Annotated in this window: 41 protein-coding genes (1 of these 41 only partly in view); 32 read left to right on the top strand and 9 right to left on the bottom strand. The window is 38.6% G+C overall.

Going from position 1 to position 44,414, the window contains the following annotated elements; translation table 11 throughout:
* Positions 1–633 (bottom strand): nucleoporin (locus HMPREF2607_RS10625; protein ID WP_315940790.1); only part of this gene is annotated, 633 nt, incomplete at its 3' end.
* Between the two features lie 28 nt (positions 634–661).
* On the opposite strand from HMPREF2607_RS10625, the gene HMPREF2607_RS10620 reads away from it, so the two are divergent.
* From HMPREF2607_RS10620 to htpX, 4 genes are all read left to right on the top strand, one after another.
* On the top strand, positions 662–1,654 hold the full coding sequence (locus HMPREF2607_RS10620; protein ID WP_261674283.1) for a hypothetical protein: 993 nt from the start codon (positions 662–664) through the stop codon (positions 1,652–1,654).
* A 143-nt stretch (positions 1,655–1,797) separates the two neighbouring features.
* On the top strand, positions 1,798–2,802 hold the full coding sequence (locus HMPREF2607_RS06605; protein WP_070476396.1) for a DNA/RNA non-specific endonuclease: 1,005 nt from the start codon (positions 1,798–1,800) through the stop codon (positions 2,800–2,802).
* A 148-nt stretch (positions 2,803–2,950) separates the two neighbouring features.
* Positions 2,951–3,511 (top strand): LemA family protein, encoded by a 561-nt coding sequence (locus HMPREF2607_RS06600; RefSeq protein WP_002884070.1) that lies wholly within the window; start codon positions 2,951–2,953, stop codon positions 3,509–3,511.
* A gap of 1 nt (position 3,512) precedes the next feature.
* Positions 3,513–4,412 carry a zinc metalloprotease HtpX gene (htpX, locus tag HMPREF2607_RS06595; RefSeq protein WP_070476394.1) on the top strand — a complete coding sequence of 300 codons (900 nt, stop codon included), beginning with the start codon at positions 3,513–3,515 and terminating at the stop codon, positions 4,410–4,412.
* 50 nt (positions 4,413–4,462) lie between these two features.
* Here the strand turns inward: htpX and HMPREF2607_RS06590 are convergent, their stop codons facing one another.
* From HMPREF2607_RS06590 to HMPREF2607_RS06575, 4 genes are all read right to left on the bottom strand, one after another.
* Positions 4,463–5,110 carry a metal-dependent transcriptional regulator gene (locus HMPREF2607_RS06590; protein WP_037600899.1) on the bottom strand — a complete coding sequence of 216 codons (648 nt, stop codon included), beginning with the start codon at positions 5,108–5,110 and terminating at the stop codon, positions 4,463–4,465.
* A gap of 79 nt (positions 5,111–5,189) precedes the next feature.
* Positions 5,190–6,116, bottom strand: coding sequence for a metal ABC transporter substrate-binding protein (locus tag HMPREF2607_RS06585; RefSeq protein ID WP_070476393.1), 927 nt, complete (start codon positions 6,114–6,116; stop codon positions 5,190–5,192).
* 20 nt (positions 6,117–6,136) lie between these two features.
* Positions 6,137–6,976, bottom strand: a complete 840-nt coding sequence (locus HMPREF2607_RS06580; protein ID WP_070476391.1) for a metal ABC transporter permease — start codon at positions 6,974–6,976, stop codon at positions 6,137–6,139.
* The gene (locus tag HMPREF2607_RS06575; RefSeq protein WP_002890643.1) at positions 6,966–7,694 is read right to left on the bottom strand and encodes a metal ABC transporter ATP-binding protein; all 729 of its coding nucleotides are present in this window, start codon (positions 7,692–7,694) and stop codon (positions 6,966–6,968) included. The genes HMPREF2607_RS06580 and HMPREF2607_RS06575 overlap by 11 nt, the downstream gene beginning before the upstream one ends.
* 289 nt (positions 7,695–7,983) lie before the next feature.
* On the opposite strand from HMPREF2607_RS06575, the gene HMPREF2607_RS06570 reads away from it, so the two are divergent.
* From HMPREF2607_RS06570 to HMPREF2607_RS06545, 6 genes are all read left to right on the top strand, one after another.
* On the top strand, positions 7,984–8,457 hold the full coding sequence (locus HMPREF2607_RS06570) for a substrate-specific component CbrT of cobalamin ECF transporter (RefSeq protein WP_021147012.1): 474 nt from the start codon (positions 7,984–7,986) through the stop codon (positions 8,455–8,457).
* Positions 8,454–8,849 carry a DUF4430 domain-containing protein gene (locus HMPREF2607_RS06565; protein ID WP_070476389.1) on the top strand — a complete coding sequence of 132 codons (396 nt, stop codon included), beginning with the start codon at positions 8,454–8,456 and terminating at the stop codon, positions 8,847–8,849. Before HMPREF2607_RS06570 ends, HMPREF2607_RS06565 begins: the two co-directional genes overlap by 4 nt.
* A 175-nt stretch (positions 8,850–9,024) precedes the next feature.
* Positions 9,025–11,847, top strand: a complete 2,823-nt coding sequence (ppc, locus tag HMPREF2607_RS06560) for a phosphoenolpyruvate carboxylase (protein WP_002884013.1) — start codon at positions 9,025–9,027, stop codon at positions 11,845–11,847.
* A gap of 67 nt (positions 11,848–11,914) precedes the next feature.
* Positions 11,915–12,949, top strand: coding sequence for a DNA polymerase III subunit delta (gene holA, locus HMPREF2607_RS06555; RefSeq protein WP_070476387.1), 1,035 nt, complete (start codon positions 11,915–11,917; stop codon positions 12,947–12,949).
* 95 nt (positions 12,950–13,044) lie between these two features.
* Positions 13,045–13,650, top strand: coding sequence for a superoxide dismutase SodA (gene sodA, locus HMPREF2607_RS06550; protein WP_002884006.1), 606 nt, complete (start codon positions 13,045–13,047; stop codon positions 13,648–13,650).
* A gap of 97 nt (positions 13,651–13,747) precedes the next feature.
* Entirely contained in the window at positions 13,748–15,145 is a 1,398-nt protein-coding gene (locus HMPREF2607_RS06545; RefSeq protein ID WP_083278663.1) for a serine hydrolase, read from the top strand.
* A 31-nt stretch (positions 15,146–15,176) separates the two neighbouring features.
* Here HMPREF2607_RS06545 and HMPREF2607_RS10195 read toward each other — a convergent pair whose 3' ends face one another.
* Positions 15,177–15,833, bottom strand: coding sequence for a prepilin peptidase (locus HMPREF2607_RS10195; protein ID WP_080610410.1), 657 nt, complete (start codon positions 15,831–15,833; stop codon positions 15,177–15,179).
* Between the two features lie 109 nt (positions 15,834–15,942).
* Between HMPREF2607_RS10195 and HMPREF2607_RS06540 the strand changes: the two genes are divergently transcribed.
* From HMPREF2607_RS06540 to ileS, 17 genes are all read left to right on the top strand, one after another.
* Complete coding sequence (locus tag HMPREF2607_RS06540; RefSeq protein ID WP_014634248.1) at positions 15,943–16,464, top strand: Dps family protein; 522 nt, start codon at positions 15,943–15,945, stop codon at positions 16,462–16,464.
* An 87-nt stretch (positions 16,465–16,551) separates the two neighbouring features.
* Positions 16,552–16,989 carry a Fur family transcriptional regulator gene (locus HMPREF2607_RS06535; protein WP_002884117.1) on the top strand — a complete coding sequence of 146 codons (438 nt, stop codon included), beginning with the start codon at positions 16,552–16,554 and terminating at the stop codon, positions 16,987–16,989.
* A 102-nt stretch (positions 16,990–17,091) separates the two neighbouring features.
* Positions 17,092–17,298 (top strand): YqgQ family protein, encoded by a 207-nt coding sequence (locus tag HMPREF2607_RS06530; RefSeq protein ID WP_014634249.1) that lies wholly within the window; start codon positions 17,092–17,094, stop codon positions 17,296–17,298.
* A complete protein-coding gene (locus tag HMPREF2607_RS06525) occupies positions 17,291–18,259 on the top strand; it encodes an ROK family glucokinase (protein ID WP_002884020.1) in 969 nt (322 codons plus the stop codon). The genes HMPREF2607_RS06530 and HMPREF2607_RS06525 overlap by 8 nt, the downstream gene beginning before the upstream one ends.
* 144 nt (positions 18,260–18,403) lie before the next feature.
* A complete protein-coding gene (gene typA / locus HMPREF2607_RS06520) occupies positions 18,404–20,254 on the top strand; it encodes a translational GTPase TypA (protein WP_002884130.1) in 1,851 nt (616 codons plus the stop codon).
* 19 nt (positions 20,255–20,273) lie between these two features.
* Entirely contained in the window at positions 20,274–20,543 is a 270-nt protein-coding gene (locus HMPREF2607_RS06515; RefSeq protein ID WP_002884134.1) for a DUF3165 family protein, read from the top strand.
* A 127-nt stretch (positions 20,544–20,670) separates the two neighbouring features.
* A complete protein-coding gene (gene murD / locus HMPREF2607_RS06510; RefSeq protein ID WP_002884010.1) occupies positions 20,671–22,023 on the top strand; it encodes a UDP-N-acetylmuramoyl-L-alanine--D-glutamate ligase in 1,353 nt (450 codons plus the stop codon).
* Positions 22,024–22,026: 3 nt separating this feature from the next.
* Positions 22,027–23,097, top strand: a complete 1,071-nt coding sequence (locus HMPREF2607_RS06505) for a UDP-N-acetylglucosamine--N-acetylmuramyl-(pentapeptide) pyrophosphoryl-undecaprenol N-acetylglucosamine transferase (protein WP_059749123.1) — start codon at positions 22,027–22,029, stop codon at positions 23,095–23,097.
* 9 nt (positions 23,098–23,106) lie between these two features.
* On the top strand, positions 23,107–24,249 hold the full coding sequence (locus HMPREF2607_RS06500) for a cell division protein FtsQ/DivIB (RefSeq protein WP_059749125.1): 1,143 nt from the start codon (positions 23,107–23,109) through the stop codon (positions 24,247–24,249).
* Between the two features lie 126 nt (positions 24,250–24,375).
* Positions 24,376–25,752, top strand: a complete 1,377-nt coding sequence (gene ftsA, locus HMPREF2607_RS06495) for a cell division protein FtsA (protein WP_002884067.1) — start codon at positions 24,376–24,378, stop codon at positions 25,750–25,752.
* A 28-nt stretch (positions 25,753–25,780) separates the two neighbouring features.
* Positions 25,781–27,103 (top strand): cell division protein FtsZ, encoded by a 1,323-nt coding sequence (ftsZ, locus tag HMPREF2607_RS06490; RefSeq protein ID WP_002884133.1) that lies wholly within the window; start codon positions 25,781–25,783, stop codon positions 27,101–27,103.
* A 2-nt stretch (positions 27,104–27,105) separates the two neighbouring features.
* Complete coding sequence (locus HMPREF2607_RS06485; RefSeq protein WP_021146998.1) at positions 27,106–27,789, top strand: YggS family pyridoxal phosphate-dependent enzyme; 684 nt, start codon at positions 27,106–27,108, stop codon at positions 27,787–27,789.
* A gap of 4 nt (positions 27,790–27,793) precedes the next feature.
* Positions 27,794–28,378 (top strand): cell division protein SepF, encoded by a 585-nt coding sequence (locus tag HMPREF2607_RS06480; protein ID WP_021144368.1) that lies wholly within the window; start codon positions 27,794–27,796, stop codon positions 28,376–28,378.
* 3 nt (positions 28,379–28,381) lie between these two features.
* Entirely contained in the window at positions 28,382–28,639 is a 258-nt protein-coding gene (locus HMPREF2607_RS06475; protein ID WP_014634256.1) for a YggT family protein, read from the top strand.
* A complete protein-coding gene (locus HMPREF2607_RS06470; protein ID WP_021144367.1) occupies positions 28,639–29,442 on the top strand; it encodes a YlmH family RNA-binding protein in 804 nt (267 codons plus the stop codon). The genes HMPREF2607_RS06475 and HMPREF2607_RS06470 overlap by 1 nt, the downstream gene beginning before the upstream one ends.
* 52 nt (positions 29,443–29,494) lie before the next feature.
* Complete coding sequence (locus tag HMPREF2607_RS06465) at positions 29,495–30,370, top strand: DivIVA domain-containing protein (protein ID WP_002884119.1); 876 nt, start codon at positions 29,495–29,497, stop codon at positions 30,368–30,370.
* Positions 30,371–30,616: 246 nt separating this feature from the next.
* A complete protein-coding gene (gene ileS, locus HMPREF2607_RS06460) occupies positions 30,617–33,415 on the top strand; it encodes an isoleucine--tRNA ligase (RefSeq protein WP_070476385.1) in 2,799 nt (932 codons plus the stop codon).
* Positions 33,416–33,506: 91 nt separating this feature from the next.
* Here the strand turns inward: ileS and nrdF are convergent, their stop codons facing one another.
* The 3 genes from nrdF to nrdH form a co-directional block, all read right to left on the bottom strand.
* On the bottom strand, positions 33,507–34,466 hold the full coding sequence (nrdF, locus tag HMPREF2607_RS06455; protein ID WP_021144365.1) for a class 1b ribonucleoside-diphosphate reductase subunit beta: 960 nt from the start codon (positions 34,464–34,466) through the stop codon (positions 33,507–33,509).
* Positions 34,467–34,623: 157 nt separating this feature from the next.
* Positions 34,624–36,783, bottom strand: coding sequence for a class 1b ribonucleoside-diphosphate reductase subunit alpha (nrdE, locus tag HMPREF2607_RS06450; protein WP_002890676.1), 2,160 nt, complete (start codon positions 36,781–36,783; stop codon positions 34,624–34,626).
* Between the two features lie 90 nt (positions 36,784–36,873).
* The gene (gene nrdH, locus HMPREF2607_RS06445) at positions 36,874–37,098 is read right to left on the bottom strand and encodes a glutaredoxin-like protein NrdH (protein ID WP_004182714.1); all 225 of its coding nucleotides are present in this window, start codon (positions 37,096–37,098) and stop codon (positions 36,874–36,876) included.
* 332 nt (positions 37,099–37,430) lie between these two features.
* Here nrdH and acnA point away from each other — a divergent pair, with 332 nt between their 5' ends.
* From acnA to ptsP, 5 genes are all read left to right on the top strand, one after another.
* On the top strand, positions 37,431–40,094 hold the full coding sequence (gene acnA / locus HMPREF2607_RS06440) for an aconitate hydratase AcnA (RefSeq protein WP_070476384.1): 2,664 nt from the start codon (positions 37,431–37,433) through the stop codon (positions 40,092–40,094).
* Between the two features lies 1 nt (position 40,095).
* Positions 40,096–41,220, top strand: a complete 1,125-nt coding sequence (locus HMPREF2607_RS06435) for a citrate synthase (protein ID WP_014634261.1) — start codon at positions 40,096–40,098, stop codon at positions 41,218–41,220.
* A 13-nt stretch (positions 41,221–41,233) separates the two neighbouring features.
* Positions 41,234–42,409, top strand: a complete 1,176-nt coding sequence (icd, locus tag HMPREF2607_RS06430) for an NADP-dependent isocitrate dehydrogenase (protein WP_048674467.1) — start codon at positions 41,234–41,236, stop codon at positions 42,407–42,409.
* A 261-nt stretch (positions 42,410–42,670) separates the two neighbouring features.
* Positions 42,671–42,934, top strand: a complete 264-nt coding sequence (locus HMPREF2607_RS06425) for a phosphocarrier protein HPr (protein ID WP_002884015.1) — start codon at positions 42,671–42,673, stop codon at positions 42,932–42,934.
* A 4-nt stretch (positions 42,935–42,938) separates the two neighbouring features.
* Positions 42,939–44,414 carry the 5' portion of a phosphoenolpyruvate--protein phosphotransferase gene (ptsP, locus tag HMPREF2607_RS06420; RefSeq protein ID WP_013990779.1) on the top strand. Its footprint extends 258 nt past the window's final position, so the window shows 1,476 of its 1,734 coding nt (coding positions 1–1,476); the start codon lies at positions 42,939–42,941; the stop codon falls past the right edge of the window.

Below are 44,414 nucleotides of genomic sequence, written 5' to 3'. Positions count from 1 at the left end.
GACTTCAGCATCAGAAACACCAAAGAGTGAAGCAGGATCAAGCACCCCAGTTTCCGAAGCATCAAACAGTGAAGTGGCATCTGAGACTTCAGCATCAGAAACACCGAAGAGTGAAGCAGGATCAAGTACCCCAGTTTCTGAAGCATCAACTAGTGAAGTGGTATCCGAGACTTCAGAATCAGAAACACCAAAGAGTGAAGCAGATTCAAGTACTCCAGTCTCTGAAGCATCCAATAGTGAAGTAGTTTCCGAAACTTCGGCATCAGAAACACCAAAGAGTGAGGAAAGTTCAAGCACTCCAGTTTCTGAAGTATCAACTAGTGAAGTAGTTTCTGAGACCTCAGCATCAGAAACACCAAAGAGTGAGGAAAGTTCAAGCACTCCAGTTTCTGAAGTATCAAACAGTGAAGTAATTTCCGAGACTTCAGTTTCAGAAACACCGAAGAGTGAAGCAAGTTCAAGCACTCCAGTTTCTGAAGCATCAAACAGTGAAGTAGCTTCCGAGACTTCAGTTTCAGAAACCCCAAAGAGTGAGGGAGGTTCAAGCACTCCAGTTTCTGAAGCATCAAACAGTGAAGTAGCTTCCGAGACTTCAGTTTCAGAAACCCCAAAGAGTGAGGGAGGTTCAAGCACTCCAGTTTCCGAAGCATCTAACAGTGAAGTGATCTCAGAGTCTTCAGTTTCAGAAACACCAAAGAGTGAGGGAGGTTCAAGCACTCCAGTTTCTGAAGCATCAAACAGTGAAGTAGCTTCCGAGACTTCAGTTTCAGAAACCCCAAAGAGTGAGGGAGGTTCAAGCACTCCAGTTTCTGAAGCATCAAACAGTGAAGTAGCTTCCGAGACTTCAGTTTCAGAAACCCCAAAGAGTGAGGAAAGTTCAAGCACTCCAGTTTCTGAAGTATCTAACAGTGAGGTAATCTCCGAGACTTCAGCATCAGAAACACCAAAGAGTGAAGCAAGTTCAACTGCTCCAGCCTCTGAGTCACCAAAGAATGAGGCAACTTCAGTAGCTTCATCTACTAGTCAGGTTGACGTAGCAATTACTTCTGACAGCCCAGAGACATCTCCAACTTCAGAAAGTACACAAAAGGATCCGATTAGCGAGGTTTCTTCAGAAGTTATTGAAAAGGGTTCAACAAGTCAGGTTGATGTCAAAGTTTCTGAAGCTCCAACAACAGCACGTACATCTGAAGTTGTCAGCATCTCGCCAAATAGTCAGGTCGCTTATAACAATGACCTAAAAATCTCTGTAACAAGTAGTCAGCTCGCCTCAGAAGCTATTCGCTTTAATTCTCTTTTGAATGAGAAGTCTGTGGATGTGATTGCAAGTAAAGTTATGGCGGTTATGGCCTCTGAAACATTAGCCTCAGAAGCGGCATCACTTACAAGCTCTGAAGGTGTTGCCAAAGAGATTAGCAGTGATTTGTCAGAATTGGCGGAAAGCAAGAAGGATGACACACCTAAGAATGTCGCCCGTATTGATAAAGCAACTGAGGCAAAACAGGTGGCCAAGAGTTCTGAAAGCCAAGCTAGCACTTCAAAAGAAAAAGGTAAGTCTAATACGACAACGGTCTTCCTTCTTGTCGGAGTTGCTGCAGCACTAAGTATATCTACAGTTTATCTTACAAAACAAGGTAAAAAAGCAGGTAAATAATAGGTAAGAAACATCCATTAAATTGGGTGTTTTTGTTTTTAAGCAAGCTCTAAGATACCTAATATCATTATTCTTTATTTTTAATCATCCACTTTGATTTGGTCCTGTATAATTAAAGTGATAAGAGAAATTAAGGAGTTAAGATGATGAAAGAAAAAAGAAATAGTAGGATTCGTTTATTTGCTCTTCTTGTTTTAGTATTTACTTTAGGATTCGGATTTTCATTTGATACTAGCAAACAATCTTCGGCTGTGAGCTCTCAAGTGGTTCAAGCGGATGAGAACAATGGTATCTTGACTTTTAATGGTCAAAAGCAGTTTGTCATGGAGGAGAAGGACCAGTTAGGACGTGCCCACAGTGCTCATATACAGTTACAAGATAAGGACGAGCCGAAGAATAAGCGTCCCGGTAAAATAAAATATGATCCTGTAGGGTGGCATAACTATAAGTTTTATTATGGTGACGGTAAATCAAAATCTTGGCTAATGAATCGAGGGCATTTGATTGGCTATCAGTTTTCTGGTGTCAATGACGAGGGCAAGAATTTAGTACCTATGACTGCCTGGTTGAATTCTGGAAATTATAGAGGAACCGACGAAGGTAATCAGTCAGGTATGCTTTATTACGAGAATCGCTTGGATAACTGGCTAGCACTCCACCCTAACTATTGGTTAGACTATAAGGTAACAGCTATCTACAGTGGAGACGAGTTGTTGCCTCGTCAAGTAGAACTTCAGTATGTTGGGATTGATAGTTCTGGAAATCTCTTGGAAATTAAACTTGGTGGAGATAAGGAGACTCTTGACAGTCAGGGAGTTACGCATGTTATCTTGGATAACCAATCACCAAATGCAGAAATCAATTATGCAGATGGGACAGCGACAAATACGGTTACTGAATTTACTGAAGCACCATCTGAGCCTAGTTCTGAGAGTTCACAGGTGACTGAACAACCAAGTTCTGAGCCAGAGCCTGTGCAACCTACACAAGAAGAAAGTAGAACAGTTTATGTGGCGCGTCATGGTACAGCAGATGTTTATTGGTATGACATCAACAGTATGCCTAGCAATACCAACAAAGCAAATGTCGTTACAATGACAGAGGCAGATGCCCTAGCCCAAGGTAAACGACACACGTCTAAAGAGTAATACAAAAGCTGGACATCTTGTCCAGTTTTTTTGTAAAATGACTCACATTTTACCACTTTTATCTGAAAATTTGATATACTGAGACTATCAAAGATACTTGAAAGAGAGGTTAATTGACTCTTTTTCAGTACAAGAAAGGAATAAAAAAATGATTTGGATTATTATTGCTATTATCGTTGTTCTTGTAATTTTTGTTATTGCAAGTTATAACGGCTTGGTTAAAAGCCGTATGCAGACTAAGGAGGCATGGAGTCAAATTGATGTTCAATTGAAACGTCGTAATGACCTTCTTCCTAACTTGATTGAGACTGTTAAGGGATATGCAAAATACGAAGGTTCAACGCTTGAAAAAGTAGCAGAACTTCGTAATCAAGTAGCAGCTGCGACTTCACCAGCAGAAGCTATGCGTGCTAGTGATGAATTGACACGCCAGGTTTCTGGAATCTTTGCGGTAGCTGAAAGTTACCCTGACCTTAAGGCTAGTGCCAACTTCAGCCAGCTTCAAGAAGAGTTGACGAACACTGAAAACAAAATTGCCTATTCACGCCAACTTTATAACAGTGTAACAAGTAACTACAATGTGAAATTGGAAACATTCCCAAGCAATGTTATTGCTAAGATGTTTAGCTTTAAGGCTGCTGAATTCCTTGAAACACCTGAAGAAGAAAAAGCTGTTCCTAAGGTTGATTTCAGTGGACTAGGTAACTAATATGTTATTTGATCAGATTGCTCGAAATAAGAGAAAGACTTGGCTTTTGCTCCTGGTCTTTTTCCTCTTGTTGGGCCTTGTTGGTTATGGTGTCGGCTATCTTTGGTTAGGTTCAGGCTTCGGTGGTTTGATTCTTGCTCTAGTTATCGGTTTTATCTATGCCGTTACCATGATTTTCCAATCAACCAATGTCGTTATGGCTATGAATGGTGCACGAGAGGTTGATGAACAAAGCGCTCCAAACCTTTATCATGTTGTTGAGGATATGGCTATGGTGGCACAAATACCGATGCCACGTGTCTTTATTGTCGATGATCCTTCAATGAATGCTTTTGCGATGGGGTCTAGCCCTAAAAATGCTGCTGTGGCTGCTACGACAGGTCTTCTTGCAGTTATGAATCGTGAGGAACTTGAAGGGGTCATAGGGCACGAAGTCAGCCATATTCGTAACTATGACATCCGTATTTCGACTATTGCAGTAGCCTTGGCATCTGCTATCACCATGCTAGCTGGTATGGCTCGCAATATGATGTTCTGGGGTGGAGGCCGTCGTCGTAATGATGATGACCGAAATGGAAGTAGCGGTTTGGAGATTATTCTTCTCATTATTTCCTTGATTGCCATTATTTTGGCACCTTTGGCAGCTACTCTGGTTCAGTTGGCTATTTCACGCCAGCGTGAATTTCTAGCTGATGCTTCTAGCGTCGAATTGACACGTAACCCACAAGGTATGATTAATGCTCTGCTTAAACTTGATCATAGTGAACCGATGCAACATCACGTGGATGATGCTAGCGCAGCTCTCTATATCAATGATCCTAAAAAGGAATCTGGTTTGCAGAAGCTCTTTTATACGCACCCACCAATTTCAGAACGGGTGGAACGCTTGAAACAAATGTAAAAAAAGTGAGACTGATGACACTTCTAAGGGTGTTTATCAGCCTCGCTTTTTTAGTTTGATTCAATATAAAGGTTGCTAGCAACAGTTTCTGGAATTTGAATTTCTTTTCCATCAATATTCAGGCGGTAGAGTTGTGTAAAAGGGTCAAAGCCTTTCAATGTAAAAGTTACACCAATTTTAAGACCGACAGTTTCCAAATAATGGAGTAAATCAATTTGATCCTGAACTCGACGAAGGACATAGTCTCCAGGAGTTAGGTCTTGTGTAAAAGTCTGGTTGTAGATTTCCTCTATGAGCTGGCCTGACTTGGGGATTTGCCCACCGTGTGGACAGGTTTGGGGGTAATTGAGTAGGCGGTCAAGGGCATTGATAAAGTGATCAGAGACAGTATGCTCTAAAATTTCAGCCTCTTGATGAATTAGGTCGCAAGTATATTGCAAGTGGTCCACCAAAAAGACTTCGATGAGGCGATGTTTCCGATAGAGTTCAGCGACATTGATTTTACCAGTTTTCGTTAGAAGATAGCCTTTGACTTTGTCTTTGATGATGAGGTCTTCTGAAATTAATTTCTTAATCATTTCTGTCACAGCAGGTGGAGACACCTGCATACGGTTTGCGATTTCCTTATTGCTTATTTTGCCTTCTTCAGTACCAATCTCATAGATACATTTGAGGTAGTCTTCTTTGTTAGGTGTCATTTCTCTTCCTTTGAAAATAGTCTCACCTTAGTATAACAGATTTATCATAAGAATACAGAATATTTCTTAGATGAGATTTTTACTGATTCAAGCCTTGGGTGATTTTATCCAGATTATATTTCATCATGTTGTAGTAGCTATCACCGTCTTGCCCTTTTTCAGCAATAGAATCTGTAAAGATCTTTGCATAAATAGGAATATTGGTATCCTTAGATACTGTTTTCATAGGGCGTTCATCGACACTGGATTCGACAAAGAGAGCTGGTACCTTTGTTTGACGTAGTTTTTCCACGAGTGTTTTGATTTGGTCTGGTGTGCCTTCTTCTTCTGTATTGATTTCCCAGATGTAGGCAGATGGTACGCCATAGGCTTTAGAGAAGTATTTGAAGCATCCTTCACTAGTGACAATCAGTTTTTTCTCATCGGGAATCTTGTTAAATGTCTCTTTAGCTTCTTGGTCCAGTTTACTAAGTTTGTCAGTATAGGATTTTAGATTCTTTTCGTAGAAGGTCTTGTTTTTAGGGTCCTTAGCAATCAGTTGCTTGGCAATATTTTGAGCATAAATAATCCCATTTTCCAGATTAAGCCAAGCGTGGGGATCTTCCTTACCTTTTTCTGATTGACCTTCAAGGTAAATTACCTCAACACCATCACTAACTGCAAAATAATCTTTATTTTCTGTCTTATGAGCATTCTTGACTAACTTAGTAAACCAAGCATTTCCACCAGTTTCTAAATTGATGCCGTTGTAAAAAATCAAGTCAGCTTGCGATGTCTTCTTTACATCATCAGGAAGAGGTTCGTATTCGTGAGGATCCTTACCAACGGGTACAATACTGTGGAGAGTGATTTTATCTCCAGCAATATTTTTGGTGATATCGGCAATAATGGAATTGGTCGTAACGACTCGTAATTTATCCTTGCTACTGCCTTGTTTATTGGTACAAGCTGTTAGAGTAACTACCGCTAAAAGTAGTAGTACTATTGTTGATAGTATTTTTTTCATATTATTTTCATCCTATTATTTTATTGTTTATAAGTTTTTTTCATGCCACTTTGTTTAGGGGCGATGAAAAAGCTGACGAGAAAGAGTAGAGCAGACGTTAATACAATGCTCGAACCAGCTGCAATATTAAAACTATAGCCGATAAAAAGACCTAGAACAGATGCCAGAGCCCCCAATCCTGATGAGAGAAGAATCATTGTTTTTAGGCTATGAACATAAAGGTAGGCAGTGGCAGCCGGTGTAATTAAAAGTGCCACAATAAGAATAGTGCCAACACTCTGCATGGCAGTTACAGAAACCAAAGTTAGAATAACCATAAGTAAGTAGTGGTAGAAGGTGACCTTAACTCCCATAGACTTGGCCAAAATTGGATCAAAGGATGTTAGGAGTAGAGGGCGAAAGAAGATTGTAATAGTTGCTAGTACGAGAAGTGAAACGATAATCGTTATCCACATATCCATGTCTTGTACAGCTAGAATATTCCCGAAGAGAATATGAAAGAGATCTGTGGAACTATTAGCAACACCGATGAGAATAATACCGAGAGCTAGAAAGCTCGAAAAGGTAATCCCAATTGCCGTGTCACTCTTAATAATGGAATTGCTTTTGATATAGGTAATCATTGTAGAAGCTAAAAGTCCAAAGATGATGGCTCCTATGAAAAAGTTAATACCCAAGATAAAGGAAGTAGCTACGCCGGGTAAAACCGCATGTGAAATCGCATCACCCATAAGCGACATGCCTCTTAGAATAATAAAACAACCAACAGCCCCTCCGACAATTCCAATAACTAAAGCCGTTATAAGAGCATTTTGTAAGTAGTGGAAATTTAGCAAACCATCAATAAATTCAGAAATCATTTACATCTCCTTTATAAAATAAACTGTTACCGTAGGTTTTACGGAGATTATCCTCATTAAAAACAAGATTAGTAGGCCCACTAGCAATCAGTTTACGATTTAGGAGGATAACTTGGTCAAAATAATGAGGAACTTTGCTCAAATCATGGTGGACAATAAGAATAAGCTTACCTTTGTCCCTAAGTTCTCTCAAGGTGTTCATGATAATATCTTCGCTAACAGAGTCAATCCCTACAAAGGGTTCATCTAATAAAATAATATCAGCCTCTTGTACAAGACAACGAGCGATTAGAACACGTTGAAATTGCCCTCCTGATAATTGGCTTATTTGTCGATGGGCCAAATCATTTAGACCAAGTAGTGTTAAAGCATCTGTGACCTTAGACCAATCACTCTTAGATAGACGTTTAAAGAACTTGGTTTTGGGATAGAGTCCTAGAGAGATGCACTCTCTGACAGTAATCGGAAAGTTAAAATCAATATCAGCCTTCTGTGCAACATAGGAAATACGATTCAATTGCTGACGAATAGGTTGTTTATTGAAAAGGATTTTTCCAGAGTGAGGAATAATACCAATTAATGCTTTAATTAGAGTTGATTTACCAGCACCATTTGGTCCAATAATCCCAGTAATACTAGGTCCCTCCAAGTTTAAGGTGATATTATCCAGAGCTAATGTCTGTTGGTAAGACACATTAATATTTTCAATTTGAATCATTAGCTACCTCCTTGAGTTTAATATACTTTAAAATAAAAAATAAGTCAAGTTAACTTTTATAATTAATCAAACTTAATTATTTACTGTTGTCAAGATGACAGAGGATAGTGAATGAGAGTACACTTTTTATATCAAATATTCAGCCTGCTCAAACCGTTTGATATTTGGGAGAGGCAACAAGGGACATTATTTTCTTCAATTTGTACGATCTTACTCTGTATTTCAAGAAATCTTTAGTTTTTATTTTTAAAAACTAGTCATATTTCCTTATTTCTGGCATAATAGATGTATGAAACTAACGATTCAACGAATGGCTCGAATAGCCATTCTGTCAGCTCTGGCAGTAGGATTGCGGTCAGCATTTATAGGATTGCCAAATATTCAGCCTATTACAGCTATGTTTTTTGTGGCTGTTCTTTACTTGGGTTTGGTAGATGGTCTGTTGATTATGGCTTTAACCATGTCCATCTCAGGATTCATCTTTGGTTTTGGTCCTTGGGTCTTTAATCAGATTCTGGCCTTCGGCGTCTTGATGGCTCTTTGGAGTTTGATTGCACCTAGGTTGTCACTTGTTTGGCAGATTGCTTTGGTAACTCTCTTGTCCTTTCTCTATGGGGTTCTCATGGATTATAGCTATGGCCTCCTATTTAGAAGTGGGATTACCTTTGTTATTTCTGGTCTGCTTTACGACACCTATCATGCAGTATCGACGCTTCTATTCTATCCATTCATCCAGTCTATTTTTAGGAGGTTTTTGAAATGAAAAAATTAGCGACATATATTTTTCTTGCTTTATCACTTGTTACTCTAGCAGCCTGTGGAAAAAATGAGGCAGCTAAACTTACTAGCAGCACAAATAATCATCAGTCTAAGGTTCAAGGTCAAGTGACTTTGATTTTGAAAACAGATAAGGAAAGTAAGAAAAAATCAGTAGAAATCCAAAAAGGTGATACAGTGCTTGATGTATTGGAAGAGGTATATCCTGTTCAAGAAAACGATGGCTTCATCACTGAGATTGATGGTATTTCTCAAGATAAAGATAAAGGCATCTATTGGATGTTTGATGTTAATGGGAAACTTGGTGAAAAAGCAGCCAACCAACTTAAGGTTGAAGATGGCGATGAAATCAAATTCTATCAAAAAAAGTATAATTAAGATTCTGAACTCTGTTTCAGAGTCTTTTTTTTATAAAGTTCGGAAATAGACTTAAAAAATTGTTTGAAAAAGTCGGAAAATTGCAAAATAACTGACGATTTAAAGGAAAATAGTTTACTTTTGTTTTAAAAGTGATATGATAAAAGGGTACTACATAAAGTAAGGAGAATACGGTTTGGCTTTTAACAAATTGGAAAGCAGTAACAACCAGGAAATCATCTCTGAAGAAGTTGGTATCTTGAAAGAATTGTTGGATGATGCAACACGAGGCATGGCTGGAGAGCAAGGTCTCACAACTATCCAACATTTGGTTGAACTTTATGATGAAGGTGACTATGTGGCCCTTACACAAGCCATTTCAGAAATGACGAATGACGATATGGTCGTTGCATCACGTTATTTCTCTTTGTTACCTCTCTTGATTAATATCTCTGAGGACGTGGATTTGGCTTATGAAGTCAACCACAAGAACAATATTGATGAATCTTATCTAGGTAAGTTGTCTGAAACCTTTGATGTTGTCGCTGAAAGTGATAATGCACGTGACATTCTTGAACATGTCAATGTCGTGCCAGTTTTGACAGCTCACCCAACTCAGGTTCAACGTAAAACTATGCTTGAATTGACTAACCACATTCACGAACTTCTCCGTAAGCATCGTGATGTTAAGGCTGGTCTTATTAACAAGGATAAATGGTATGCAGATTTGCGTCGTTATGTAGAAATTATGATGCAAACAGATATCATTCGTGAGAAAAAACTTAAGGTTAAAAACGAAATCACTAACGTTATGGAGTATTACAACTCCTCATTGATTAAGGCGATTACGAACCTATCACATGAATTCAAACGTTTAGCAGTTGAAAAAGGTATTGAACTCGACAATCCAACCCCTATTACTATGGGTATGTGGATTGGTGGTGACCGTGACGGGAACCCATTTGTAACAGCAGAAACTCTTAAACTTTCTGCAACATTGCAAAGTGAAGTTATCCTCAACTACTATATCGAAAAAGTTGATAATCTTTACCGTTCATTTTCCCTCTCATCACGCTTAACTGAGGTTTCAGATACAGTAGCAGAGATGGCGAAACATTCTCCAGATACATCTGTTTATCGTGAAAATGAACCTTACCGTCGTGCTTTCAGTTACATCCAGTCTAAGTTGATTCAGACACTTCTTTTCTTTAAAGAAGGAAACTTTACCAAGGAAAGAGTTGCCAAACGTCTTTCTGAAAATGTTCGTCTGGGTTCAGCTTCAACAGGTGAAGTAGTAGCTGATTACGTGCAACAACGTCTCAGCCAAAGTCTTCAAGCTGTCTCACAACAAACAACAGAATTCTACGAAACAGCAGATGACTTCCATGATGATCTTTTGGCAATCAAAAATTCACTTCTTGAAAACGACGATGCTGTCTTGATTTCAGGTGATTTCGAAGAGCTTCTTCAAGCTGTAGAAGTCTTTGGTTTTTATCTTGCTACAATCGATATGCGTCAAGATTCAAGTGTTCATGAAGCATGTGTAGCAGAGTTGCTTAAATCTGCAAATATTGTTGATAACTATAGTGAATTAACAGAGGTTGAAAAGGTTGCTGTTCTTCTTAAAGAATTGCAAGAAGATCCTCGTACCTTGTCATCAACTAATGTGCCTAAGTCTGAAACACTTGAAAAAGAATTGGCAATCTTCCGCACTGCTCGTCTCTTGAAAGACTATATCGGTGAAGATGTCATCAAACAACATATCATTTCTCACACTGAGAGCGTTTCTGATATGTTTGAGTTGGCTATCCTTCTTAAAGAAGTTGGCTTGGTTGATACAGAACGTGCGCGTGTCCAAATTGTTCCACTTTTTGAAACTATCGAAGACTTGGAAAACTCTAATGATATCATGAAACAATATCTTGGTTATGATATCGTTAAACGTTGGATCAAGAATAGCAATAATTACCAAGAAATCATGTTGGGTTACTCAGACTCTAACAAAGATGGTGGTTACTTATCTTCAGGTTGGACGCTTTACAAAGCTCAAAACGAATTGACTAAGATTGGTGAAGAGCGTGGTATTAAGATTACCTTCTTCCATGGCCGTGGTGGTACTGTTGGTCGTGGTGGTGGCCCATCATACGATGCTATTACGTCTCAACCATTTGGTACTATTAAGGACCGTATCCGTTTGACTGAACAAGGGGAAGTTATCGGTAATAAATATGGTAATAAGGATGCTGCCTACTACAATCTTGAAATGCTTGTTTCAGCTGCCCTTGACCGTATGGTAACACGTCAAATTGCGGACCCAGATGAATTGGTTGATTTCCGTGAAATTATGGACGGTATTGTTAATGATTCTAATGTTATCTATCGTGATCTTGTCTTTGGAAACGAACATTTCTATGACTACTTCTTTGAAGCAAGCCCTATTAAAGAAGTGTCAAGCTTGAATATCGGTTCTCGTCCAGCAGCTCGTAAGACTATTACTGAGATTTCTGGTCTTCGTGCGATTCCTTGGGTATTCTCATGGTCACAAAACCGTATCATGTTCCCAGGTTGGTATGGTGTGGGTTCTGCCTTTAATCGCTTTATCCAAGCTGAAGAAGGCAACCTTGAGAAACTTCAACATATGTTTGAAACATGGCCATTCTTCCGTTCACTTTTGTCAAACGTGGACATGGTTCTTTCAAAATCAGACATGAATATCGCCTTCCACTATGCACAATTGGCAGAGAGTGAAGAAGTACGTAGTGTCTTCAATATTATTTTGGATGAGTGGCAGTTGACTAAGGATGTTATTCTTGCTATTGAAAAACATGATGGCTTCCTTGATGAAAGTCCATCGCTTAAAGCAAGTTTGGACTTCCGTTTACCATACTTCAATGTCTTGAACTACATCCAAATTGAATTGATTAAACGTCTTCGTAACAATGATTTGACCGATGACGAAATTAGCCTTATTCACATTACCATCAATGGTATTGCAACAGGTCTTCGTAACTCTGGTTAATAAAGTAAAGTTCATCACTTTGGTGGTGGGCTTTTTGTTATGGTGAAAAATCTGTTATAATAAAACCATGATTGCTATGGAAACGATTGAAAAGCTGTCCAAAGAAAAGCTCCCCATGATAACGGTCTTGGCGGGCGAGGATTTAGGGCAGTATAGTCAAGCAAAAGAAAAATTTTTAAAACAAATTGGTTTTGATTCCAGTGACTTAACCTATTCTTATTTTGATATGTCTGAGACTGATTATCAAGATGCTGAGCTCGATTTAGAAAGCATGCCTTTTTTTGCAGATGAGAAGGTGGTCATTTTTGACCATTTCACGGATATGACTACTGCTAAAAAATCGTATCTGGATGAGAAAGAGTTGAAGCGCCTTGAAAATTATTTTGAGTCTCCTGTTGAAACAACACGTCTTGTCTTAATGTCTGCAGGAAAGCTAGATGGAAAGCGTCGTTTAGTCAAACTACTCAAGCGTGATGCCATGGTGCTTGAAGCCAGTCCCTTAAAAGATGCAGAACTTAGAACCTATTTTCAAAAGCAGGCGCATCAAGAGGGGCTTACATTTGATACAGGAGTCTTTGAGGAACTTTTGATTAAGTCAAATTTTGACTTTTCAGATGTTCAAAAAAACTTAGCTTTTCTAAAGGGGTATAAAACGGAAGGAAATATCTCATCGCAAGATATTGCTGAGGCTATTCCGAAAAGTTTGCAAGATAACATTTTTGATATGACGCAACTTCTTTTGCGAGGACAGATTCAGAGTGTTCGTGAATTAGTGCATGATTTACGGCTTCAGGGTGAAGATGAGATTAAGTTGATTGCTGTGATGTTGGGACAATTTCGTACCTATTTACAGGTTAAACTCTTATCTGCTCAAGGCAAAAGTGAGCAGCAGATTGTTTCAAGTCTGTCAGATTATTTAGGGCGTAAAGTCAATCAATTTCAGGTTCGTTTTGCTCTGAGAGATAGTCGTCCCTTATCAGTAGCATTCTTAAAAAAGACGATTAAGATTTTAGTAGAGACAGATTACCAGATAAAGACAGGAACTTTAGATAAAGATTACTTGTTTGATTTAGCATTTTTAAAAATCGTATCAAACCGCTAGAGATTTGGAGTTTTCTTTGATTTTGTAAGCAAAATTTTTGAAAGCTCTACCACTTTACGGTAAAATGAAGAAAAAATGAAAAGAGGACCTTTACTATGGCAATTATCCTTCCAGACCTTCCTTACGCTTACGATGCTTTGGAACCATACATTGATGCTGAAACAATGACTCTTCACCACGATAAACACCACGCAACTTATGTAGCAAATGCTAATGCTGCTCTTGAAAAACACCCAGAAATTGGTGAAGATCTCGAAGCACTTTTGGCTGACGTGGAACAAATTCCAGCAGATATTCGTCAAGCACTTATTAATAATGGTGGTGGACACCTTAACCACGCACTTTTCTGGGAACTCTTGTCTCCTGAAAAACAAGAACCAACTGCAGAAGTAGCAGCTGCTATTAACGAAGCTTTCGGCTCATTTGAAGCCTTCCAAGAAGCTTTCACAGCAGCAGCAACAACTCGTTTTGGTTCAGGTTGGGCATGGCTTGTTGTTAACGCTGAAGGTAAGCTTGAAGTCGTTTCAACAGCTAACCAAGACACCCCTATCTCAGATGGTAAGAAACCAATCTTGGCACTTGATGTTTGGGAACATGCATATTACCTAAACTACCGTAACGTACGTCCAAACTACATCAAAGCTTTCTTTGAAATCATCAACTGGAATAAAGTTGCTGAGCTTTATTCAGCAGCTAAATAAGTTTAAAATTATCCTCACTATTGGGGATAATTTTTTTGTAATATGATTGTAAAATCTCCTTGCTTTTTAGTGAATTATAGCTTAAACTATTATTGTTATGAAAAAAAAGAAAAAACATTCAAGCAAAAAGTATAGTGGAAGCCGCCGAAAAACTAAAGATAAAAAGAAAGATTCGGTAAAACAAGACCTTCAAAAAGACGTCCAAAAAGACACTAAAGATACTAAAAAAGATGTCAAAAAAGGCGCCAAGAAAGACAAGAAAAAATCATCGAAAAAAGATGCTAAAAAGACTTCTAAAAAATCAGTAGACAAGAAGTCAGCTGAGGAAACAGTAGTACCAGTTGAACACAAGGAAAACGAAGCAAAAACTGAAACCTTGGCACTTAGAAGTAAGCGCTCTAAGAAATCTAAAGCTAAATCAAAATCATCTCGTGATGATAAAAAAGCATATCTTATCTTAGCCTTCCTAGGTGTTTTGGTAATTCTTTTGTTTGTTGCCATGCTTGCTTTAGCAGGACGTGGTAAACAAGCTGGTCACACTGGTGGCCTTGGAAATATCTTCGGATCTAGTTCTAAAGTCACTAAAAAAGAAGACAAAGAAAAAGAGGAAAAGGTAACTCCAACAAATAAATCAGCCGAAGCTAAACAAGCAGTCATGGAAGCAGATGCAGATACTATGTATGGTAATGGCTTGTATTATGATTATGCTAACATGACATTGAACCAAGTAGTTGAAGCATTTATGGCTGACCAAGGTATTGAGTCTAGCCAAATTGCCTTTTCATATAAAAATACCAAGACAAATGAGCAATTCTCTATGAATGATACTCAGCCAATGACTGCAGGATCAACTTATAAATTGCCATTAAACATGCTTGTCATGGATGAGGTTAATAAGGGTAAACTTTCTTTAACTGAACGTTTTGATATTACTAATACTGAGTATGAATACCAAGGTGAACATGATAATTATGTTGCTGCTTTCGGTGGTTCAATGACTATTCCAGAGATGCAAGAATATTCTCTTGTATACTCTGAGAATACTCCTGCCTACGCTTTGGCGGAACGCCTTGGTGGTATGGAAAAATTCTATGGTATGCTCGATAAATACGGTAAATCAAAAGGTGAAGTGAAGACTATCCAAATGCATGGTAATAAGACAACAACAGATTATTACATTCAAGTTTTGGATTATCTCTGGAAACATCAAGATAATTACAAGGATATCCTTCACTACATTGGTGAGTCATTCCCTAATGAGTACTACAAGACATATCTTCCTAATCTGACAATTTATCAAAAACCAGGTTATGTCCGTGAAGCACTTAACGTTGATGCTATCGTTATGGAAGATACACCTTATATGGTTGCAATCTATACACGTTACCTTGGTGGATCAACTGAAAATTCAGATGAAATCAGCGGTTGGGGTCTCCAACAATTAGGAATGCTCTCTTATGTCATTAATGAGTGGCACCGTGTCAATATGAACTAATAAAGAAAAGCCGAATTTATCGGCTTTTTTTCTATATAATTGAACAAAAAGTAAGAAGTACTATCCCTAGAAAAAGAAATGGGACAAATGCGATGCATTCCTTGAGATTTCTTCGTAGAAGGAAGTAAGCTAGTCCTAATAGGCAGGCAATTTCGATAATAAGTAGTATTTTTGAAAATGGGAAAATAAGGGAGGCACTTGCTAAATAGAGAAAATCTCCTTCCCCAATATTTAGATGTTTCATATAAGAAAGGGTAGCGATGGTAATCCCCAAGGCAAATGTGAGGTAGTAGTTGCCCATGAATAAGAGTGGGACTGTTCCAACTATCCAAATCAGAAGCGGATAGGATTTATGTCTCAAATCAAAAATTGATAGACAAAGGCTGAAGTAAAGAAAGTAGGTTACTTCAAGACTTAAAAAGTCATAAAAATATAGAAGGCATATTACTCCACAAAATAGTTCCATAAAGAGGTAACGAAGAGGGATAGGAGTCTGACATGAACGACATCGAGATCTTAAGAAAAGTTGTGAGAGGATAGGGATCATCTCGAAAAAACACAACTGATGCTTGCAGTGACTACAGTGACTACTAGGAAAAATAATCGACTTTTCAAGAAAACGATCACAAATTAGTCCGATAAATGAACCTAAAGAGGCTCCTAGAAAAAAATAAATAATACTTAACATACCTAATTATTCGAAAAAGAGTGAGAAAAAGCATTTTACTTGCATCTTATTTAGAAATATTATAAAATAAAAGTATAAATAATAGTAATTCTAAATAAGGAGAATTAATATGGTAGATTCAATTAAAGAAACAATCAATGAAACAGTTAACCAACAAGCTGAAACACCTTCATATACAAAAACTAAAGCAGTTTTGAATCAAGCAGTTGCTGATTTGTCTGTAGCGGCTTCAATTGTTCACCAAGTTCATTGGTATATGCGTGGTCCTGGTTTCCTCTATCTTCATCCAAAAATGGATGAATTGATGGATAGTTTGAATGCTCACCTTGATGTTGTTAGTGAACGTTTGATTACTATTGGTGGGGAACCATACTCAACTTTGGTAGAATTTTCATCTAATTCAGGCTTGACTGAAACTACTGGTACATTTGATAAACCAATGTCTGATCAAATCCAATTATTGGTTGATACATACAAATATTTGTCAGTATTGTTCCAAGTTGGTTTGGATATCACAGATGAAGAAGGAGATGCTCCTTCAAATGATATCTTCACTGCAGCTAAATCTGAAATTGATAAGACAATCTGGATGTTGACTGCAGAACTTGGACAAGCTCCAGGCTTGAGATAAGCATTTTTGAGTTAAGATGATTGTCAAGAGTTCCTCTAAAAGTGTATAATAGACGTAAAATACTTTTAGAAGAGGGGAGGCGGCGATATGTCTGAGCATCGACGTAGTCTAGGCGTTTATGAAGATGTCCTAAATCAGTTAAAAGCTAAAGGAATTCGGTTGACGGAATCTCGTAAAGCTGTTATTCGCTATTTGATGATGTCTGATCAACACCCTAGTGCAGATGTGATATATTATGACCTACTCCCTGACAATCCTGGGATGAGTTTGGCGACGGTCTATAACAACCTGAAGGTGTTGGTTGAAGAAGGGATTGTCTCTGAAATCAAGGTTAATAATGATAATACAACCTATTATGATTTTATGGGACATGACCACTTAAACATTGTTTGTGAAAAATGTGGTCACATTACTGACTTAGACTTACCGATTCCGTCTTTCAAGGAAGAGGTAGAATCACAAACTGGATTTCGCATTACTCGTGAACAGATGATTTTACATGGGATTTGCCCGAATTGTCAATAACCTGAGTCTAAATGACTTAGGTCTTTTTTGAAGTATACAATAATCTGTAAAGGTTTTCAAAACTATCTTGTCATGGCAGAAGCTTTTTGCTAAAATATTGCTATGAAAACTTTATATGACGTTCAACAGTTGTTGAAACAGTTTGGCATAGTAGTTTACCTGGGAAAAAGGCTCTATGATATCGAAATGATGAAGATTGAATTAGAAGCCCTCTACCAGAATGGTTTGGTGGACAAGGACAGCTACCTTACTGCTGAAATGATTTTACGACGTGAACATCGCATTGAAATGGAGAAAGAAAATGAGTAAAAAACTCTTGGGAATTGACCTTGGTGGAACAACTGTTAAATTTGGTATTTTGACTTCAGAAGGTGAAGTGCAAGAAAAATGGGCGATTGAAACAAATACGCTTGAAAATGGTCGTCACATCGTCCCTAACATCGTGGAGTCTTTGAAACACCGTTTGGAAATGTACGGACTTACTGCAGAAGATTTCATTGGAATTGGTATGGGTTCTCCAGGAGCTGTTGATCGTGAAAATAAAACGGTTACTGGTGCCTTCAACTTGAACTGGGCAGAAACTCAAGAAGTTGGATCTGTCATCGAAAAAGAACTCGGTATTCCATTTGCCATTGATAATGATGCTAACGTTGCTGCCCTCGGTGAACGTTGGGTTGGTGCTGGTGCTAACAATCCTGATGTTGTCTTTGTGACATTAGGAACAGGAGTTGGTGGCGGCGTTATCGCTGATGGTAACTTGATTCATGGTGTTGGCGGTGCTGGTGGTGAAATTGGCCACATTATCGTTGAGCCTGAAACAGGATTTGAATGTACTTGCGGAAACAAAGGATGCTTGGAAACTGTAGCTTCTGCAACAGGTGTCGTACGTTTGGCACGTCATTTAGCAGAAGGATATGAAGGTAACTCTTCTATTAAAGCTGCTGTAGATAATGGTGAGCAAGTAACAAGTAAAGATATTTTCGTTGCCGCTGCCGAAGGCGACAAGTTTGCTAATAGCATCGTTGACAAAGTCTCTGAATACCTAGGACTTGCAACAGCAAATATCTCAAATATTCTTAACCCAGATTCAGTTGTAATCGGTGGTGGTGTTTCAGCAGCTGGTGAATTCTTGCGTAGCCGTGTTGAAGGATACTTTACACGTTATGCATTCCCACAAGTTCGCCGTACAACAAAAGTGAAATTAGCAGAGCTTGGAAATGATGCTGGTATCATTGGAGCTGCTAGCCTTGCACTTACAATTGATAACTAATGAATGACAGAAGGTGTGTCTGACCAATTATAGGTGGACAGCACCTTTTTCTTGTTGAAAAACGTTTACAATCAGCTGAGCTCTGCCATTTTGTTGAAAATGTGGTATACTTTAAAAGTTGAAATAAAAATTAAAGAGGAAAAAATGACTAAACTTAGAGAAGATATCCGTAACGTAGCCATCATTGCCCACGTTGACCACGGTAAAACAACACTTGTTGATGAATTGTTGAAACAATCACACACTCTTGACGAGCGTAAAGAGCTTGATGAGCGTGCAATGGACTCAAACGATCTTGAAAAAGAACGTGGAATTACAATCCTTGCCAAAAATACAGCCGTTGCTTATAACGGTACGCGTATCAACATCATGGATACACCAGGTCACGCGGACTTCGGTGGAGAAGTTGAACGTATCATGAAAATGGTTGATGGGGTTGTCCTTGTTGTCGATGCCTACGAAGGTACAATGCCTCAAACACGTTTTGTGTTGAAAAAAGCACTCGAGCAAAACTTGACACCTATCGTTGTTGTTAACAAGATTGATAAACCATCAGCTCGTCCTGAAGAAGTTGTTGATGAAGTTCTTGAACTTTTCATCGAGCTTGGTGCTGATGATGATCAGTTGGAATTCCCAGTTGTGTATGCTTCAGCGATTAACGGAACATCATCATTGTCGGATAACCCTGCTGATCAAGAGCACACTATGGCTCCAATCTTTGACACTATTATTGACCACATCCCAGCTCCTGTAGATAACTCAGATGAGCCTCTTCAATTCCAAGTGTCACTTCTTGACTACAATGATTTCGTTGGACGTATCGGTATTGGACGTATCTTCCGTGGAACTGTAAAAGTTGGTGACCAAGTTACCCTTTCAAAACTTGACGGAACAACAAAGAACTTCCGTGTTACTAAACTTTTCGGTTTCTTTGGTTTGGAACGTCGTGAAATTGAAGAAGCAAAAGCTGGTGATTTGATTGCCATCTCAGGTATGGAAGACATCTTCGTTGGTGAAACAATTACACCAACTGATGCTGTTGAACCATTGCCAGTTCTTCGTATTGACGAACCAACACTTCAAATGACTTTCTTGGCTAATAACTCACCATTTGCAGGTCGTGAAGGTAAACACGTGACATCACGTAAGGTTGAAGAGCGTCTCTTGGCAGAGTTGCAAACAGACGTTTCTCTTCGTGTTGATCCAACTGATTCACCAGATAAATGGACTGTCTCAGGTCGTGGTGAATTGCACTTGTCAATCCTTATCGAAACAATGCGTCGTGAAGGATACGAACTTCAAGTATCTCGTCCAGAAGTTATCATCAAAGAAATTGATGGTGTGAAATGTGAGCCATTTGAACGTGTTCAAATTGATACTCCAGAAGAGTACCAAGGTTCTATCATCCAAGCCCTTTCAGAACGTAAAGGTGATATGCTTGATATGCAGATGGTTGGTAACGGTCAAACACGTCTTATCTTCCTCGTACCAGCTCGTGGACTTATTGGATTCTCTACTGAATTCTTGTCTATGACACGTGGTTACGGTATCATGAACCACACCTTCGACCAATACTTGCCAGTTGTTGCTGGTGAAATTGGTGGCCGTCACCGTGGTGCCCTTGTTTCTATCGATACAGGTAAAGCGACAACTTACTCAATCATGCGTATCGAAGAACGTGGTACAATCTTTGTTAACCCAGGTACTGAAGTTTATGAAGGTATGATTGTTGGTGAAAATGCTCGTGAAAATGACCTTGGTGTCAATATCACTACAGCAAAACAAATGACAAACGTGCGTTCAGCAACTAAGGACCAAACGGCTGTTATCAAGACTCCACGTATCTTGACTCTTGAAGAATCACTTGAATTCTTGGATGACGATGAGTACATGGAAGTAACGCCTGAATCTATCCGCTTGCGTAAACAAATTTTGAATAAAGCAGAGCGTGATAAAGCCAATAAACGTAAGAAAAAAGCAGCAGAAGCTGAATAATATATAGAGAGGAGAAGAGATGTTTTATCTGATTGTTGCTATATTGATTGCATCATTCTATTTCTTTATTGCACCAAAGTCGGTAAAAAACACCATGAATCTTCTCTTTGTCATGGCTACCTTAGCATTGCTCCTACTTTTAGCAGTGCTATCAATCATTAAATTCTTCAGTTTACCTGGTGAGTTCTTTGTTACGGTGGGAATGCTTGTATTGAGCTATTTCACCTTGAAAGATTTTTTCGCTATGTCAGAGCTTAATCATGAAAAAGCTGAACATGAAGATAAATAAGTAGCATGAGATTAAAAGTCAATCGAATAGATTGGCTTTTTCTTTTGCCAAGAAGAGGTAACTCCTTGAAATAGCTTGGGATAAAGGGTAAAATGATTATGATACAATTTGAGAGAATGGACGAATTATGAAATCAGTAACACAATTTGAAAATAAAAAAGTTTTGGTCCTTGGTTTGGCTAAATCTGGTGAAGCAGCTGCCCGCCTATTGGCTAAGTTGGGTGCTATTGTCACAGTAAATGATGGGAAACCATTTGAGGAAAATCCATCAGCACAGACGCTTCTTGAAGAAGGGATTAAGGTTGTCTGTGGCGGACATCCTCTTGAACTATTGGATGAAAATTTTGAATTAATGGTGAAAAATCCTGGAATTCGTTATGACAATCCAATGGTAGCTCGTGCACTTGAAAAAGGCATTCCTGTTTGGACTGAAGTGGAATTAGCTTACCTAGTATCTGAAGCACCTATTATCGGTATTACAGGCTCAAATGGTAAGACAACAACGACAACTATGATTGCTGATGTCCTAAACCATGGTGGCAAATCGGGTGTCTTGTCTGGAAATATCGGTTTCCCTGCGTCAGAAGTTGCACAGTCAGTTACTGCTCAAGATACCTTAGTTATGGAATTGTCTTCTTTCCAATTGATGGGGATTGACAGCTTCCATCCACATATTGCTGTGATTACTAACTTGATGCCGACACATATTGACTATCATGGTAGTTTTGAAGAATATGTGGCTGCTAAATGGAATATTCAAAATCAGATGACTGCGGATGATTTTGTTGTTTTGAACTTCAATCAAGATTTAGCTAAGGAATTGGCTACACAAACTAAAGCACAAGTAGTTCCATTCTCAACAGTGGAAAAAGTAGATGGTGCCTATCTTGAAAATGGTGGTCTCTACTTCAAAGGTGAATTAGTGATGCAAGCCGATGAGATTGGCGTTCCTGGTAGTCACAATGTTGAAAATGCCTTGGCAACTATAGCTGTAGCAAAATTGTCAGGTATTTCAAACCAAGCTATCAAGGAAACTCTCGCAAGCTTTGGTGGGGTTAAGCACCGTCTCCAATTCGTTGACACTATCGATGAAGTGAAATTCTATAATGATAGTAAGTCAACAAACATTTTAGCGACACAAAAAGCACTTTCTGGTTTTGATAATAGCAAAGTCATTTTGATTGCCGGTGGTTTGGACCGTGGTAATGAATTTGATGAACTCATTCCTGACATTACTGGTCTTAAGAAAATGGTGATTTTAGGAGAATCAGCTCCCCGTGTCAAACGTGCTGCTGATAAAGCGGGCGTGACTTATCTTGATGCCAAAGATGTGGCAGATGCGACACGTATTGCTTTTGATCAAGCAAGTGCAGGAGATGTTGTCTTGTTGAGCCCTGCAAACGCAAGTTGGGATATGTACAAGAATTTCGAAGTGCGTGGTGACGAATTTATCACAACTGTTGAGCAATTGAAGGGATAGTCTATGGCAAAAGCGAAAAAGATTGTTTTTACCGGTGGTGGAACCGTTGGACATGTGACTTTAAATCTTATCTTAATTCCAAAATTTCTCAAAGATGGATGGGAAGTGCACTATATCGGTGACAAGCACGGGATTGAACATGAGCAGATTGATAAATCTGGCTTAGATGTGACTTTCCATAGTATTGCTACAGGTAAACTACGTCGTTATTTCTCATGGCAAAATATGTTGGATGTCTTTAAAGTTGGTTGGGGGATTCTACAGTCTATTGCAATTATTGCCAAGATTCACCCCCAAGCACTCTTTTCAAAGGGTGGATTTGTCTCAGTGCCACCGGTAATTGCTTCTAAATTATTAGGAGTTCCTGTATATGTGCATGAGTCTGACCTTTCTATGGGCTTGGCCAATAAAATTGCCTATAAATTTGCGACTACTATGTTTACGACTTTTGAACAATCAAAAGGATTGGCAAAGACAAAACATGTAGGTGCTATTACAAAGGTAGGAATGGCGACATCTAATCAGTCTGGTGCCCTTGATAAGATTAAAGAACAGTTTGATGACAACTTAAAAACTGTCCTTTTCATTGGTGGTTCAGCTGGTGCAAAGGTATTTAATGATTTTATTAGTAATACTCCACAGCTGACTGAAAAATATAATGTCATTAATATTTCTGGGGACTCTTCATTGAATACCTTAGAACGTCATCTTTATAGAGTTGATTATGTGACAGATTTGTACCAACCTCTTATGGATACGGCAGATTTAGTTGTAACTCGTGGTGGCTCAAATACGATTTTCGAATTGTTGGCTATGAAAAAACTTCATTTAATTATTCCTTTAGGGAAAGAAGCTAGCCGAGGAGACCAACTTGAAAATGCTGCCTATTTTGAACGAAAAGGCTACGCACGTCAATTACAGGAAACAGAATTAAGTTGGGAAACCTTGAATCATGAGCTTGAACAACTTGTTGAACATGCAGAGACTTACAAAGAAGCGATGGCTAAATCTGAGGAAATCACTTCTCCTGATGATTTTTATAACCTATTAGTGACTAGTATTTCAAAAAAATAAAGGAATTTCATGGCAAAAAAGGATCAAGAATCACAAGAAAAACAAGTTCTCACAGAGTGGCAGAAGAGAAATCTCGAATTTTTGAGAAAAAAAGAAACCGAAGATTCTGAAGAATTTGCGAATGGAAAGGTCGTTCATTCACAAGAAGCGACTTCAAATGAGAGCCAGCCACCAGTGAAAAAGAAGGTTAAAAAGAAAAAAAAGACCAAAAGGAAGAAACGAAAAAAAGGTAATACAACTAGTAATATTCCAATTGCACAACAAAATCTTGCAGGACTAGTTGTTTTTATCGCTGCACTCCTAATCGTATTTTCACTTTTCTTTATTTCACCTTGGTCAAAACAAAAGGTTCTCACTGTATCAGGAACAAAAAATGCTTTACCAGAAGATGTGAAAGTTGCAAGTGGTATTCTTGATACAGACTATATCACTCATGTCTTTTTCAACCAAGGAAAGGTTGCATCAACTGTTGAAAAAACTAATGTTTGGGTTAAAAAGGCTACAGTTACATATAGTTTTCCAAATCAATTTAATATTGCAGTAAAAGAATACCCAATCGTGGCTTATCGTCAAACTACAAATGGTTATGTTTCTATTCTTCAAAGTGGTAAGACAGGAGGAACAGTTTCAACTAGTAATCTACCTGATAAATTCATCACCTTAAAGATGGATGACGAGAAGAAAATCGAAGAGTTAGTAAAAGAATTAAATAAACTTGATACAAAAATCAAGAATAATATTCAAATTATTAATCTTACGCCTACTAAAGCAACTTCAGATTTACTAACGATTGAGCTGTATGATGGCAATTCCATTCGTGTTCCACTTTCTCAATTAACAGTTAAGCTTCCTTACTACGAGAAAATTAAGAGTCAACTTTCAGATGGAAGTATTGTAGATATGGAAGTTGGACTTTATACAACGACTCCTGAAGTTGAATCATCAAAAACTGATGGGGATAAAAAGAAAGATAAAGATAAGACTGATAAAAAAGAAGAAAATGCAACTTCTGAAGAAGGTCAAGATACTACAACATCAACGGAACAGCATTCTGAAGAAGAAACTAATTCTGAAAATTCAGGTATTCAAACAGAAGAAAATCCACCAGTTGGTCAGGAAACAATTCATCGGACTTCCCCTGCTCAAGGCTAATATTGAATAATAAAAAACGTAAAATGCTGACATTTTACGTTTTTTTATGGTACAATAGTATCCGAATAATTCTGTTTTTATACAGTTTACAAAGATATTGAATGGAAAGATTGAGAGGTCGAGTGAATGGCTAGAGATGGCTTTTTTACAGGATTAGATATAGGAACTAGCTCGATTAAGGTTCTTGTTGCTGAGTTTATTGATGGATCAATGAATGTCATCGGAGTAAGTAATGTTAAGAGTTCTGGTGTGAAAGATGGCATCATTGTTGACATTGACGCTGCAGCGAAATCAATCAAAACAGCTATTGAACAAGCAGAAGAAAAAGCTGGGATTGTTATTGAGCAAGTGAACGTTGGGCTTCCAGCTAATCTTCTTCAAATTGAGCCTACACAAGGTATGATTCCTGTAACAAGTGAATCAAAAGAAATCAAAGATGAAGATGTTGAAAGTGTTGTTCGCTCAGCCTTGACAAAGAGCATTACACCTGAGCGTGAGGTTATCTCACTAGTTCCTGAAGAGTTTATTGTTGATGGCTTCCAAGGAATTCGTGATCCTCGTGGAATGATGGGGATTCGTCTTGAAATGAGAGGTCTCATATACACAGGTCCAACAACAATTCTTCACAACCTTCGTAAGACAGTTGAACGTGCTGGTATTCAAGTAGAGAATATTATCATCTCTCCTCTTGCAATGACACGTGCTGTTCTAAATGAAGGTGAACGTGAGTTTGGTGCTACTGTTATTGATATGGGTGGCGGTCAAACAACTGTTGCAAGCATGCGTGCTCAAGAACTTCAATTTACCAATATTTATTCTGAAGGTGGCGAGTACATCACTAAGGATATTTCAAAAGTTTTGAAGACTTCAATGCAGATTGCTGAAGCACTTAAGTTCAATTTTGGTAATGCAGATATTGAAGAAGCAAGCGAAACAGAAACTGTCCAAGTAGAAGTTGTAGGTGAGAATTCACCAGTTGAGATTACAGAAAAATACCTTGCTGAGATTATCTCAGCTCGTGTGAAGCATATCCTTGATAGAGTTAAACAAGACTTGACTCGAGGACGTCTACTTGATTTGCCTGGTGGCATTGTCCTTGTAGGTGGAACAGCTATCATGCCAGGTGTGGTTGAAGTTGCTCAAGAAATTTTTGAGACAAATGTTAAACTTTACGTGCCAAATCAAGTTGGTATCCGTAATCCAATGTTTGCAAATGTGATTAGTCTTGTTGAGTATGTTGGTCTTCTTACAGAAGTTGATATCATTGCACAACAGGCTGTGTCTGGTGAAGAGTATCTTCGTCGTAAACCAATCGACAATGAGGCTCCTGCCTTGAGTTTTGATAGAACTCCTGCTCCAGCACCTCGAGTGGCTCCTCAGCCAAGTCCTGTTCCAGTTGAGAACACCATTGAGGTACCTCTGCCAGTTGAAGAAGAAAATCATGAACAAAAACAAAAACTTGGTGATCGTGTTCGTGGTATTTTCGGCAGTATGTTTGATTAATTGAATCTAGTAAAAGCGAGGAAATAAAATGAGTTTTTCATTTGATAGCGCATCAGTTCAAGGTGCGGTAATTAAAGTTATCGGTGTCGGTGGAGGTGGCGGAAACGCCATCAACCGAATGATTGAAGAAGGTCTTGCTGGTGTTGAATTTATTGCAGCTAATACTGATATTCAAGCACTCAGCTCTTCTAAAGCAGAAACAGTTATCCAATTGGGTCCTAAATTGACTCGTGGCCTTGGTGCCGGAGGTCAACCTGAAGTTGGTCGTAAGGCAGCTGAAGAAAGTGAAGAAACACTTACAGAAGCACTTACAGGAGCTGATATGGTCTTTATCACTGCTGGTATGGGTGGTGGCTCTGGTACAGGGGCAGCACCAGTTATTGCACGTATTGCGAAAAGCTTGGGTGCATTGACAGTTGCAGTTGTGACACGTCCATTTGGATTTGAAGGTAACAAACGTGGTGCCTTCGCTGTCGAAGGTATTCAAGAATTGCGTGAGCAAGTTGATACCCTTCTTATTATCTCTAACAATAACCTTCTTGAAATCGTTGATAAGAAAACACCACTTCTTGAAGCTCTTAGTGAAGCAGATAATGTTCTTCGTCAAGGGGTCCAAGGTATTACGGACCTTATCACTAACCCAGGTTTGATCAACCTCGACTTTGCCGATGTGAAAACAGTTATGGCAAATAAAGGTAATGCACTTATGGGTATTGGTATTGGTTCAGGTGAAGAACGTATTGTTGAAGCTGCGCGCAAAGCAATCTATTCACCACTTCTTGAAACTACTATTGATGGTGCAGAAGATGTTATCGTTAACGTAACTGGTGGTCTTGATATGACGCTTACAGAAGCAGAAGAAGCATCTGAAATTGTTGGTCAAGCAGCTGGTAGCGGTGTTAACATTTGGCTTGGTACATCAATCGATGATACATTGAAAGATGAAATCCGTGTAACTGTTGTTGCAACTGGAGTTCGTCAAGATCGTGCTGAAAAAGTATCTGGTATGAAAGCTCAGCCACGTAAAGTGACTACAGCTCCTTCACAACCATCAGCTCCTGCTCAACAAGTTGTTCAAGAAGAGCAACGTCCAGTTTCTCAACCTTCATTTGAACGTCAACCAAATTTTGACTATAATGAAACACCTTCAATGCCTCAAGCAGGAGTTCGTCCTGCAGCGGCAGCTCCTCAACAAGAGCAGTCAGCTTTTGGTAATTGGGATTTGAGACGTGATAATATTTCTCGTCCTGAAACTGGTCAACTAGATAGTCAATTGACTATGTCTACATTCTCAAGTGATGTTGAAGATGATGATGAATTGGAGACACCACCATTCTTTAAAAATCGTTAATAATGACTATAGAAGAGAATAAAAATAATGTTTATCAAGCGGTAAAAAGAGCTTGTGAAAATGCTAATCGCTCTAGCGATGACGTCAATATTGTTGCCGTAACCAAATATGTTTCAAGTGATGTCGCTGAAGAATTGGTTAAAACGGGAATCAAGCACATTGCTGAAAATCGCGTTGATAAATTCTTAGATAAGTATCAAGCTTTAAAAAATTATGATTTGACTTGGCACCTTATTGGTACCCTGCAACGTCGTAAAGTAAAGGATGTTATTAATTTAGTTGATTATTTTCATGCTTTGGATTCTGTTAAATTGGCAGAGGAAATTCAAAAGCGTGCCGACCACACCATTAATTGCTTCCTACAAGTTAACGTTTCAGGTGAAGAGTCAAAACATGGTTTTTCACCTGAAGAACTTGATACTGTTCTAAAACAAATTGAAAATCTTGATAAGATTTGTATAGTTGGACTCATGACTATGGCTCCAATTGATGCAGATGCTCAAGAACTTGATAAGATTTTTGCTGAGACAAATGAACTTAGACAATCAATTCAAGAGAAAAAACTAAAGAATGTTCCTTGTGATCAGTTAAGCATGGGGATGAGTCGAGACTATGACATGGCTATTCAGAATGGATCAACCTTTGTCAGAATAGGCAGTGCATTCTTTAAAGAGAACGGAGAATAACCTTATGGCATTAAAAGACGCAATTGATAAAATTGTTTCATATTTTGATACCGACGAAGTAACAGATTATGAAGATGCTGCTAAAGAAGAGGCTAAAGAACGTCCAGTGAAAGCACAGAAACCTGTGCAGACACAACCTCCTCGTCAGCAACGTCAACCTGAGCGTTCTCAGGCAACAGTCCCTCCTCGTCGCCAACATGTTCATTCAGACTTACAGGAAACTCAAGTCCTTCGTAGTTTACCTCTGAGTCGTTCACAAGCAAATCAGGGACCACAACAAATGAATACAACTAAAACAACAATTGCAATTAAATATCCTAAAAAGTATGAAGATGCTCAGGAAATTGTAGAACTATTGATTGAAAACGAATGTGTTTTAATCGATTTTCAATATATGTTGGAAGCGCAAGCTCGTCGTTGTCTTGACTTTATTGATGGTGCTAGCAAGGTACTTACAGGCAACTTACAAAAAGTTGGCTCTTCAATGTATTTGCTTACGCCAATTAATGTCGTTGTTGACATCGAAGAGATTGGGTTGGCACATGGCAACCAAGAAGCTAATTTTGACTTCGACATGAAGAGACGTTAAGCGATGTCAGTATTACTTTATGTTATTTGGGCACGTGTTGTTAACGTGATAGAGATTCTTCTTGTAGTCTATGCTTTGTTGTCCTGGTTTCCAGGAGCTTATGATACTAGCCTTGGAAGAATCATTAGACAAATTGTTCAACCGATTCTCGCACCATTTCGTCGCCTGAATTTATCTTTTGCTGGTATTGATTTTTCAATATTGGTAATTGTACTTCTACTAAACTTTTCACTTAGAATTCTTAGATTTATTCTACTCTGATGTCAGATATTAAAAATATTGAACAACATTACTCGTTAGATGAACGTCCTTTTCTAGAGAAGGTTAGGGGATTTTGTCAATTAGTTGATGATAGGTACAGTCCTTACTTAACTGATTTCTTGAATCCTCGTGAAATTCAGATTGTTGAAGAGTTAGCTCATTACTACAATTTAAAATTTTTTGTGAGTTCTACTCTTGAATCTGAAGAGTATGGAAGAGTTATTCTTGCTCCCGAATATTACGAGCTTGATGACGATGACTTTGAAATTAAACGACTAGAAATCTCTTATGCGAGACAGTTCAATAAATTGACACACCCAAAAGTTTTGGGAGCACTGATTAATCAACTTGGTCTTGACCGTCAAGTATTTGGAGATATTATTCTTGATGAAGAAGGACGCGTTCAATTTTCCATTGCTTCTCATTTAGCAAGTTATGCGATAATGACTATCACTAAGATTGGTAATGTTTCGGTTACTCTAAAAGAAGTAAGTAAAGACGATTGGATTTCAAATCAAGAAAATTATTCACAATCTTTTGTCTTACTTTCCAGTATGCGTCTTGATAATGTGTTGGCAACGGTATTAAACCTATCCCGTTCTAACGCCTTAAAACTTATTGCTTCTGGAAAAGTTAAATTAAATTATAGACAAATTGAGAAGGCTAATCAGACGGTTATGATTGGTGATATGGTTTCGGTTAGAGGGTACGGTCGATTTCGACTAGCTCAACAAGACGGATTTTCAAAGTCCGGGAAAGCTAAAATCGTTATTGAAAGTCTGTTAAGACGGAGAAAAAAGTAGTTATTTAATTTAAACCATCAGATATGGTAATGAAAAATAAAGGAGGCCTGTAATGGCTATTACAGCACTTGATATTAAAGATAAACAGTTTACAACTAAATTTCGTGGATATAATGAGCAAGAAGTTGATGAATTTCTTGATATTATTGTAGATGATTACGAAGATTTGGTTCGTGACAATCGTGAACTTGCTGCTCGTGTAAAAGAGCTTGAAGAAAAATTGGCTTATTTTGATGAAATGAAAGAATCATTGAGTCAATCAGTTATTTTGGCTCAAGAAACAGCTGAAAAAGTTAAAGCTTCAGCGGCTGATGAATCAGCTAACTTGATTAATAAGGCTAACTTCAATGCTACTCATTTGGTTGAAGAAGCTAAATCTAAGGCATCTGAAATTCTTCGTGATGCAACAGATGAAGCCAAACGTGTTGCTATCGAAACAGAAGAACTTAAGCGTCAAAGTCGTGTCTTCCACCAACGCCTATTGGCTGCAGTTGAAGGTCAGCTTAGCTTGGCAAGTGCTCCAGAATGGGGTGAATTGTTGCAACCAACAGCTATTTATCTTCAAAATTCAGATGCTGCCTTTAAAGAAGTTGTTGAAAAAGTTTTGGATGAACATGTACCTGATTCAAATGATGCAGCTTCATTTGATGCAACTCGTCAATTCACTCCTGATGAAATGGCTGAACTTCAACGTCGTGTTGCTGAAAGTAATAAACAAGTTGAAGATTTCTCTAGTCCAGAAGTTGATGAAACAAACGAAGTTGTTTCAACTCCAGTTGATTTTGGTATTCCAGACACTTTCGAGAGTGAAGTAGCAGATTTCCCAACTTCAGCACCAGTAGATGAAGATTTTGATTTGCAACCTGAGTCAACAGGTGAAATTAATCTTAACGAAACACAAACGTTTAAATTGAATATTAGCGAATAAGAAAAATACAACTTACCAAGTATATTAACAGCGAGTGGGAGATGGTGTGAGTCCCACATTCCCTATTTGGATAGTTATCATTTTCAAGCATTCTAACTGAACTAAGTAAGTTAGAAGGATGGTCCTCCTTACGGACATATGAGGGAGCAAATGTTTTTTGCTCTGAATTAAGGTGGTACCACGAGCTTTCGTCCTTTTTGATGAAGGCTCTTTTTATTTAGTATATTAATTTAAAGAGGAGATATAATGAAACTCAAAGAAACCTTAAATCTAGGTAAGACAGCTTTTCCAATGCGAGCTGGACTTCCTAACAAAGAACCAATCTGGCAAAAAGAGTGGGAAGATGCTAAGATGTATCAACGTCGTCAAGAGTTGAACCAAGGTAAACCTCACTTCACTCTTCATGATGGTCCTCCGTATGCCAATGGTAATATTCACGTTGGACATGCGATGAATAAAATTTCTAAGGATATCATTGTTCGTTCAAAATCAATGTCTGGTTTCTATGCTCCTTACGTTCCTGGTTGGGATACGCATGGTCTTCCAATTGAACAAGTATTGGCAAAACAAGGTGTGAAACGTAAAGAACTTGATCGTGCTGAATACCTTAAGATGTGTCGTGATTATGCACTTTCACAAGTTGACAAACAACGTGAAGATTTCAAACGTCTTGGTGTTTCGGCTGATTGGGATAACCCATATGTTACTTTGACACCAGACTATGAGGCTGCACAAATCCGTGTCTTTGGTGAGATGGCTAAAAAAGGTTACATCTATCAAGGTGCAAAACCAGTTTATTGGTCATGGTCATCAGAATCAGCACTTGCTGAAGCTGAAATCGAGTACCATGATTTAGTTTCAACTTCCCTTTACTATGCCAATAAGGTTAAGGATGGTAAAGGAGTGCTAGACACAGATACATATATCGTAGTTTGGACAACAACACCATTTACAGTAACAGCTTCACGTGGTTTGACTGTTGGTGCTGATATTGAATACGTTCTCGTAAAACCTGCTGGAGAAGACCGCAAATTTGTCGTTGCTTCTGAATTACTTAATAGTCTTTCTGAGAAATTTGGTTGGACTGATGTGGAAGTACTTCAGTCATACCGTGGAGAAGAATTGAATCAAATCGTCACTGAACACCCATGGGATACAGAAGTTGATGAGCTTGTTATCCTTGGTGATCACGTAACTACAGATTCAGGTACAGGTATCGTCCATACGGCTCCTGGTTTTGGTGAGGATGACTATAACGTAGGTATCGCTAATGGCCTTGAAGTTGCCGTAACCGTTAATGAGCGTGGTACTATGATGGAAAATGCTGGTCCTGATTTTGAAGGTCAGTTCTACGATAAAGTGGCTCCAATTGTTATGGAAAAACTCGATGATTTGCTCCTTGCTAAAGAAGAAATCTCACACTCATACCCATTTGACTGGCGTACGAAGAAACCAATCATCTGGCGTGCCGTACCACAATGGTTTGCTTCTGTTTCTAAATTCCGTCAAGAGATTTTGGATGAGATTGAAAAAGTTAAATTCCATTCTGAGTGGGGTAAAGTTCGTCTCTACAACATGATTCGTGACCGTGGTGACTGGGTAATCTCTCGTCAGCGTGCTTGGGGTGTGCCACTCCCAATCTTCTATGCTGAAGATAAAACACCAATCATGGCTGAAGAAACAATCGAACATGTGGCCAAACTTTTCGAAGAGCACGGTTCAGTTATTTGGTGGGAACGTGATGCCAAAGATCTTCTTCCAGAAGGTTTTACACATCCTGGCTCACCAAACGGCGAGTTTACTAAAGAAACTGACATTATGGACGTATGGTTTGACTCAGGCTCATCATGGAACGGTGTTGTTGTTAACCGTCCTGAGTTAACTTATCCAGCTGACCTCTATCTCGAAGGTTCAGACCAATACCGTGGATGGTTTAATTCATCTCTTATTACATCTGTTGCCAACCATGGTGTTGCACCATATAAGCAACTCTTGTCTCAAGGTTTTGCGCTTGATGGTAAGGGTGAGAAGATGTCTAAATCGCTTGGTAACACAATTGCTCCTAGTGATGTTGAGAAACAATTTGGTGCTGAAATTCTGCGTCTTTGGGTAACAAGTGTTGATACAACTAATGACGTTCGTATCTCAATGGATATCCTTAGCCAAGTATCAGAATCTTATCGTAAGATTCGTAACACACTTCGTTTCTTGATTGCTAATACATCTGACTTCAATCCAACAACTGATGCAGTAGCCTTTGAAGACTTGCGTTCTGTAGATCAGTACATGACTATTCGATTTAACCAATTAGTTAAGACTATTCGTGATGCCTATGCAAACTTTGAATTCTTAACTATCTACAAAGCCTTAGTTAACTTTATTAACGTTGAGTTGTCTGCTTTCTATCTTGATTTTGCTAAAGATGTTGTTTACATTGAAAGTGCAGAATCACTTGAACGTCGTCAAATGCAAACAGTCTTCTACGATATTCTTGTCAAGATTACAAAACTATTGACACCAATTCTTCCTCACACTGCAGAAGAAATTTGGTCATATCTTGAATTTGAAACAGAAGACTATGTTCAATTGTCAGAGTTGCCAGAAGCAGAAGATTTCGCTGGTCAAGATGCACTTCTTGAAAAATGGAATGCCTTCATGGATTTCCGTAGCCAAGCTCAAAAAGCTTTGGAAGAAGCACGTAATGAAAAAGTTATCGGTAAATCGCTTGAAGCTCATTTGACCATCTATCCTAATGCTGAAGTCAAAGAACTTCTTGAAGGTTTGAACACTAACCTTGCTCAACTTTTGATTGTTTCAGCATTGACTATTGCTGAAGGAGATGCTCCTGAGTCTGCTGTAAGCTTTGAAGGTGTAGCATTCACAGTAGAACGTGCTGAAGGTGATGTATGTGATCGTTGCCGTCGTATCGATCCAACTACCAAAGAACGTAGCTACAATGCGACTATCTGTGATCACTGTGCTAGCATTGTTGAAGAAAACTTTGCTGAAGGTGTCGCAGAAGGTTTTGAAGTAAAAGCAAAATAAAATAAAAAGAGTTCAATTTGAACTCTTTTTCTGTTTGTTTTTCTAATATAGTATTGAACACAATAAAAAAACTAGCTCAGCTAGTTTTTTCTTATAGTCCGTAGTTATAATCATCGTCTTGCATGGCTTCAACAGTCCCTAGAAGGTAACCATTACCAACTTGAGAGAAGAAGTCGTGGTTAGATGTTCCTGTAGAAATACCATTCATAACGATTGGGTTAACATCGTTCGCACTATCTGGGAAGAGTGGATCTTGTCCTAGGTTCATGAGAGCCTTGTTGGCGTTATAACGTAGGAAAGTCATGACTTCCTCAGTCCATCCAACAGCATCATAAAGAGATTTAGTGTAGAGCTCTTCATTTTCATACAATTGGTAGAGAAGATCATACATCCATTCACGGAAACTTTCTTGCTCTTCTTCAGGTAATTCGTTGAACCCTAGTTGGAATTTATAGCCAATATAGGTTCCGTGAACAGATTCGTCACGGATAATGAGCTTGATGATTTCAGCGACGTTAGCCAGCTTGTTATTACCAAGATAATAGAGTGGAGTAAAGAACCCTGAATAGAAAAGGAATGTTTCAAGATATGTTGAAGCAACCTTTTTCTGAAGAGGTGTTCCATTTTCATAGATATCGTTAATGATTTTCGCCTTGGTTTGTAGGTATTCGTTACTGTTAGTCCACTCGAAAATTTCTTCAATTTCAGATTTAGTATTCAAAGTTGAGAAGATTGAAGAGTAAGATTTCGCGTGAACAGATTCCATGAACTGAATGTTGTTCAATACAGCTTCTTCATGAGGTGTACGGACGTCTGCACGAATGGCTTCAACACCAGTTTGAGATTGCATGGTATCTAGCAAGGTTAAACCACCGAAAACTTTTCCAACTAAATCCTTTTCTTCAGCTGAAAGTTTACGCCAGTCATCAAGGTCATTTGAAAGTGGGATACGTGTATCTAGCCAAAATTGTTCGGTCAATTTTTCCCAAGTAGATTTATCAATCGCATCTTCGATTTCATTCCAGTTAATGGCTTTGTAGTAAGTTTCCATTAGAAACCTCTTTCTTTATTGATGTCGTTACTATTTTATCATAATTCAAAATCATGATATAGTTTTTTGAGTTGATCTATTAAAAAAGTCGGCGAACCGACCTTTTAATGCATTTTGTAAATAAGAGTAGCGAGGTTGTTATCGTTAAATCACCATCTTAGATGACACAGCTTTCACATTGGTTAGAACCAACCTCTTCACCGTCATCTGTATAAGTACGGATGTAGTAGATTGATTTAATTCCCTTGTTAAAGGCGTAGTTACGAAGGATAGAAAGGTCACGAGTCGTTTGTTTATTTTCTGTTTTCCATTCGTAAATTTCTTTTGGTAACTCACTACGCAAGAATAGGGTTAATGACAAACCTTGATCAACGTGTTCAGTTGCAGCGGCATAAACGTCGATAACTTTACGCATGTCCATGTCGTAGGCTGAAGTGTAGAAAGGAATTGTGTCTGTTGAAAGACCGTTGGCTGGATAGTAGATTTTTCCGATTTTCTTTTCTTGACGTTCTTCAATACGTTGTGTGATTGGATGGATAGAAGCCGAACAGTCGTTAATGTAAGAGATTGAGCCATTTGGCGCAACAGCCAAACGGTTTTGATGGTAGAGTCCATCTTTCTTAACGAGTTCACGTAGTTCTTCCCAATCTTTGGCTTGTGGGATGAAGTGACCATCGAAAAGTTCTTTGATACGGTCAGATTTAGGAACGTATTGGCCTGTAACGTATTTATCAAAGTAAGAACCATCAGCATATTTTGATTTTTCAAAACCGACAAAGGTTTCTTGACGTTCGCGGGCAATATTGTTAGATTCAACCAAGGTCCAGTAGTTCATAAGCATGAAGTAGATATTAGTGAATTCAACAGATTCGGGGCTACCATACTCGATATGGTGTTTAGCAAGGTAAGAGTGAAGTCCCATAGCTCCTAAACCAAAGGTATGAGCTTGTTGGTTACCATTTTTGATGGATGGTACAGCATCAATACTTGAACTATCTGTAACAAAGGTAAGTGCACGTGTCATAGCCTTAATCGAACGTCCGAAGTCAGGAGATGTCATCATGTTAAGGATATTAGTTGATCCAAGGTTACATGAAATATCTGTACCGAGTTTGACAAACTCTTGTGCATCGTTAAGTTCACTTGGTGTTTGAACTTGGAGAATTTCAGAACAGAGGTTGGACATGACGATCTTACCATCAATTGGGTTGTGTCGATTGGCTGTATCAACATTGACAATATATGGATAACCTGATTCTTGTTGGAGTTTAGAAATTTCAGTTTCTAGCTCACGTGCATTAATCTTGGTTTTTGTAATATTGGGATTGGCCACCAACTCATCATACATAGCTGTAATATCAATGTAGTTATATGGTTTACCATACTCTTTTTCGACTGAGTAAGGGCTGAAGAGGTACATATCTTCATTATTACGTGCCAACTCGTAGAATTTATCTGGAACTGTAACACCAAGTGACAGTGTCTTAACACGCACCTTCTCATCAGCATTCTCTTTCTTAGTAGAAAGGAAGGCAAGGATATCTGGGTGGAAAACATCCAGGTAAACAACACCAGCACCTTGACGTTGGCCAAGTTGGTTTGAGTAAGAGAAGCTATCTTCGAAAAGCTTCATAACAGGTACGACACCAGAGGCTGCCCCAGCGTATCCTTTGATAGGAGCACCAGCTTCACGTAGGTTGGATAGGCTAATACCTACCCCACCACCAATACGTGATAACTGGAGGGCCGAGTTGATAGAACGTCCGATAGAATTCATGTCATCCGTTACTTGAATAAGGAAACATGACACGAGTTCTCCACGACGACTGCGTCCAGCATTTAAAAATGAAGGTGTAGCAGGTTGATAACGTTGGTGAATCATTTCGTTAGCAAGGTCACTAGCAAGGTTTTCATCACCATCAGCAAAGTAAAGGGCGTTGAATAGAACACGATCTTCAATGCTTTCGAGGTAAGACTCGCCATCGTTTGTTTTGAGGGCATATTGTTGGTAGAACTTGTAGGCTGCCATGAAAGATTGGAAGCGGAATTTTTGAGAATGAATTTCTGCAGACAATTTTTCGATGAAAGCAGGTTCGTATTTACCGATGAATTCAGACTCGATATAATCGTTCTCAATCAAATAATTAATTTTATCTGTGATGCTGTTGAATGCCATTGAATTTGGCTTAACGTTTTCAAGGAAGAAGGCACGAAGTGCTTCTTTGTCCTTATGCAAAGGAATTTGACCGTTAACAGGACGGTTAATTTCGTTGTTGAGGCGGAAGTATGAGACATCGCCAAGATTTTTTAAAGACATAATACAGATACCAGGCTCAGTTTAATAGTATATTAAGGTTAAAACATTAAACTAAGCAAACAAGTTCCTTTCTATTTAAAAACTTGATAATTAAAGGATTTCTTTAAGTTTAGTCGGTTGAAAACCTGAAAAAACGATATCGCCTGCTTCAATAACTGGAGCAGCAGTGAAACCAAGACTTTTTACGTAATCGATTTTTTCTGGCTGTTCATCAATGTTGATTTCTTCGAAATCAGCACCTTCCTTTTCCAGGAATTTTTTAGTCATTTTGCACTGCATGCAGTTGTTTTTAGAAAACAATGTAATCTTTGCCATTGCAAATACTCCTTTATAAAAAGATTTTAAGTGGCCAAGAGAGCCACTTTTTAACTTTATATAGAATACCCAAAATATTGGGAAAAATCAAGAGGTTGAACCGACAAAATACAATATTTTGTGTTTAGTATTGAAACACAACCCTATATCTTGTGTTTTAAAGGCTTTTTTAAGTTTCCTAAATTAAATAGGATTTGTTTATGGAATTGACTAAAAAAGAAATATCTCACCTCTGATGTTATATAATATAACATCAAAATGCCAATTCTATTTGTTTTTTCAAAAAAAACAGTGTAGAATAAAGAAAATTTTTAACTAATGGAGGTTCAAGTATGCAAGAATACTGTTCAAATCTAACTGTAAATGGTAAGACATTCTCTTTCTATGATCTCGAAAAAGCAGCAAAATCTCATGATGTTAAGGTCGGAGAGCTACCTTATACCATTCGAATAATACTTGAAAGTCTCCTCCGAAAAAAAGATGGCGAGGATGTTAAGGAATCTCACATTTCTGATCTAATGAAATTTCCGAATTTTCCAACAATTTCTGAAGTGCCTTTTAAACCAAGTCGTGTTATCTTACAAGATTTTACAGGAGTTCCTGTTGTTGTTGATTTAGCTTCAATGCGTGATGCTATAGTGGCTAATGGTGGTAAAGCCGAATTTATTAATCCCGAGATTCCAGTAGATTTGGTCATCGACCACTCTGTCCAAGTGGATTCATACGGATGTGATACTGCTCTTGAAGATAATATCAATCTAGAGTTTAAACGTAATAACGAGCGCTATGAATTTCTTAAGTGGGCTGAAAAGTCTTTTGAAAATTATCGTGCGGTTCCACCAGCTACAGGTATTATTCACCAGGTTAATATTGAATTTTTGAGTGATGTCATTATTGAAAATGATGGGCTCCTATATCCTGACTCTATGTTTGGTACAGATAGTCACACGACTATGATTAATGGTATTGGCGTCCTTGGTTGGGGCGTTGGCGGAATTGAAGCTGAAGCAGCGATGCTCGGTGAAGCATCTTATTTTCCAATTCCAGAGGTTATTGGTGTACATTTGACAGGAGAGTTGCCTAAAATTGCAACGGCAACAGATTTGGCTCTCAAGATTACTCAGGTGCTTCGTTCTGAAAATGTGGTTGGTAAATTTGTTGAGTACTTTGGACCTGGCTTGAAGAGTTTGTCTCTAGCTGACCGTGCCACAGTCGCTAATATGGCACCAGAATATGGTGCGACCTGTGGTTATTTTCCTATTGATGACGAGACTCTTAACTACATGCGTTTAACTAACCGTGATGAGGATCATATCCAAGTCACTGAAGCCTATACAAAAGCCAATCATCTTTTCTATGATCCAAGTAAAGAAGCCAAGTATACTAAGATTGTTGAAATCGATTTGTCATCTATTAAACCTTCTATCTCAGGTCCTAAACGTCCACAAGATTTGATTCTCTTATCAGATGCTAAGCAAGAATTCCAGGATGCAGTGGTACGAGAAGCAGGTGTCCGTGGTTTCGGTTTGGATAAGGAAGAGTTAGTAAAAACTGCAAACGTTGACTTTGAGGATCATTCAGAAACAATTCAAACAGGTCATGTGGCCATTGCAGCTATCACATCATGTACCAATACTTCAAATCCTTACGTTCTTATGGCAGCCGGTCTTTTAGCTAAAAAAGCGGTTGAGAAAGGATTAAAAGTCTCTCCAACAGTGAAGACATCTTTGGCACCCGGTTCTAAGGTTGTTACTGGTTATCTCAAAGCTTCAGGCTTGCAAACCTATCTAGATAAGCTTGGCTTTAACTTGGTAGGTTACGGTTGCACAACCTGTATTGGGAACTCAGGAGACTTACGTCCTGAGGTGGCTAAGGCTATTGTAGACACTGATTTATTAGCGAGTGCTGTTTTGTCAGGAAATCGTAATTTTGAAGGGCGTATTAATCCACTTGTTAAAGCGAATTTCTTGGCTAGCCCACCATTGGTTGTTGCTTATGCCTTAGCTGGTAACACGAATATTGATTTGACAACTGAACCTTTAGGTTTTGACGACAATGGTCAAGCTGTTTATTTAGAGGATGTTATGCCATCTCGTGATGAAATTGAGACTTATGTTGATAAATACGTCACCCGTCAACTCTTCCAAGATGAATATGCCAGTGTCTTTTCTGATAGTGAGAAGTGGAATGCCATTCCTACTGAACAAAGTCAAAATTATAAATGGAATCAAAACTCTACCTATATTCAAAACCCGCCTTACTTTGATGCTTTAGGAGATGATTTGAGCATTAAACCATTGAAAGATTTGAAGGTTTTGGCTAAATTTGGAGATACGGTTACAACAGACCATATTTCTCCGGCAGGTAATATTGCCAGAAATAGTCCAGCAGCTCGTTATTTGACTGAGAATGGTGTTGATTATCAAGAATTTAATTCTTATGGTAGCCGTCGTGGTAATCATGAAGTCATGATGCGAGGAACCTTTGCTAATATTCGTATCAAGAATGAGCTAGCAGATGGAAAAATTGGTGGATATACTAAATATGATGGTGACATTCTACCTATATATGATGCTGCTATGAAATATAAAGAAGCTAATCAAGATACGCTTGTAATTGCCGGCAAGGATTATGGTATGGGCTCAAGTCGTGACTGGGCGGCTAAAGGTGCTAATCTTCTTGGTGTAAAAGTAGTGCTTGCTGAGAGTTTTGAGCGTATCCACCGTTCAAATCTCGTTATGATGGGGATTTTACCAGTCCAATTTATGGAAGGAGAAAATGCTGAAAGTCTTGGATTGACAGGACAGGAGACCTTTAGCTTTGACCTTTCAGAAAATCCAGGTGTCCATGATGTTATCACTGTTACAGCTTCAACACCTGAACAAACCAAAACCTTTAAAGCCTTGGTACGCTTCGATGCAGATGCTGACATTCGCTACTATAAAAATGGTGGTATCTTGCCAATGGTTGTAAGAAAAAAATTGAAGGGGGCCTAATATGACAACAGTTGAAATTAATGGACTTAAGGATATGATTGCCTGTAATACTAGGATTTCATCTATTATCGATGATCATTTATCGTATTCGGGATATGATATTTCTGAGTTTATGGAAAATAAAGCGTCTTTTGAGGAAGTGATTTATCTCTTGTGGAATGGTCATCTTCCTACGCAAATGGAACTTAAGTATTTTGAAGCTGAGTTGCGTAAGAACTATGATATTTCTGATGCTGTAGAACAATGCATTCTTATCCAGTCTCGTCCACATTTGCACCCAATGAGTGTGTTACGTTCAACAGTCTCCCTTCTTGGAGTTTACAATGTTGACGCCGAGGAAAGATCCATGGAGGCAATTTATCAGCAAAGTATTGAATTGATGGCTAAATTGCCTACAATTATTACGACTTTTGCACGCTTACGTACTGGTAAAATGCCTCTCAAACCAAGAGAAGATTTAGGTTTTGCAGCTAATTTTCTCTACATGCTGAATGGTGTTGAACCTTCTGAAATTGAAATTGAAGCTATGAATAAGGCATTAATTCTACATGCTGACCATGAGTTGAATGCTTCAACTTTTGCAGCGCGTGTTTGTGCCTCGACTCTGACAGATATCTATTCTTGTGTCACAACAGCTATTGGAGCTCTAAAAGGTCCCCTGCATGGTGGAGCTAATGAACGCGTCTTTGATATGCTTAAAGAAATCCGTGAATCTGGTGATGTTAATGCTTACTTGCAGGAAAAACTTGATTCTAAAGAAAAAATCATGGGATTTGGACACCGTGTATACAAGAAACAGGATCCTCGTGAAATTTTCTTAAGAGATATGGCTAAAAAGTTGACAGAGGGTACTGAGAATGAAGAATTCTTTAATATGTCTCAAGAAATTGAAGAATTCATGAAAGATAAGAAGGGATTGATTCCCAATGTGGACTTCTATTCAGCCACCGTATACCATACTCTAGGAATTGACAGCGATATCTTCACCCTTATCTTTGCTATGAGTCGTGTTGCCGGCTGGATTGCTCATATTCAAGAGCAGCAAAAAAATAATAAATTGATTCGTCCACGCTCGCAGTACATCGGACAAGAAAATATGACGTATATTCCTTTAGAAAAACGCTAGGGAGGAAAGCTATATGGCAGAAAAAATCGTAATGAAAAATGGACAGCTTCAAGTTTCTGATCGTCCAATTATCCCTTTTATTGAAGGAGATGGTGTTGGACATGATATCTGGAAGAATGCCCAAGCAATCTTTGATAAAGCAGTAGAAGTAGCCTATGAAGGAAAGCGTCATATTGAGTGGCAAGAGCTTTTAGCCGGTAAGAAGGCTTATGACAAAACAGGTGAATGGTTGCCGAAAGAAACCTTGGAGGCTATTCGAGAAAGTTTAGTAGCTATTAAGGGACCGCTTGAGACGCCAGTAGGTGGTGGTATTCGTTCTTTAAATGTAGCTTTACGTCAAGAACTTGATCTCTACGCTTGTGTTAGACCTGTTCGTTACTTTGACGGAGTAGCAAGTCCACTTAAGGAACCAGAAAAAACAAATATTACTATCTTCCGTGAAAATACTGAAGATATTTATGCGGGGATTGAATGGGAAGCAGGAACGGCAGATGTCAAGCGCGTGATTGAGTTTCTCCAGACAGAAATGAATGTTAATAAAATTCGCTTCCCAGAATCAAGTAGTATCGGAATCAAGCCAATTTCAATAGAAGGAAGTAAACGTCTCATTCGCTCTGCTATCGATTATGCTCTCAAGAACAATCTAAAGAAAGTGACATTGGTTCATAAAGGGAATATTCAAAAATTCACAGAAGGTGGCTTCCGTAAATGGGGTTATGAAGTAGCTCAGGAAGACTATAAAGCAGAATTGCTAGCTGGTCGTCTAGAGATTAATGATATAATCGCTGATAACTTTCTCCAACAGATTCTTTTGAATCCAGAAAAATTTGATGTTGTTGCCTTAACTAACTTGAATGGTGATTATGCCAGTGATGCCTTGGCTGCACAAGTTGGTGGTATCGGCATCTCCCCTGGAGCCAACATTAACTATCAAACAGGCCATGCTATTTTTGAAGCAACACATGGAACAGCTCCAGATATCGCGGATCAAGATAAGGCTAACCCTTGCTCAGTTTTATTATCTGGCTGCATGCTTCTAGATTATATTGGTTGGACTGAGGCAGCTCAACTGATTACAAGTGCTATTGAGAAGACATTTAAAGCTGATATCTTTACAGCTGACTTAGCATTTGGGAAACAAGCTTATTCAACGAGTGCCTTTAGCAATCAAATTCTTTCAATTATGTGATTGTTTTTGCTCGAAAATGAAAATTAACGATTGAAAACACCATGAAAGAAATTTTCTGAAAATGTTGTAAATAACTAGAGACTAGTATTTGTTTATGTTTTGAAAAATGAAAATGACCAGTAAAATGAGAGACAAGCTTTCGAAAAACTTGTAGAAAGTACGTTTTAACCTTGCTAATCTCAATTAGCTATGTTATAATTCTAAATTGTAAGGGTTATCATTGATAACTCAAATATTCCAAATGAAGAAGGAGAATCCATTATGGCTTCTAAAGATTTCCACATTGTTGCAGAAACAGGTATCCACGCACGTCCAGCTACTTTGCTTGTTCAAACAGCTAGCAAATTTGCTTCAGATATCACTCTTGACTACAAAGGTAAAGCAGTTAACCTTAAATCTATCATGGGTGTTATGAGCCTTGGTGTTGGTCAAGGTGCTGACGTAACTATCTCTGCAGAAGGTGCTGATGCTGATGACGCAATCGCAGCAATCGCAGAAACAATGACAAAAGAAGGATTGGCATAAGAATATGACAGAAATGCTTAAAGGAATCGCAGCATCTGACGGTGTTGCAGTTGCTAAGGCATATCTGCTTGTTCAACCGGACTTGTCATTTGAAACTGTAACAGTTGAAGATACAAGTGCAGAAGAGGCTCGTCTAGATGCTGCTCTAGCGGCGTCACAAGACGAGCTTTCTGTTATCCGCGAAAAAGCAGTTGAAAGCCTTGGTGAAGAAGCGGCAGCCGTTTTTGATGCTCACTTGATGGTTCTTGCTGACCCAGAAATGACTGGTCAAATTAAAGAAACTATCCGTGCTAAACAAGTTAATGCTGAAGCTGCTTTGACAGAAGTAACAGACATGTTTATCGCTATTTTTGAAGGTATGGAAGACAACCCATACATGCAAGAACGTGCAGCGGATATTCGTGACGTTACAAAACGTGTGCTTGCTAACTTGCTTGGTAAGAAATTGCCTAACCCAGCAACAATTAACGAAGAATCAATCGTTGTTGCTCATGACTTGACACCATCTGATACAGCTCAGTTGAACAAAAAGTACGTAAAAGCTTTTGTTACTAATATCGGTGGACGTACAAGTCACTCTGCAATCATGGCTCGTACACTTGAAATCGCAGCCGTTCTTGGTACAAATAACATCACAGAACTTGTCAAAGATGGCGACATTTTGGCGGTTTCAGGTATTACTGGTGAAGTTGTTATCAACCCAACTGAAGAGCAAATTGCTGAGTTTAAAGCAGCTGGTGAAGCTTACGCTAAACAAAAAGCTGAATGGGCTCTCCTTAAAGATGCTCAAACAGTTACTGCTGATGGAAAACATTTCGAATTGGCTGCTAACATCGGTACACCTAAAGACGTTGAAGGTGTAAATGATAACGGTGCAGAAGCTGTTGGTCTCTATCGTACAGAATTCTTGTATATGGATTCTCAAGACTTCCCAACTGAAGATGACCAATATGAAGCATACAAAGCAGTTCTTGAAGGTATGAACGGTAAACCTGTTGTCGTTCGTACAATGGATATCGGTGGGGATAAAGAACTCCCTTACTTCGATCTTCCTAAAGAAATGAACCCATTCTTGGGTTACCGTGCTTTGCGTATTTCTATCTCTGAAACTGGTAACCAAATGTTCCGTACACAATTGCGTGCCTTGCTTCGTGCATCTGTTCACGGTAAATTGCGTATCATGTTCCCAATGGTTGCTTTGTTGAATGAGTTCCGTACTGCTAAAGGTATTCTTGAAGAAGAAAAAGCTAAATTGGTTGCTGAAGGTGTTGCCGTTGCAGACGATATCGAAGTAGGTATCATGATTGAAATCCCTGCTGCAGCTATGCTTGCTGACCAATTTGCTAAAGAAGTTGATTTCTTCTCAATTGGTACAAACGACCTTATCCAATACACTATGGCTGCTGACCGTATGAACGAACAAGTTTCATACCTTTACCAACCATATAACCCATCAATCCTTCGTTTGATTAACAATGTT

The sequence above is a fragment of the Streptococcus sp. HMSC078H03 genome (assembly GCF_001808655.1).
Lineage (GTDB): Bacteria > Bacillota > Bacilli > Lactobacillales > Streptococcaceae > Streptococcus > Streptococcus salivarius_G.
This window is presented reverse-complemented; position numbering and strand designations above follow the sequence as displayed.

Excerpts from the sequence above, each read along its gene's own strand:
- HMPREF2607_RS06605 (WP_070476396.1), top strand. The coding sequence starts at position 1,798 with ATGATGAAAGAAAAAAGAAATAGTAGGATTCGTTTATTTGCTCTTCTT.
- HMPREF2607_RS06600 (WP_002884070.1), top strand. The coding sequence starts at position 2,951 with ATGATTTGGATTATTATTGCTATTATCGTTGTTCTTGTAATTTTTGTT.
- htpX (WP_070476394.1), top strand. The coding sequence starts at position 3,513 with ATGTTATTTGATCAGATTGCTCGAAATAAGAGAAAGACTTGGCTTTTG.
- HMPREF2607_RS06590 (WP_037600899.1), bottom strand. The coding sequence starts at position 5,110 with ATGACACCTAACAAAGAAGACTACCTCAAATGTATCTATGAGATTGGT.
- HMPREF2607_RS06585 (WP_070476393.1), bottom strand. The coding sequence starts at position 6,116 with ATGAAAAAAATACTATCAACAATAGTACTACTACTTTTAGCGGTAGTT.
- HMPREF2607_RS06580 (WP_070476391.1), bottom strand. The coding sequence starts at position 6,976 with ATGATTTCTGAATTTATTGATGGTTTGCTAAATTTCCACTACTTACAA.
- HMPREF2607_RS06575 (WP_002890643.1), bottom strand. The coding sequence starts at position 7,694 with ATGATTCAAATTGAAAATATTAATGTGTCTTACCAACAGACATTAGCT.
- HMPREF2607_RS06570 (WP_021147012.1), top strand. The coding sequence starts at position 7,984 with ATGAAACTAACGATTCAACGAATGGCTCGAATAGCCATTCTGTCAGCT.
- HMPREF2607_RS06565 (WP_070476389.1), top strand. The coding sequence starts at position 8,454 with ATGAAAAAATTAGCGACATATATTTTTCTTGCTTTATCACTTGTTACT.
- holA (WP_070476387.1), top strand. The coding sequence starts at position 11,915 with ATGATTGCTATGGAAACGATTGAAAAGCTGTCCAAAGAAAAGCTCCCC.
- sodA (WP_002884006.1), top strand. The coding sequence starts at position 13,045 with ATGGCAATTATCCTTCCAGACCTTCCTTACGCTTACGATGCTTTGGAA.
- HMPREF2607_RS06545 (WP_083278663.1), top strand. The coding sequence starts at position 13,748 with ATGAAAAAAAAGAAAAAACATTCAAGCAAAAAGTATAGTGGAAGCCGC.
- HMPREF2607_RS10195 (WP_080610410.1), bottom strand. The coding sequence starts at position 15,833 with ATGTTAAGTATTATTTATTTTTTTCTAGGAGCCTCTTTAGGTTCATTT.
- HMPREF2607_RS06540 (WP_014634248.1), top strand. The coding sequence starts at position 15,943 with ATGGTAGATTCAATTAAAGAAACAATCAATGAAACAGTTAACCAACAA.
- HMPREF2607_RS06535 (WP_002884117.1), top strand. The coding sequence starts at position 16,552 with ATGTCTGAGCATCGACGTAGTCTAGGCGTTTATGAAGATGTCCTAAAT.
- HMPREF2607_RS06530 (WP_014634249.1), top strand. The coding sequence starts at position 17,092 with ATGAAAACTTTATATGACGTTCAACAGTTGTTGAAACAGTTTGGCATA.
- HMPREF2607_RS06525 (WP_002884020.1), top strand. The coding sequence starts at position 17,291 with ATGAGTAAAAAACTCTTGGGAATTGACCTTGGTGGAACAACTGTTAAA.
- typA (WP_002884130.1), top strand. The coding sequence starts at position 18,404 with ATGACTAAACTTAGAGAAGATATCCGTAACGTAGCCATCATTGCCCAC.
- HMPREF2607_RS06515 (WP_002884134.1), top strand. The coding sequence starts at position 20,274 with ATGTTTTATCTGATTGTTGCTATATTGATTGCATCATTCTATTTCTTT.
- murD (WP_002884010.1), top strand. The coding sequence starts at position 20,671 with ATGAAATCAGTAACACAATTTGAAAATAAAAAAGTTTTGGTCCTTGGT.
- HMPREF2607_RS06505 (WP_059749123.1), top strand. The coding sequence starts at position 22,027 with ATGGCAAAAGCGAAAAAGATTGTTTTTACCGGTGGTGGAACCGTTGGA.
- HMPREF2607_RS06500 (WP_059749125.1), top strand. The coding sequence starts at position 23,107 with ATGGCAAAAAAGGATCAAGAATCACAAGAAAAACAAGTTCTCACAGAG.
- ftsA (WP_002884067.1), top strand. The coding sequence starts at position 24,376 with ATGGCTAGAGATGGCTTTTTTACAGGATTAGATATAGGAACTAGCTCG.
- ftsZ (WP_002884133.1), top strand. The coding sequence starts at position 25,781 with ATGAGTTTTTCATTTGATAGCGCATCAGTTCAAGGTGCGGTAATTAAA.
- HMPREF2607_RS06485 (WP_021146998.1), top strand. The coding sequence starts at position 27,106 with ATGACTATAGAAGAGAATAAAAATAATGTTTATCAAGCGGTAAAAAGA.
- HMPREF2607_RS06480 (WP_021144368.1), top strand. The coding sequence starts at position 27,794 with ATGGCATTAAAAGACGCAATTGATAAAATTGTTTCATATTTTGATACC.
- HMPREF2607_RS06475 (WP_014634256.1), top strand. The coding sequence starts at position 28,382 with ATGTCAGTATTACTTTATGTTATTTGGGCACGTGTTGTTAACGTGATA.
- HMPREF2607_RS06470 (WP_021144367.1), top strand. The coding sequence starts at position 28,639 with ATGTCAGATATTAAAAATATTGAACAACATTACTCGTTAGATGAACGT.
- HMPREF2607_RS06465 (WP_002884119.1), top strand. The coding sequence starts at position 29,495 with ATGGCTATTACAGCACTTGATATTAAAGATAAACAGTTTACAACTAAA.
- ileS (WP_070476385.1), top strand. The coding sequence starts at position 30,617 with ATGAAACTCAAAGAAACCTTAAATCTAGGTAAGACAGCTTTTCCAATG.
- nrdF (WP_021144365.1), bottom strand. The coding sequence starts at position 34,466 with ATGGAAACTTACTACAAAGCCATTAACTGGAATGAAATCGAAGATGCG.
- nrdE (WP_002890676.1), bottom strand. The coding sequence starts at position 36,783 with ATGTCTTTAAAAAATCTTGGCGATGTCTCATACTTCCGCCTCAACAAC.
- nrdH (WP_004182714.1), bottom strand. The coding sequence starts at position 37,098 with ATGGCAAAGATTACATTGTTTTCTAAAAACAACTGCATGCAGTGCAAA.
- acnA (WP_070476384.1), top strand. The coding sequence starts at position 37,431 with ATGCAAGAATACTGTTCAAATCTAACTGTAAATGGTAAGACATTCTCT.
- HMPREF2607_RS06435 (WP_014634261.1), top strand. The coding sequence starts at position 40,096 with ATGACAACAGTTGAAATTAATGGACTTAAGGATATGATTGCCTGTAAT.
- icd (WP_048674467.1), top strand. The coding sequence starts at position 41,234 with ATGGCAGAAAAAATCGTAATGAAAAATGGACAGCTTCAAGTTTCTGAT.
- HMPREF2607_RS06425 (WP_002884015.1), top strand. The coding sequence starts at position 42,671 with ATGGCTTCTAAAGATTTCCACATTGTTGCAGAAACAGGTATCCACGCA.